The 56,651-nt window shown below is 69.9% G+C and carries 50 protein-coding genes and 3 pseudogenes; 15 read left to right on the plus strand and 38 right to left on the minus strand.

The window, feature by feature from the left end; translation table 11 throughout:
- Positions 1–107: 107 nt before the first annotated feature.
- Genes rpsR through rpmG form a run of 4 tightly spaced genes read right to left on the minus strand, consistent with a single transcriptional unit; the run spans position 108 to position 1,934 of the window.
- The gene (rpsR, locus tag B5557_RS19725; protein WP_079660716.1) at positions 108–344 is read right to left on the minus strand and encodes a 30S ribosomal protein S18; all 237 of its coding nucleotides are present in this window, start codon (positions 342–344) and stop codon (positions 108–110) included.
- Between the two features lie 4 nt (positions 345–348).
- Positions 349–1,497: a CobW family GTP-binding protein gene (locus B5557_RS19730; RefSeq protein WP_079660717.1), complete on the minus strand. Its 1,149-nt coding sequence runs from the start codon at positions 1,495–1,497 to the stop codon at positions 349–351.
- Entirely contained in the window at positions 1,494–1,760 is a 267-nt protein-coding gene (locus tag B5557_RS19735) for a type B 50S ribosomal protein L31 (RefSeq protein ID WP_079660718.1), read from the minus strand. Before B5557_RS19735 ends, B5557_RS19730 begins: the two co-directional genes overlap by 4 nt.
- A 9-nt stretch (positions 1,761–1,769) precedes the next feature.
- Positions 1,770–1,934 carry a 50S ribosomal protein L33 gene (gene rpmG, locus B5557_RS19740; RefSeq protein ID WP_019753828.1) on the minus strand — a complete coding sequence of 55 codons (165 nt, stop codon included), beginning with the start codon at positions 1,932–1,934 and terminating at the stop codon, positions 1,770–1,772.
- A gap of 74 nt (positions 1,935–2,008) precedes the next feature.
- Between rpmG and rpmB the strand changes: the two genes are divergently transcribed.
- The 4 genes from rpmB (at position 2,009) to B5557_RS19760 (ending at position 3,989) form a co-directional block, all read left to right on the plus strand.
- A complete protein-coding gene (gene rpmB / locus B5557_RS19745) occupies positions 2,009–2,245 on the plus strand; it encodes a 50S ribosomal protein L28 (protein ID WP_079660719.1) in 237 nt (78 codons plus the stop codon).
- Positions 2,245–2,550: a 30S ribosomal protein S14 gene (gene rpsN / locus B5557_RS19750; protein ID WP_079660720.1), complete on the plus strand. Its 306-nt coding sequence runs from the start codon at positions 2,245–2,247 to the stop codon at positions 2,548–2,550. The genes rpmB and rpsN overlap by 1 nt, the downstream gene beginning before the upstream one ends.
- Before the next feature lie 251 nt (positions 2,551–2,801).
- Positions 2,802–3,329 carry a hypothetical protein gene (locus tag B5557_RS19755; RefSeq protein ID WP_079660721.1) on the plus strand — a complete coding sequence of 176 codons (528 nt, stop codon included), beginning with the start codon at positions 2,802–2,804 and terminating at the stop codon, positions 3,327–3,329.
- 93 nt (positions 3,330–3,422) lie between these two features.
- The gene (locus B5557_RS19760; protein WP_079660722.1) at positions 3,423–3,989 is read left to right on the plus strand and encodes a DUF4232 domain-containing protein; all 567 of its coding nucleotides are present in this window, start codon (positions 3,423–3,425) and stop codon (positions 3,987–3,989) included.
- Between the two features lie 29 nt (positions 3,990–4,018).
- Here the strand turns inward: B5557_RS19760 and B5557_RS19765 are convergent, their stop codons facing one another.
- Complete coding sequence (locus B5557_RS19765; protein ID WP_079660723.1) at positions 4,019–5,197, minus strand: DUF2786 domain-containing protein; 1,179 nt, start codon at positions 5,195–5,197, stop codon at positions 4,019–4,021.
- A 133-nt stretch (positions 5,198–5,330) separates the two neighbouring features.
- Here B5557_RS19765 and B5557_RS19770 point away from each other — a divergent pair, with 133 nt between their 5' ends.
- Positions 5,331–6,098 (plus strand): Clp protease N-terminal domain-containing protein, encoded by a 768-nt coding sequence (locus B5557_RS19770; RefSeq protein WP_079660724.1) that lies wholly within the window; start codon positions 5,331–5,333, stop codon positions 6,096–6,098.
- 35 nt (positions 6,099–6,133) lie between these two features.
- Complete coding sequence (locus B5557_RS19775; RefSeq protein ID WP_079660725.1) at positions 6,134–7,846, plus strand: bifunctional 3'-5' exonuclease/DNA polymerase; 1,713 nt, start codon at positions 6,134–6,136, stop codon at positions 7,844–7,846.
- Here B5557_RS19775 and B5557_RS19780 read toward each other — a convergent pair whose 3' ends face one another.
- Both B5557_RS19780 and B5557_RS19785 read right to left on the minus strand, forming a co-directional pair.
- A complete protein-coding gene (locus B5557_RS19780; RefSeq protein WP_079660726.1) occupies positions 7,847–11,143 on the minus strand; it encodes an AfsR/SARP family transcriptional regulator in 3,297 nt (1,098 codons plus the stop codon).
- Positions 11,144–11,549: 406 nt separating this feature from the next.
- Complete coding sequence (locus tag B5557_RS19785; protein ID WP_079664882.1) at positions 11,550–12,440, minus strand: glycosyltransferase; 891 nt, start codon at positions 12,438–12,440, stop codon at positions 11,550–11,552.
- Positions 12,441–12,606: 166 nt separating this feature from the next.
- Between B5557_RS19785 and B5557_RS19790 the strand changes: the two genes are divergently transcribed.
- Entirely contained in the window at positions 12,607–13,203 is a 597-nt protein-coding gene (locus B5557_RS19790; RefSeq protein ID WP_079660727.1) for an NAD(P)-dependent oxidoreductase, read from the plus strand.
- Positions 13,204–13,241: 38 nt separating this feature from the next.
- On the opposite strand, the gene B5557_RS19795 is transcribed toward B5557_RS19790, so the two are convergent.
- Together B5557_RS19795 and B5557_RS19800 are read right to left on the minus strand one after the other, a co-directional pair.
- Entirely contained in the window at positions 13,242–14,153 is a 912-nt protein-coding gene (locus B5557_RS19795) for a hypothetical protein (RefSeq protein ID WP_079660728.1), read from the minus strand.
- Between the two features lie 33 nt (positions 14,154–14,186).
- Positions 14,187–14,612, minus strand: a complete 426-nt coding sequence (locus B5557_RS19800; RefSeq protein ID WP_079660729.1) for an ATP-binding protein — start codon at positions 14,610–14,612, stop codon at positions 14,187–14,189.
- A gap of 188 nt (positions 14,613–14,800) precedes the next feature.
- On the opposite strand from B5557_RS19800, the gene B5557_RS19805 reads away from it, so the two are divergent.
- From B5557_RS19805 to B5557_RS19815, 3 genes are read left to right on the plus strand one after another with little or no spacing between them, the layout of a single operon-like run.
- Positions 14,801–15,646 (plus strand): helix-turn-helix domain-containing protein, encoded by an 846-nt coding sequence (locus B5557_RS19805; RefSeq protein WP_079660730.1) that lies wholly within the window; start codon positions 14,801–14,803, stop codon positions 15,644–15,646.
- A gap of 8 nt (positions 15,647–15,654) precedes the next feature.
- Positions 15,655–15,858, plus strand: coding sequence for a DUF397 domain-containing protein (locus tag B5557_RS19810; protein ID WP_079660731.1), 204 nt, complete (start codon positions 15,655–15,657; stop codon positions 15,856–15,858).
- A gap of 38 nt (positions 15,859–15,896) precedes the next feature.
- Complete coding sequence (locus B5557_RS19815) at positions 15,897–16,664, plus strand: serine hydrolase domain-containing protein (protein WP_331716840.1); 768 nt, start codon at positions 15,897–15,899, stop codon at positions 16,662–16,664.
- Positions 16,665–16,677: 13 nt separating this feature from the next.
- On the opposite strand, the gene B5557_RS19820 is transcribed toward B5557_RS19815, so the two are convergent.
- From B5557_RS19820 to B5557_RS19875, 8 genes and pseudogenes are all read right to left on the minus strand, one after another.
- Positions 16,678–17,118 (minus strand): hypothetical protein, encoded by a 441-nt coding sequence (locus B5557_RS19820; RefSeq protein ID WP_143688196.1) that lies wholly within the window; start codon positions 17,116–17,118, stop codon positions 16,678–16,680.
- Positions 17,119–17,212: 94 nt separating this feature from the next.
- The gene (locus B5557_RS19825) at positions 17,213–23,665 is read right to left on the minus strand and encodes an RHS repeat domain-containing protein (RefSeq protein WP_079660734.1); all 6,453 of its coding nucleotides are present in this window, start codon (positions 23,663–23,665) and stop codon (positions 17,213–17,215) included.
- A gap of 159 nt (positions 23,666–23,824) precedes the next feature.
- Entirely contained in the window at positions 23,825–28,156 is a 4,332-nt protein-coding gene (locus B5557_RS19830) for a LamG-like jellyroll fold domain-containing protein (RefSeq protein WP_159424398.1), read from the minus strand.
- Positions 28,157–28,544: 388 nt separating this feature from the next.
- Entirely contained in the window at positions 28,545–30,218 is a 1,674-nt protein-coding gene (locus B5557_RS19845) for a histidine phosphatase family protein (protein WP_079660736.1), read from the minus strand.
- Positions 30,219–31,102: 884 nt separating this feature from the next.
- Positions 31,103–32,119: an SPFH domain-containing protein gene (locus B5557_RS19855; protein ID WP_079660738.1), complete on the minus strand. Its 1,017-nt coding sequence runs from the start codon at positions 32,117–32,119 to the stop codon at positions 31,103–31,105.
- Positions 32,120–32,244: 125 nt separating this feature from the next.
- The gene (locus tag B5557_RS19860; protein ID WP_079660739.1) at positions 32,245–32,760 is read right to left on the minus strand and encodes a DUF5994 family protein; all 516 of its coding nucleotides are present in this window, start codon (positions 32,758–32,760) and stop codon (positions 32,245–32,247) included.
- 6 nt (positions 32,761–32,766) lie between these two features.
- The gene (locus B5557_RS19865; protein ID WP_079660740.1) at positions 32,767–32,973 is read right to left on the minus strand and encodes a hypothetical protein; all 207 of its coding nucleotides are present in this window, start codon (positions 32,971–32,973) and stop codon (positions 32,767–32,769) included.
- 1,101 nt (positions 32,974–34,074) lie between these two features.
- A pseudogene (locus tag B5557_RS19875) lies at positions 34,075–34,161 on the minus strand (PRC-barrel domain containing protein); the annotation flags it as partial.
- A 754-nt stretch (positions 34,162–34,915) separates the two neighbouring features.
- On the opposite strand from B5557_RS19875, the gene B5557_RS19880 reads away from it, so the two are divergent.
- Both B5557_RS19880 and B5557_RS19885 read left to right on the plus strand, forming a co-directional pair.
- On the plus strand, positions 34,916–35,176 hold the full coding sequence (locus tag B5557_RS19880; protein ID WP_079660742.1) for a hypothetical protein: 261 nt from the start codon (positions 34,916–34,918) through the stop codon (positions 35,174–35,176).
- Positions 35,177–35,271: 95 nt separating this feature from the next.
- The gene (locus B5557_RS19885) at positions 35,272–35,517 is read left to right on the plus strand and encodes an ANTAR domain-containing protein (protein WP_231976409.1); all 246 of its coding nucleotides are present in this window, start codon (positions 35,272–35,274) and stop codon (positions 35,515–35,517) included.
- Between the two features lie 52 nt (positions 35,518–35,569).
- Here B5557_RS19885 and B5557_RS43750 read toward each other — a convergent pair whose 3' ends face one another.
- The 6 genes from B5557_RS43750 to B5557_RS19915 form a co-directional block, all read right to left on the minus strand.
- A complete protein-coding gene (locus tag B5557_RS43750; RefSeq protein WP_159424399.1) occupies positions 35,570–35,716 on the minus strand; it encodes a hypothetical protein in 147 nt (48 codons plus the stop codon).
- A gap of 437 nt (positions 35,717–36,153) precedes the next feature.
- Complete coding sequence (locus B5557_RS19895; protein WP_231976410.1) at positions 36,154–36,798, minus strand: hypothetical protein; 645 nt, start codon at positions 36,796–36,798, stop codon at positions 36,154–36,156.
- Positions 36,799–37,440: 642 nt separating this feature from the next.
- Positions 37,441–38,157, minus strand: coding sequence for a GAF and ANTAR domain-containing protein (locus B5557_RS19900; RefSeq protein ID WP_079660744.1), 717 nt, complete (start codon positions 38,155–38,157; stop codon positions 37,441–37,443).
- A 79-nt stretch (positions 38,158–38,236) separates the two neighbouring features.
- Positions 38,237–38,995, minus strand: a complete 759-nt coding sequence (locus B5557_RS19905; protein WP_231976411.1) for an ANTAR domain-containing protein — start codon at positions 38,993–38,995, stop codon at positions 38,237–38,239.
- Complete coding sequence (locus B5557_RS19910; protein WP_079660745.1) at positions 38,985–39,596, minus strand: hypothetical protein; 612 nt, start codon at positions 39,594–39,596, stop codon at positions 38,985–38,987. Before B5557_RS19910 ends, B5557_RS19905 begins: the two co-directional genes overlap by 11 nt.
- Before the next feature lie 56 nt (positions 39,597–39,652).
- Positions 39,653–40,075, minus strand: coding sequence for an STAS domain-containing protein (locus B5557_RS19915; RefSeq protein ID WP_079660746.1), 423 nt, complete (start codon positions 40,073–40,075; stop codon positions 39,653–39,655).
- A 381-nt stretch (positions 40,076–40,456) separates the two neighbouring features.
- Here B5557_RS19915 and B5557_RS19920 point away from each other — a divergent pair.
- Positions 40,457–40,831: pseudogene (locus tag B5557_RS19920) on the plus strand (Asp23/Gls24 family envelope stress response protein); the annotation flags it as partial.
- A 314-nt stretch (positions 40,832–41,145) separates the two neighbouring features.
- Here the strand turns inward: B5557_RS19920 and B5557_RS19925 are convergent.
- The 3 genes from B5557_RS19925 to B5557_RS19935 all read right to left on the minus strand — a co-directional run bounded on the left by B5557_RS19925 (position 41,146) and on the right by B5557_RS19935 (position 42,279).
- Positions 41,146–41,502 (minus strand): PRC-barrel domain-containing protein, encoded by a 357-nt coding sequence (locus B5557_RS19925; protein ID WP_079660748.1) that lies wholly within the window; start codon positions 41,500–41,502, stop codon positions 41,146–41,148.
- Between the two features lie 9 nt (positions 41,503–41,511).
- Positions 41,512–41,904, minus strand: coding sequence for an ANTAR domain-containing protein (locus tag B5557_RS19930; RefSeq protein ID WP_079660749.1), 393 nt, complete (start codon positions 41,902–41,904; stop codon positions 41,512–41,514).
- 81 nt (positions 41,905–41,985) lie between these two features.
- Positions 41,986–42,279, minus strand: a complete 294-nt coding sequence (locus tag B5557_RS19935) for a hypothetical protein (RefSeq protein ID WP_079660750.1) — start codon at positions 42,277–42,279, stop codon at positions 41,986–41,988.
- A 383-nt stretch (positions 42,280–42,662) separates the two neighbouring features.
- On the opposite strand from B5557_RS19935, the gene B5557_RS19940 reads away from it, so the two are divergent.
- Positions 42,663–42,884: a hypothetical protein gene (locus B5557_RS19940; RefSeq protein WP_079660751.1), complete on the plus strand. Its 222-nt coding sequence runs from the start codon at positions 42,663–42,665 to the stop codon at positions 42,882–42,884.
- A gap of 111 nt (positions 42,885–42,995) precedes the next feature.
- Here B5557_RS19940 and B5557_RS45955 read toward each other — a convergent pair.
- From B5557_RS45955 to B5557_RS43755, 4 genes and pseudogenes are all read right to left on the minus strand, one after another.
- Positions 42,996–43,547, minus strand: a pseudogene (locus B5557_RS45955) (DUF2399 domain-containing protein); the annotation flags it as partial.
- A gap of 277 nt (positions 43,548–43,824) precedes the next feature.
- Entirely contained in the window at positions 43,825–44,676 is an 852-nt protein-coding gene (locus B5557_RS19950; protein WP_173877708.1) for an ABC transporter permease, read from the minus strand.
- Complete coding sequence (locus B5557_RS19955; protein ID WP_079660752.1) at positions 44,673–45,644, minus strand: ABC transporter ATP-binding protein; 972 nt, start codon at positions 45,642–45,644, stop codon at positions 44,673–44,675. Before B5557_RS19955 ends, B5557_RS19950 begins: the two co-directional genes overlap by 4 nt.
- Before the next feature lie 345 nt (positions 45,645–45,989).
- Entirely contained in the window at positions 45,990–46,319 is a 330-nt protein-coding gene (locus B5557_RS43755) for a hypothetical protein (protein WP_143688198.1), read from the minus strand.
- A 293-nt stretch (positions 46,320–46,612) separates the two neighbouring features.
- Between B5557_RS43755 and B5557_RS19960 the strand changes: the two genes are divergently transcribed.
- Positions 46,613–47,455 (plus strand): M23 family metallopeptidase, encoded by an 843-nt coding sequence (locus B5557_RS19960; protein WP_079660753.1) that lies wholly within the window; start codon positions 46,613–46,615, stop codon positions 47,453–47,455.
- On the opposite strand, the gene B5557_RS19965 is transcribed toward B5557_RS19960, so the two are convergent.
- The 8 genes from B5557_RS19965 to B5557_RS20000 all read right to left on the minus strand — a co-directional run bounded on the left by B5557_RS19965 (position 47,440) and on the right by B5557_RS20000 (position 55,406).
- Complete coding sequence (locus tag B5557_RS19965; RefSeq protein ID WP_079660754.1) at positions 47,440–48,291, minus strand: hypothetical protein; 852 nt, start codon at positions 48,289–48,291, stop codon at positions 47,440–47,442. The two genes, B5557_RS19960 and B5557_RS19965, sit on opposite strands and share 16 nt — an antisense overlap.
- A complete protein-coding gene (locus B5557_RS19970) occupies positions 48,288–49,793 on the minus strand; it encodes a phytoene desaturase family protein (RefSeq protein ID WP_079660755.1) in 1,506 nt (501 codons plus the stop codon). The genes B5557_RS19965 and B5557_RS19970 overlap by 4 nt, the downstream gene beginning before the upstream one ends.
- Positions 49,790–51,523 carry an ABC transporter ATP-binding protein gene (locus B5557_RS19975; RefSeq protein WP_079660756.1) on the minus strand — a complete coding sequence of 578 codons (1,734 nt, stop codon included), beginning with the start codon at positions 51,521–51,523 and terminating at the stop codon, positions 49,790–49,792. Before B5557_RS19975 ends, B5557_RS19970 begins: the two co-directional genes overlap by 4 nt.
- The gene (locus B5557_RS19980) at positions 51,520–52,275 is read right to left on the minus strand and encodes a class I SAM-dependent methyltransferase (RefSeq protein WP_079660757.1); all 756 of its coding nucleotides are present in this window, start codon (positions 52,273–52,275) and stop codon (positions 51,520–51,522) included. Before B5557_RS19980 ends, B5557_RS19975 begins: the two co-directional genes overlap by 4 nt.
- 54 nt (positions 52,276–52,329) lie before the next feature.
- On the minus strand, positions 52,330–52,908 hold the full coding sequence (locus tag B5557_RS19985; protein WP_079660758.1) for a hypothetical protein: 579 nt from the start codon (positions 52,906–52,908) through the stop codon (positions 52,330–52,332).
- The gene (locus tag B5557_RS19990; protein WP_231976412.1) at positions 52,905–54,818 is read right to left on the minus strand and encodes an alpha/beta fold hydrolase; all 1,914 of its coding nucleotides are present in this window, start codon (positions 54,816–54,818) and stop codon (positions 52,905–52,907) included. The genes B5557_RS19985 and B5557_RS19990 overlap by 4 nt, the downstream gene beginning before the upstream one ends.
- 155 nt (positions 54,819–54,973) lie before the next feature.
- Positions 54,974–55,165, minus strand: a complete 192-nt coding sequence (locus tag B5557_RS19995) for a hypothetical protein (RefSeq protein ID WP_079660760.1) — start codon at positions 55,163–55,165, stop codon at positions 54,974–54,976.
- Positions 55,166–55,211: 46 nt separating this feature from the next.
- The gene (locus tag B5557_RS20000) at positions 55,212–55,406 is read right to left on the minus strand and encodes a hypothetical protein (protein WP_006132579.1); all 195 of its coding nucleotides are present in this window, start codon (positions 55,404–55,406) and stop codon (positions 55,212–55,214) included.
- Positions 55,407–56,651: the final 1,245 nt, after the last annotated feature.

The following is a 56,651-nucleotide window of genomic DNA, read 5'->3' on the forward strand; positions in this document are numbered from 1 at the left end:
CACCGGACGGCGGCCAGGGCGGGGACTGGAGCGGGCTGCGCCCGGGCCGGGCGTCGGCATCGGGTCGCGCGGCGGCGCGGGAGGGGTTGTTCTCCGACGGGTTCGGGTCAGCGGGGGGTGCTGTACGGCAGGAGGGCCATTTCCCGGGCGTTCTTGACGGCCCGGGACAGCTGGCGTTGTTGCTGGGCGGTGATGCGGGTGATGCGGCGGCCGCGGATCTTGCCCCGGTCCGAGAGGAACCTCCGCAGCAGGTCGGCGTCCTTGTAGTCGATGTAGGTGATGCCCGCCTGGTCGAGGGGGTTGGGGCGGGACTTGACGGGCTTGCGGTCGGGCTTGCGGGGCATGGGGTCAGACCTCCAGGAGGGTGTCGAAGGCGGGCGGCAGCTGCTTCCAGGCGGTCCGGCCGGCGGCGTACTCGGCGTCCGTGAGCAGGCAGGACTCCAGGAGCCGGGCGAGGCCGTCGCGGTCGAGGCCGGGGGACGTGAAGACCAGGTGCTGGCAGCAGTCGCCGTGCTCGGGGTGCCAGTCCAGCGCGGCGGCGGCCCGGCGCACCGGCGGGACCATGTCCCAGGCCGCGTCCGGGAGGGACGCCAGCCAGGGCCCCGCCGACTCCACGCACAGGGCCCCGCCCGCCGCGTCCCAGTGGAGCAGCACGTCGGGCTTGTCGGCGAGCCAGAACCGGCCCCGGCTGCGGGCGGCGGCGCAGGTCAGGTCCTCCAGCGCCGCGTACAACCGCTCCGGGTGGAACGGCCGCCTCCGGTGCCAGACGAAGGTGCTCACGCCGTACGCGTCGGCCTCGGCGGGAAGCAGCGCACAGGCGGGATGCTGGGCGGCGGCGGCCGATTCGACGTCGAAGCCGGCCAGTACCGCCCGCGCCAGAGGAGACTGTGCATCCGCACGGCCGTCCGAGGCGACGCGGACCTGGTGGGCGGTCGGGTGCAGTTGGGCCAGCAGCTCGCGGTCCTCGTCGTCGGCCTCCTCGGAGTCGACGACCGCCAGGACGGGGGCGTACTCCAGCTGCCTCGCGAAGGTGTCGGCGACGGTACGCCGGTCGGTGGCGGCCGCGGCGAGGCCGACGTCGGCGAGGTCGTCGCCGTTGCCGAGATACGGCAGCAGCAGCGCCGGATCGACTGCGGTGACCACGCCGGTGACCGTGAGGCCGCCGGCCACGACCACCTCGGCCATGGCCTTGGGCTCGACGGAGTCCCACAGTTCGACGACCGCGAGATGCGTGGCGCCGTCGTCGGCGAGGCGGCGCAGCTCGGGCACGAGGTCCTCGCGCAGGGCGCAGCAGGCGCAGTCGTTGACCAGGGGCGCCTCGCCGGCGGTGAGGATGCCGGTGGCATCGCTGATCGTCCGTACGACCGTGCCCGCCGCGGCCGTCGCGAGGTCGTGGTGGAGGACGACGCCGCCGGGGACGTCGGCGAGCAGGCGCGCGACCGTCGTCCGGCGGGCGTCGGCGTGCAGCCCGCCGACGATCACGACCGACAGGCTCACGCGCCGCCCCGCTTCCCGTAGCGGCGCTCGAAGCGCTCGACGCGGCCGGCCGTGTCCAGGACGCGGGCGGTGCCGGTGTAGAAGGGGTGGCTGATGTTCGAGATCTCGACGTCGACGACCGGGTAGGTGTTGCCGTCCTCCCACTCGATCGTCTTCTCGATCGCCTTCTCGCCCGCCAGCGTCGAGTTGGTGAGGAAGGCGTGGTTCGCGGCGCGGTCGCGGAAGACGACGGGACCGTAGGCCGGGTGGATTCCCTTACGCATGGCGGTGGTTCAGCGCTCCTCTCGGAAGTCGACGTGCCGGCCGACGACGGGGTCGTACTTGCGCAGGGTCATGCGGTCCGGGTCGTTGCGGCGGTTCTTGCGGGTCACGTAGGTGAAGCCCGTTCCCGCCGTGGACCGGAGCTTGATGACCGGGCGGAGTTCGTTGCGTGCCATGCTGCTATCTTACTGAAAATGAATTCCATTAGCACTATGGACTCCGGCATCGACCGAGGAGAGGTACGTCACCCGTGTCCGCGCACTGCATGCTGACCGGCGCCCAACCGGGCTTCGGCAACCGCATCTCCTACTCCCACCGGCGCACCTCGCGCCGCTTCGACCCGAACATCCAGTCCAAGCGGTACTGGCTGCCGAGCGAGAGCCGGTACGTACGGCTGCGGCTGAGCACGAAGGGGATCAAAACCGTCGACGCGATCGGCGTCGAGGCGGCCGTGGCGCGCATCCGCGCGCGGGGGGTGCGGATCTGATGGCGAAGAAGAGCAAGATCGCGAAGAACGACCGGCGGCGGGAGATCGTCGCGCGGTACGCGGCGCGGCGGGCCGAGCTGAAGGAGATCATCCGGCGGCCGTCGTCGACCGACGCGGAACGGGAGGCGGCACAGCGGGAGCTGCGCGCCCAGCCGCGCGACGCCAGCGCCACGCGCGTGCGCAACCGCGACCAGGTCGACGGGCGCCCGCGCGGGTACTTCCGGACGTTCGGGCTGTCCCGGGTGGGTCTGCGGGAGCAGGCGCACGCGGGGTATCTGCCGGGGGTGCGGAAGTCGTCCTGGTAGCGCCTGCCGCCCGGATCAGCCCCGGGGCACGGGTCACCGGCCGCAGGGCACCGGCCGCAGGGCACCGGCCGCCCTCGGGGTTCTGCTGAGGCTTGCTGGTAGCTTGCTGCGGTCATACCAGTACCGGTGGTCCTTGTGGTCCTTGTGGTTCTTGTCGTTCTTGTGGTCCCTGCGGTCATTCCAGTCGGCGACCGGGAGCGGCCGGGCCACCAAGTCGACCGGGCCGGCCGGCTACAGCTTGGGAGCTTGCAGTGACTTCGGCGATCTTCTCGCGGGGCGCGTCCCGCCGGCCGGTGCGGGCCGCGGCCGTGGCCGTCACGCTGGCGGGCGCGCTCGCGCTGACCGCGTGCAGCGGCGACGGCGGCTCCGACGACACCTCTTCGGCCACGCCGACCACGGCGACCGCGGACGGCGGCGGCACGGGCGGAGCCACGGCCTCCGCCTCCGTCTCCGCTTCCGGCAAGCTGGAGGGCAGTTGGCTCGCCACGACGGACGGCAAGCCCGTCGCCCTGATCATCACCGGGAAGCAGGCCGCCCTCTTCGTGACCGGCGGAACCGTGTGCAGCGGGACCGCCGGTGAGGAGGCGGGCATGCAGATGATCCACCTCAAGTGCACCACCGGGAAGGACGACCGCACGACCGGCATGGTCGACGCCGTCGACGCCAACTCCCTGAAGGTCACCTGGTCGGGGGCGGCCGGCAAGGAAACGTTCACCAAGGCGGAGGGCGGTCAGTGGCCGTCGGGGCTGCCGACGACGGGCATCGGGCAACTCCCGTAGCGAAGCGGTCACAAGGACGGGGGCGCGCGCGGAATCCCCGCGCGCGTGCGTGATGATCCTTCGAGCACCGTCACGAAACCCGAGGGACCACTCATGCGCGCCGTTCCCATCACCGTCACCGCTCTCACCGCGGCCCTGCTCCTCACCGCCTGCGGAGGCGGGGACGACAGCGGCTCCGGCAGCGACGAGAAGAGCAAGGCGTCCGACTCCGCCTCCGCCGCCTCCTCCGGCGGCGCCGCCGGATCCGCCTGCGCCGCCGACAACCTCGGCCAGGAGGTCGGCCCCGTCAATGCCGCGCCCGCCGCCGGTGACACCGGCAACGTCACCGTCACGTTCACCAACAAGGGTGCACAGTGCACCCTGACCGGCTTCCCCGCGGTCGACCTCCAGGCCGACGGCGCCTCCGCGACCGTGGCCAAGGACGCGGCCGCCGAGGCGCAGCCACTGACCCTCCCGGCGCAGGGCACCGCCTCCTTCACGATCACCTATGTGCGCGGCGAGGGCGGCGGCGACAAGAGCCTCGCCGTCAAGACCGTGAAGTACGGCCTGCCGGGCGCGTCGGCCACCCAGACCTTCCCGTGGTCGTACGGCGATGTCGCGCTGAAGGGCAAGGGCGTGCCGGACGCGACCGTCAGCGCCTTCCAGCAGGCCGGCGACTGATCCTTCGACCGCTGACCCGCGCGGGGGCGTCAGGGCAGCCGGGGCCGGGACTGCACCCGGGCCCGGTCCGCCGCCTGCGCGCCCTCGGTCCAGCCCGCCTCGTCGGTGACGCCGCGCAGGCGGGTGGAGACCGTCTCCGGGAACATCCGGTCCGTCGCCGCGGTCACCGCGACCTCGCGAGAGGCGAGGACCGGCAGCAGGTCGTCCGCCACCTGCGTCTCGGCGGCTGCGGTGACCTCGCCGAGACGGGCGCCGATGCGGTGGGCGTAGGCGGCGAGGAAGGACTGCCGGAACGTCTTGGTCCGCCTGCGGCCGCCCGCCCGCTGGGCCGCCTCCGCCTTCGCCATCGCGGACTGCGCCTGCACCAGCAGCGAGGTGTAGAGCAGCTCCACCACCTCCAGATCGGCCTCGAAGCCGACGACCGTGGAGAAGGCGAAGGGTTCGTTCCACACCGCCCGGCAGTGGTTGGCGTCGGCGACGGCGTCCAGCAGCACCGCCTTGGCCTGCTCGTACGGTGGCTCGACGCCGATCCGGCAGGCGCCGGGCGCGTCCGGGGCGGGCGCCTGGGCGTCGAGCAGCGCCTCGTCGACACTGTGCCGGGCCATCAGCTCCTGCGCCTTCGCCGTGAGCGCCTCCGCCTCCTCCGGAAAGCCTGTCGCCTCGGCCTTGGCGAGCAGCGCGCGGATACGGGTGAGCATGCGGGCGTGGTCGTCGCGGCCGGACTGCCCGCGGTGGGCACGGTTGGCCTGGGGAGCTCGGCGGGCCTCCCGCTCCTGGAGGGGTTCGAGGGCCGGCAGACGCAGCAGCAGACGGTAGAGCTCCAGGACCGCGGTGGCGTGCGAGAAACGGTCGGTCTGCGGCGGGCCGCCCGCGGGCAGGTCCGCCAGCTGGGCCGCCCAGCGTCCGCCGCGCGACCGGTCGTCCCGCGCGTGGGCACGTATCAGCTCCGCCGCAAGGACGACGTGGACGCCGTCCAGGTCGCGCCGCACGATCCGCACGACGTCCGCGGGCTGCCAGCCCCGCCGCCAGAGCGCCGCAACGAACTCCGCGCCCCGCCGGGCGAGTTCGGCGTCCGCCGCGGGGTCGGCGGCAAGGAGCGACGCGCCCGTGTCGAGGGCGGCGTCGGCGGTGGCGTAGAGGGCTGCCTGGAAGGCGCGGTCGACGGTGCCGGGCGGGTGGTCGCCGGTACTGGTGCTGGTGCTGCTCACCCGTCGATCGTGTCACGGGGGCGCGGCGCGTCCCGCGCGCGGGAGTGGGTGAGTAGGTGAGTAGGCGAGTGCGCGAGCAGGCGGGTGACAACCTCGGGTTGACGGTCATGGACTGTCAACCTAAGGTTGACACATGACGAATCCGCAACCCGTCACCACCTCATCCGTCCGTCTGGACGACCTCATCGACGCCATCAAGAAGGTCCACCCCGAGCCGCTCGACCAGCTCCAGGACGCCGTCATCGCCGCCGACCACCTGGGCGACGTGGCGGACCACCTCATCGGCCACTTCGTCGACCAGGCCCGCCGTTCGGGCGCCTCCTGGACCGACATCGGCCGCAGCATGGGGGTCACCCGGCAGGCCGCGCAGAAGCGCTTCGTGCCGAAGGAGTCCGCGGACCTCGACGCGAGCCAGGGCTTCGCCCGCTACACCCCCCGCGCGCGGAACGTGGTCATGGCCGCCCACAACGAGGCCAAGGCCGCCGGCAACACGGAGGGGCTGCCCGCGCACCTGGTCCTCGGGCTGCTCGCCGAGCCGGAGGGCCTCGCGGCGAAGGCCATCGCCGACCAGGGCGTCACCCTGGACGCGGTCCGTGAGGCCGCGACCGCCGCGCTCCCCCCGGCCGCCGCGGAGGTGCCCGAGCTGATCCCGTACGGCCCCGACGCCAAGAAGGCCCTGGAACTCACCTTCCGCGAGGCGCTCCGCCTCGGCCACAACTACATCGGCACCGAGCACATCCTGCTGGCGCTGCTGGAGTTCGAGAACGGCGAGGGCGTCCTCAGCGGCGTCGGCGTCGACAAGCCCGGCACCGAGCGGTACGTCGCGAAGGTCCTGGCCCTGATCACCTCGAAGCAGCAGGAGGAGGGACAGCCGGAGGAGGGGCGGCGGGACGGCGGCTGAGGGCCGTTGTCAGACCCCCCTGCCACACTCGCAGCATGGCCGACCGGTGGGCACTCGCTCCGGCCGAGGACGGTGGCGTGGAACTCGCCCCCCTCGGTCCCGGCGGGCTGCCCGCCGGTCCGGTGCTGCGGGAGGCGGACCTGGCGCGAGCCGTGCGCGAGCGGCCCGACGTCACCCGCTGGGTCTGGCGTTCCACGGCCGAGGTGTATCCGCGTCTGCTCGCCACGGGGGTGCGAGTAGAGCGGTGCTACGACGTCGAGGACGCCGAGACCCTCCTCCTGGGCCACGAGGGGCACTCCGGCGAGCCCCGCTCGGCGGCCGCCGCGCTGGCCCGGCTGCGCGGCGGGCCCGTACCGCCGGATCCGCCGCAGCGCTCCGCCGCGCCCGGTGCGCAGTCCTCGCTGTTCGAGGCGCAGGACACCGCCGTCCGGCTGCCCCTCGACGACCTCCTCGCTGTCTACGCCGAGCAGCAGCGGCGGCACGAGCGGGCCGAACACCCGGCGCGGATGCGGCTGCTGACAGCGGCCGAGTCGGCGGGGATGCTGGTGGCCGCCGAGATGAACCGGGCCGGACTGCCGTGGAGCGCGGAGGTGCACCGCGCGGTCCTACACGATCTGCTCGGCGAGCGGTATGCGGGCGGGGGCGAGCCCCGGCGGCTGGCCGAGCTGGCGGACGAGGTGTCGGCCGCCTTCGGGCGTCGCGTGCGGCCCGACCTGCCCGCCGACGTCGTCAAGGCCTTCGGGCAGGCCGGGATCCGGGTCAGGTCGACCCGGCGCTGGGAGATCGAGTCCCTCGACCACCCGGCCGTGAAGCCGCTGATCGAGTACAAGAAGCTGTACCGCATCTGGGTGGCCCACGGCTGGTCCTGGCTGCAGGACTGGGTGCGGGACGGGCGGTTCAGGCCGGAGTTCCTGGCCCACGGCACGGTCACCGGGCGCTGGGTGACCAACGGCGGGGGCGCCCTGCAGATCCCCAAGGTCATCCGGCGGGCCGTGGTCGCCGACCCGGGCTGGCGGCTGGTCGTGGCCGACGCCGACCAGATGGAGCCGCGGGTGCTGGCGGCGATCTCCCGCGACCCCGGGCTGATGGAGGTCGCGGGCCGGGAGACCGACCTCTACCAGTCCGTCTCCGACCGCGCCTTCTCCGGTGACCGCGCCCAGGCCAAGCTCGCCGTCCTCGGCGCGGTCTACGGCCAGACCTCCGGGGACGGTCTGAAGAACCTCGCCGCGCTGCGCCGCCGCTTCCCGCGCGCGGTGGCGTATGTCGACGAGGCCGCCAAGGCCGGCGAGGAGGGCCGGCTCGTGCGCACCTGGCTGGGGCGGACCTGCCCACCGGCGGCCGGTGCGGGTGACGACGGGGCGGAGGAGGCGGGCATCCCCGTCGACTCCGGTGGCCCTGCCGCAGAGGAGGAGCTCTCCGACGACCGGCAGTGGGTTCCGGGGTACGCCTCGACCAACGCACGCGCGCGTGGCCGCTTCGCCCGCAACTTCGTCGTGCAGGGCAGCGCCGCCGACTGGGCGCTGCTGCTGCTCGCCGCGCTGCGCCAGGCCTGCGCGGGAATGGCGGCGGAACTCGTCTTCTTCCAGCACGACGAGGTGATCGTGCACTGTCCCGAGGAGGAGGCGCAGAGGGTCGTCGCCGCGATCAGGGAGGCGTCCGACCTGGCCGGACGGCTGACGTTCGGCCAGACGCCGGTGCGGTTTCCGTTCACTGCTGCGGTGGTGGAGTGCTATGCCGACGCGAAGTGATCAACCGTCACCGGCAAGCAGCTCCCTGAGCTCTCGTACGACGGCCTGCTCGTCCGTCCCGGCCAGCGCGGCGAGGGCCGCTCGCCACTCCGCGTACGCCTGCTCGATACGGCCCTGGTCCCGGAGCAGAAGACCGTGCTGGTGCCGGGCGAGGCCGCCGGTGTAGCGGTCGCCGCGGGCGTCGGCGCGGCGCAGCAGTTCGGCGCACTCCGCCAGCGCGTGTTCGGTGCGGCCCAACGGGCGCAGGGCGCGGACGAGCCCCAGCCGGGTCTGGGACTCGCCGTGCCAGTCGCCGAGACCGCCGAGGATGCGCAGGCTCTCCTCGAAGTGCGGCCACGCGGCGGCGGGTTCGCCGAGGGTGAGGTGGGCGTAGCCGATGTTGCAGTGCGCCGAGTGCTGCACGATGACGGCGCCGATCGCGTCCCCGATTGCGAGGGAACGCCGGTGCTGCTCGATGGCGGCCCTCGGGTCGGTGTGCTCGTACAGATTGCCGAGGTGACTGTGGGTGACGGCCTCGCCGTGCGGGTCGTTCAACTGCCGCGAGTAGGTGAGGCTCTGGCGCAGTGCCGCGCCGGACTCCTCGTACCGTCCGAGGCCCTCCAGCAGCAGGCCTCGGTTGTTGAGGCAGCGCCGGACCCAGGAGAGCCGGTCGAGCCGCCGCCAGATCGCGAGGGCCCGGTCGTTGAGGGCGAGCGCGTCTCGCTGACGGCCGGTCAGGAAGTGCAGTCCGGCGAGATCACCCAGGGCGTAGGCCTCGGCGGCCTCGTCCCCGAGCCACCGCGCGACCCGCAGCGCGATCAGCCCGAGCACCTCCATCTCGGCGACCCGGCCCCGACGCTGGAGATAGGGGAAGAGAAGACGAAGGAGGGTGGAGACGAGGGCTGCTTCAGTGCGTTCTGCGACGCGGGCCGCGTCGGTGCCTGTCGGGGCAGGGGCCGCGTCGGGAGGCGGTGGGGCGTGGGCCGCGTCGGGAGGCGGTGGGGCGTGGGCCTCGTCGGGAGTCGGTGGGGCTGGGGTTCTGGCGGTGGTCTGGGTTGTGTTTGACGCGCTCTTCACCAGCGCGACGATGTTCTGCAACTCCGTGTCGCACCACGCGAAGGCCTCTGCGGGGCCGGCGAAGGGGGGTACGGCCGTGACGTGCGCCGCGTGGGCGGGCGGCTGTGCGGCGGTCGGACGGCGGCGGTCGTCCTGGTCGGGGCCGCCTTCGACGATGGCGGCGAGGGCGCGTTCGGCCACGGCGGCGTACCAGTGCAGGGCCGTCGGCATCGCGTCCACGGCGTCGGCGCGGCCGTCCGGCTCGCCCGCTTCGGACTCCGCGAGTTCGCGCGCGAAGTCCCGTACCAGGTCGTGCGGTGTGTAGCGGCCGTAGGCCTGTTCCTCCAGGAGCGCCACGTCGACGAGACGGTTCAGGGCTGCCTCGGCGCGGGCTTCGTCGGCGCCGGTGAGGCGGGCCAGCAGGGGGACGCCGTAGGTGGGGAGGTCGAGGGCGCCGAAACGGCGGAGGGTGCGGGCCGCGTCGCGGTCGACCTCGCGTCCGGAGGCGGCGAGGGCATCGTGGGCGACGGCGAGGGAACGGCGGACGCTGAGATCGTCGTACTCCAGGTGGGACAACCTGCTCTCCGCCGCCGCCAGTTGGCCGGCCAGCGCGTCCGGGGTGAGGGCACTGCGCGCGGCGAGACGGGCGGCGACGACGCGCAGGGCGAGCGGAAGGCGACCGGTGAGATCGACGAGGGGGTGGCCGGCGTCGAGGTCCGCACGTCCCTGGCCCGGGCCGGAGGCCGCCCGCAGCAGGGCCGCGCTGTCCTCGGCCGACAGCGGCGCGAGCGGGAAGCGGCGGGCGCCGTCGAGGACGGTCAGCGGCGAGCGGCTGGTCACGATCACCGCGCAGCCGGGGCCGGCCGGCAGCAGCGGACGGATCTGGGCGGCGGTCGCGGCGTCGTCCAGCACGAGAAGCGTGCGCGTCGGGGCGAGCAGGGTGCGCAGCAACGCGGCGGCGGCGTCCGGGTGCTCGGGGATGCGCCGGGGCTCGGTGCCGAGGTCGCGCAGCAGGGCTGCGAGCGCCTGACCTGCGGTGAGGGGGGTCATGCCGGGCGTGGCGCCGTGCAGGTGGAGGTAGAGCTGACCGCTGAAGAAACGTTCCCTCAGGGTATGGGCGAGGTGCAGGGCGAGGGCGCTCTTGCCGACGCCGGCCATACCACTGAGGACGACGACGGTCGGGGTGGCACCGTCACCGGGGGTGCTCGCGAGGGTGCGGTGCAGCCGGCGCAGGGTTTCGTCGCGGCCGGTGAAGTAGGCGGGGGGCGGCGGGAGTTGGGCCGGGCCGACGGACGGGGCAGTCGGGGCAGCCGGGGCGGACCCGGGGGTCGAGGCGGCGGACGGGGCGGAGATCGAGGCGGAGATCGGGGCAGCGGCCGGGGCCCCGGGCAGGGTCGGGGGACGGTCGTCGACCGTCGAAGCCAACACCTCCGCATGCGCCTCACGGACCGCCGGGCCCGGTTCGACGCCGAGTTCCTCGATGAGGCGGGTGCGCAGGTCGCGGTGGACGGCGAGGGCCTCGGCCTGGCGGCCGGTGCGGTGCAGGGCGAGCATCAGCTGACGGTGGTACGCCTCGCGCAGCGGATACTCCGCGGCCAAGGCCGTCAGCTCCGGGACGATGCGCTCGAATCGTACGCCGCCCAGGGCCAGTTCGGCGTCGTAGCGCCACTCCAGCAGGAGCAGCCGGGCCTCCCGCAGACGTCGTACGAAGGCGTATCCGCCCAGGTCGGCCGGGAGGCCGCTGAGCGGGGCGCCCCGCCACAGCGCGAGCGCCGCCGTGCACTCCCGCACGACCCGTTCCCAGTTCCGGGCGGCGTGCGCGCCGCGCGCCGCGGCGACGTGCCGCTCGAAGACGTGGACGTCGAGCTCGCCCTGTTCGACCCTGAGCTGGTAACCGGGCGGCACGGCCCGCAGCCGCTCCGGGTCGTCGAGCAGCCGACGCAGCCGGGTCACGTGGTTGTGCAGCGAGGCCTGCGCGGACGCGGGCGGCGCGCCGCCCCACAGCGCCTCCTTGAGCGACTCGACGGGGACGACCCGGCCCGCGTCGAGGAGGAGGGCGGCGAGCAGGGCACGCACTTTGGGGCTGCGGACGGTGTCGTACGAGAGATCGGCCGCGGTCGGGACGTCAGGCGCACCAGGGACGTCCGTCGAGGTCGGGACGTCAGTCGTGTTCGGGACGCCAGTCGTGTTCGGGACGCCAGTCGTGTTCCTGTACAGGACCGGGGGGCCCAGCAGTCCGAACCGCAGCCCGTACCGCCGCATCACGCCGCCCGTCGCCCTTCCGCGCCCGGCCCGTGCCGGGTCGCTCGCATTCCACGGCGGGTACCCCGTCGGCCTGGCGGAATTCCGCCCCCGGCCGCGGGAATTCCGCCACCCTGTCCCTGACGGTTCCCCGGGAATTTGCTGTAGGTACGGCTGACTCCCGTGTTCGTCCGACGACTTCAGGCCAAGTGACCAGCGACGACGCGGAGAACCGTTGGCCACATGTTAGCGATTCGTTGGCGCGACCTGATGTGATCACAACATCGGAACCGGCCCGACGGCGCGCGCGTGTCTGCGCGCAACTCGGGGGAGTGTCGCCGCCGTGGCCGGGTCCGGAGGTGTGCGGGGCTGCGGTCGTCGGAGGTGAACGACCGGGCCCCGCACTCCGCGTTGCCGTGATGGTGGCTCAGATGATCGGCGGTCGACCGAGTCGGGTCAGCTGCCACACCGTCCGCCACTTCATGGGCCGCCGCCCGCCCGCAGGTTTGCGCACGCCCTCCGCGAACCCGGCGAACCAGGCCTTCAGGCCGCCGGCGGAACGCGTGCGCAGCAGGGTGACGGCGATCCACACGCCCAGGTGGACGGGGATGAGGGGCAGCGGAAGGTTCCGCCGGACGAGCCAGACCCGGTTGCGGGCGGTGACCCGGTGATAGATGGCGTGCCGGGCGGGCGAGGTCTTTGGGTGCTGGAGCAGCAGCTCGGGCGCGTAGAGGATCTTCCAGCCGGCGTCGACGGCCCGCCAGGCCAGGTCGGTCTCCTCATGCGCGAAGAAGAACTCGGCGGGCCAGTCGCCGGTCTCGGCGAGCATGGCCATGCTCAGGGCGTGGCCGCCGCCGAGGAAGCCGGTGACGTATCCGCCGCGCATCGGATCGGCGTCGCCGGCACGCGGCACGTGCCGGCGCTGGGTCTCGCCGTGCTCGTCGGCGATGCGGAAGCCGACGATGCCGAGGCCGGGGTCGGCGGCGTACAGGTCGCGGACGCGGCGCAGGACGTCGGCGTCGACGAGCAGCCCGTCGTCGTCCAGTTCCACGACGACGTCCACATCCCCGAATTCACGGAGCCGGGCGAGAGCGACGTTGCGGCCGCCGGGGCAGCCGAGGTTCTCGTCGAGGTCGATCGTGGTGACCTCGCCGGGCAGGGAGAGGCGGTGCGTGAACTCGGGGAGGCGGCAGCCGTTGCCTACGATCACGATGCGCGCGGGGGCCAGGTCCTGCTTGGCCACCGACTCCAGCAGGGCGTCGACCTCGGCGGGCCGGTTCCCCATGGTGACCACGGCAACGGCGATCCTCGGCTCCACCGACTCCACCACGTCCCTCACTCCATCCGGCCCTCGACAGCAACCGCGCCCCGTCCATGCGCGGCCTGGTCGTTCACCAATATGTTGCCTCAGGTGGGGACGTTGCTCCGGCACCTGCATATTTTGCTTAGTCTCGGACCGGACCGTCCCTCCTGGAGGAAACACCGTGCCCTTCCGCTGTGCCGTGCTCGACGACTTCCAGAACGTCGCGACGACCTTCGCAGACTGGTCTGTCCCGGGTGAGGAGCTGGAGGTGGTGTCCTTCACCGAGCACTTCGGCGACGAGGACGAACTCGCCGCGGCGCTGACCGACTTCGACTGTGCGGTCACCCTGCGGGAGCGGGTCGCCTTCCCCGCGTCGGTGTTCGACCGACTCCCCCGGCTGCGGCTGCTGATCGCCTCCGGCATGCGCAACTCGGTGATCGACTACGCGGCGGCGAACGCGAACGGCGTGACGGTGTGCGGCACGGAGAGCTCGTCGACGCCGCCGGTGGAGCTGACGTGGGCGCTGTTGCTGGGCCTCGCGCGCGGGCTGGTCGAGGAGAGCACCGCGCTGCGGGAGGGGCGTATCGCGGGGGCGGGGGTCGACGTCTTCGACGTGGAGCCGCTGCCTGCCGACCATCCGATGCGGACGGCTCCGCGCCTGCTGGCCACTCCCCACCTGGGGTACGTGTCCCGCGCGAACTACGAGCGGTACTACGGGCAGGCGGTGGAGGGGGTACGGGCGTATCTGGCGGGGGCGCCGGTGCGAGTGCTGGGGTGAACCCGGGCACCCGCGACGGCGGGCGTTGCCAGGACTGTCTACTCGGCGGTGTCGAAAAGGTCGTCCGCTGTCGTCGCGTGGACTGCACGCTCGGACCAGACGGAGAGCTGGTCGAAGTCGGTGCACGCCTCGACGCGGGCTCGGACGGTGTCCGGGACGGTGATGCCACGCAAATCGAGAATGCGGAGAGTCATCTCGGCTCGGTCCTTGAGACGGCCTTCTTCTCGGCCTTCTTCCCGGCCTTCTTCTCGGCCTTCTTCCCGTACCTCCTCGGCGAGCGGGTGTCGCCAGAAGTACTGCATCGCCGTCATCAGGTCCCTCCACATCTGCCGGACCTGGTCATTTGCCAGGCACGAGTCGACGAACTGCACGAGGACCGCGGCACTGTCGCGGTCGATGGTCCGCAGGTCGGCTGCCAGCGATTCCAGTATGGCGGGGGCCTGCCGTCCCCGGCCGTGCGTCATGGCCGAGAGCGCGGCCAGGGGCGGGTCCTGAATGGCCTCCTGCTCGGTGGCGATCACAGGTACGTTGTCCGGCCCCAGCACGAAGGGCCGCACCGTGAGTGAGGGCATACCACGCACTCCGAAGTGGATGGGCTGTGCCGCCCAGCGGGCGGTGGCGCTGCTCTGGGTGACGACGATGAGGACGGGCTCGCAGCGGTACTTCTCGTAGAGGTAGCTGAGGTAGTACGGCCAGCTGCCGCGCTTCCTGTCGTCCGGCTGGCCCTGCGACTCCACGACCAGGAGGTACGTGCCCTCGTCGGTCTCGGCCCGCAGCAGCGTGTCCACGCGCCGCTCGATGGGCTCGATCTCGGTGAGGTCGACGTTCATGCCGGCGAAGTCGTACGGCGTGGGGAAGGGGATGCCCAACACCTGTTGCAGGGCACGGGTCAGCAGCGCGGGGTCCTTCTGGAAGATCCGGTGCAGCGCCTCGTGCGACGAGCCGACCATCGGCTCTCCTTTCTGTCCGACGTGATCAACGAGCTACGCCGCGTTCAGTTCGCACCACACGAGCTTGCCGCGGTGCCCCATCCGGGACAGCGGCTGCCAATGCCAGAGGTCCGAGCAGGCCCGCACCAGGGCCATGCCACGGCCGCTCTCGGCATCGCCGAGCTCCTCCAACCGGCTTGGGGGTTCCGGGGGTTCGGGGTCGGCATCCCAGGCCCCGATCTGGAGGACGCCGTCGCGGTAGCGCAGGCGCAGACAGGCGGGGCCCTTGGTGTGCAGGATCGCGTTGGAGACCAACTCGGAGGTGAGAAGTTCGGCGGTGTCAATGAGGAGGGCGAGGCCGTGGACGGTCAAGATCGCGCGGAGGGTGTGACGGGAGACGGTGACGGCTCTGGGGTCGGTCGGGATGTACAGGGAGTACTCCCAGGAGTCGGGGGTGGGGGCGGGGGCGGTTTCGGGCATGGGGCAGCTCCAAGTGGGGGTGGGGTGGGGTGTTGGGGTTACGGGCGGTGGCATGCCTCAGCCGTCATGGCAGGACGGAGCGGTACGCTTCCGCAGCGTGAAGTTCGCGTCACTGACGGTAGGGTCCAAGCTTGGTCCGACGCAACCGACTGTCCTAATCTGACCCCGAACGAGTCAAGGAGGACGTCATGGCGCGCAGAACACAGGTGACCGCCCGCCAGGAGCGCCTGGGCACCGAACTGCGGAAGCTGCGCGAGGCAGCAGGACTCAAGGGGCGGGAGGCCGCCGCGCTACTGGGAACAGACGCGGGGCGGTTGAGCCAGATCGAGTCCGGTGTCGCGGGGGTGAGCGAGGAGACCATACGACGGCTCGTCGCCCACTACGCATGTACGGACACGGAGTTGGCCGACGCTCTGGCAGCCATGGCGAGCGAACGGACACGGGGATGGTGGGAGGAGTATCGGGGGCGGCTGCCCACGGCCTTCCTGGACCTGTCCGAGCTGGAACACCATGCGACCTACTACTGCGACGTAAGCTTCCTCCACATCCCCGGGCTCCTCCAGACCGAGGAGTACGCCCGTCGGATCCTCGGCTATCGGGTACCCGAACTACCGTCAGCCGAACTGGACTTGCGCGTCCGCCATCGGTTGGCGCGGGGCGTCGTCCTGGAGCACCCGACTCCGTTCACGACCGTCATCCACGAGGCGGCGCTACGCATCAGGGTGGGTGACCGAGTGGCGGCAAGAGCGCAACTCTCCCGCGTCCTGGACGTCTCGGAAAGGAACCACGTCACCGTTCGTGTCATCCCCTTCGACCTGGACGATTTCGCCGGCGCCGACAGCGCCATGGTGTACGTGGGCGGAGTGGTCCCGAAGCTGGACACGGTCGTACGCGACGGACCGCACGGAACGGCCTTCATCGACTCCGAGGCCCAACTCGGCCGTTTTCGAACGCTCTTTCATAGGATGGAAGCCGCGTCGCTCGACCCTGGGCGCTCGCGTGACTTCATCCGCAGGCTGGCGAAGGAAGTGTGAGGAGCCCGATGAACGCTCCCGACAACTGGCAGAAGTCCTCGTTCTCCGGCAGCGGAGACGGCAATGCCTGCCTCGAACTCGCCTACACCCCCACCACCCTCCACCTCCGCGAAAGCGACACCCCGGCCACGGTCCTCACGACCACCCCTGCCGTCGTCGCCCACTTCCTGGCAAAGGCTCGCTTGTGCGCCGCACTCCCACCTGTGTCCTGAGCGACGCGGCTTCCCCCGAGGTCAGTGACGGTCATGGCGTGGACCGCTTCGTCGAGATCGGCTCGTTCACGAAGGTCATCACCGGCACGGCGCTGACCCGCATGGCCGCGGCCGGCGTGCTCTCGCTCGACGATCCGGTCGAGCGGTGGCTGCCCGCGGTTCCCGGTACCGGGATCACGCTGCTGCACCTGGCGCGGCACACGTCCGGTCTCCCCCGCCTGCCGCCCGGCGTCGCGCGCCGGGACCCGTACGCGGCGTTCGACCGGGCCGCGGTGCACCACTTGCTGAGCCGGCTCGACACGCTCGCCACCCGCCCGCCGGGTCAGGAGGAGGAGTACTCCAATCTCGGCTACGCGATCCTCGGCGAGGCCCTGACCGTCGCGGCGGGCGCCGCCTACGAGGAGGTGGTGACCGAGTACGTCCTGCGTCCGCTGGACGTGGCGGAGGTGACCGCGAGCCCCGACCCGAACAGGCTCCTGGCCGCCCCGGGCCTGTTCGGACGACCCCGCAGGCCGTGGACGATGCGGGGTGCGATCCTGCCCGCGGGAGGTCTGTGGGCCACCCCCCGCGCGGCGGCCGATCTGCTCGTGCGCCTGGCAGTGGAACGCCGGTTGGGGGATCCGGCGCCGTCCTGGCAGACGGCCGGCCCCCTGCACTGGCACAACGGCGCGACGCGCGACGCCTCGCTCTTCGCCGGGGCGATGGACGACGGCCGCTGGGTGCTGATCCACCGTCTCAACGGAGCACCGGAGGAAACGGACCGGGTCGGCATCGAGGTGCTCAAGCGGAGCGGCACCGCCTCCTGACGCTGGCGGCGGGCTATTCCCAGGCCGGTTTCACGGGGATGTTCCAGCCTCGCAGCATGGCCAGGATCTCCGCCCTGGTCTTCGGCCAGGCGAATTGGAAGGCGCGGTCGAGCACTTCATCACTTTCCAGGAAAAATTCCAAGAAAGTGAAGTAGGCCGTGTCCACGAGCCACCCCGTAGGGTCTTCCTGGAGGCCCTCGATGAACTCGAAGCAACGCTCCAGGAAGTCTTTCTGCTTCGCGTCGATTTCCGGAGATTCCATCACGGGCTGGAACAGCGGGTGAGCAAGCACTTCGGACAGGAGCGTCCCTGGATGGGTGTTTACCTGCTCCCAATGGGTCACCTGCGACGCGCGCAGGCCATGCCGGTCGGCCGCCTTTTTGAAGTAGGGCTCGACCTCCGGGAGCAGCCGCCTGAGCTGCACAACCAGATCATCGGACGAGATTCCTTGCATGTCCATACCTCTTCATAGGGCGCTTGATAATACCGCGCCGCCGGCCGGGAATTCCTCCCGGCCGGCGGCGTCTCTGGTGGGCGGTCCGACGAGGTCAGGCCATCGGGCTCACCACATAGCAGTCACCGAAGAACAGGCATCCCGCGCCCTGGCCGTCGGGCACCACGTCCAGCGGGTCCGTCAGTGATTCGGACAGCCGTTTCGTCGCTTCCTCGAACCCGTAGTTGTAGACGTCCACCGGGAACTGGGCCGCGCTGGCGGCACCGCCCACCACCCCGAACGCCTTGGCGAAACCTCGGCCCTTGATCTTCTCACCCGAGGGCACGGCCCGCTGGGGCGCCTTCGGGTGGAGGTTCTCCGGGACGGCGAACTTCTGCCCTGTGACCTCGCTCATCGATTCCGCTGAGATGACGGTCTTGATGAGATGGGACACCGTCTTCGCGAACTCGGGTTTCGCGTTCACCCTCTTTGTCACCTCGCCGGCCACGTCATCCGCGTTGAGGGCCGTCCAGAGTTCCTTCGACTCGTTGATCGCGACCTTGCGGTCGGAGTCGGAGAGGATTCCCTTTCCGGTGTCCACCTTGGCCTTGCGGTCCTCCTCCAGCAGATCCCTCAGACCGCCCAGTTTCGCGACGGCCTTCTCGATGTGCCAACTCGTTCCCTTACCCCCGAAGGCCTTGCCCTCGTTCATCTCCTCGATCAGGGCCGTGCCCGTCTTACCGTCGCCCACCACGTCCGAGTCCGCGACCTGCGGCCTGATGTAGAGCTCCTTGATGATCTTTTCCAGGCGCTCGCTCTGCACCGCCGGCATATGGGCGCGCTTCTTGTCCATCCCCGGGTTCGGGTTCTTCTTGGGCTTCGAGGGCTTGCTGGGAATGATCCTTCCGCCCTGGCACCTGCCGGGGTTGTCCTGGCACCACGCCATCATGTCCGGGTCGTAGTTGCCGGTCGGGTCGCTGCGCCGCAGCGGGTTGTTGTGCCCGTAGGCATAGCCGTTCAGCTGCTGCGGGTCCGCCGGGTCGACCACCGCGTCGGCGCTGAGGAACCGGCCCGTCGCCGGGTCGTACTCGCGGGCTCCGAGATGGGTGAGGCCGGTCGGGTCCTGCGTACCGCCGATGAAGCCCTTGGTGCCGGGCCAGCTTCCGGCCTGCGGCACCGTGCCGCGTGCTTCGCCGAACGGCATGTTGCGGCGCTGCACCATGACCTGGGTCGTGGCGTCGACGGCGAGTTCGCCCGTGCCGTGGTGGTCGGCGACGACGAACGACAGCGAGCCGTCGTCCTGACGCACCGCGCCCGCCCCGCCGAGGTCGTAGTACCGCCGCGCCGTCGTCTTGCCGGTGGCCTTCGTCCAGGTGATCTCCGTGGCGCCCAGGTACAGCGTGGAGACACCGCCGGGACCGTGGCTGATCAGCCGGTTCCCGTCGGCGTCGTACAGGTAGTCGGTGACGGAGGGGCCCTGGGTCACCGAGGCGAGGTTGCCCTCGGAGTCCCAGACGAACGACTGCTTCGCCCCGCCGCTCGGCGTGCGGGACTCGGTGCCGCCGCCGCCCTCGTAGGTGTAGGTGTCCTTGCCGGTGACGGCGCCCGTGGAGGTGACCGACGTCAGGGTGTTCGGCTGGCCCTTGCCGTTCTCGTCGTAGCGGTAGGTGTGGGTGACGTCCCCTGCGGTCTTCCCGGTGGGGTCGTGCCGGGTGTCGGTGTCCCGGTTCCCGGCCGTCGTATAGGTGTACGACTGCCAGTACGGCGCCGGACCGCCGAGCGCGGTGGTGCCCGGGGCCGACGCGCAGTCACCGGCCGGTGTCCACGCCTCGGTCAGCCGCTGCAGGTAGTCGTAGCGGAAGCACTGCCGGTCGGTGCCCTGGCGCGAGGCGTCGGTGACCGAGTCGACGTTGCCCGAGTCGTCGTAGTCGTAGGTGACCGCGCGGTCGACGCCGGCGATTCCCTCACGCTCGGTGCGGCTCGTGGACAGCAGCTGGGTGCCCGGCTCGTACGTGTTGTTGATCCAGACCCGCTTGCCGGCGTCGCCCAGCTCCAGCTCCTCGAGCTTGCCGGTGAGGCTGTAGCGGGCGTTGCCGACGTAGGTGCCGAGGCCTTCGGCCTTCACCACGCGCTGAAGCCCGTCGTAGGTCGGCGCGACCACCTCGGCGGGCAGGTCCCCCGCCGCCGGGTAGCTGGCGGACTTGACGGTGCCGTCCAGGTTGTAGGTGGTGTTGGTCTGGTAGCTGACGCCCGCGGTGCCGCCGAGTCCGGGCTCCGAGGCCGGGATCGAAACGGTCGTGCGCAGCGGCCGGTACAGGTTGTCGTACGCGTTGATCGTCTGGGTGTACTTCGCGCCGTCCGCGCCGCCGACATAGCGGGTGGAGCTGCCCAGGTAGCCCTTGCGCACGGTGTCGAAGGTCCAGGAGGCCAGCAGCGGGCCCGTGGTGGAGTTCTCCCGGGTCTCGGTGTGCCGGCCGAGCCGGTCGTAGACGAAAGCGATCTTCTTCTGGCGGCCCTCGTCGGTCGCGGTGGTGACCCGGTCCGCGTCGTCGTACGTCGTCCGGGTGGTGCCCGAGTCGGGGTCGGTGGAGGTGAGCTGCCGTCCGAGCAGGTCGTAGGTGTAGGAGCGGACCGTCTTGTCCGGGCTGGTGACCTTGGTCAGGCGCCCGGAGCTGTCGTGCTCGTACAGCGTGCTGTCGAACGCGCCGGTCGGCGACGACCCGTGGAACTCGCGCAGTTCCTTGGTGCGGCCCTTGGCGTCGAGCACCGTCGCGGTCGGCGTGCTGCCGGCCGGCGGGTCGACGGTGACCAGGTCGGCGCTGTGGGTGGTCGTGGTGCGGGACAGCTCCACGCCCACGCCGTTGCCCCGGAGCGTCTTGGTGACGGTCGGGCGGCCCAGGCCGTCGTACTCGTTGACGGTCTGGGTGTCGACCGCGCCCTGCTCGGTCACGCCGAAGAGCTTGGCCTCCGGTGCCTTGGCCGCGTAGTACGGCGCGTACTTCCGCTCGACCAGGCCGCGTTCGTCGTAGAACGTGTCGTCGATGAGCCGGCCGCCGTCGGGGCCCACGGACTGTGACTGCCGGGGTCGCAGCCAGCCGTCGTAGAGGATGTACGACGCCTGCTGGCTGCCGTCGTTCATCAGCTTCTTGGCGACGACCGCGGCGATCTCGCCGTCCGCGATCCGGTAGCCGTACTCCAGGCTCGGCGTCGGGCTGGAGGCCTTGGGCCGGTTGGCGAGCCAGGCCTTGCTGAGCCGGCCCAGGGCGTCGAACTCCGCGTCGGTGCGCTTGCCGTTGGTGTCGATCGTGGCGGTGGGCAGCGAGCGGACTCCGTCGAACTCGGTCACGACGGACTGCGCGCTGGACGGGGTGCCGGCGACCAGTTCGGTGCCCGTCACCGTGAGGGTGCCGGGTTTGGTGCTGGTCGCCGCGGTGAAGACGGTCGTACTGCTGGCCCCCGACGAGTCGGAGGTCGACTTGGCCCGCCCGTAGCTGTCGTAACCGGTGCTCTTCCACCGGTAGTTCGGGGTGGTGCCGGTGTAGCCGACGAGCTCCTCCTGCTTGGTGACCAGGCCCCGGGTCGGGGCGGCGCCGAAGGCGAGGGAGTCGTAGGTGTTGCGCTTGCGGGAGAGCAGGTGCGCGGGGTAGGTGACGGCCGTGCCGCAGGCCACGTCGAGGACCTCGACCTGCTTGGGCAGGGCGCGCAGCCAGGTGGTGGCGTTGTCGGCGTACGAGGTGGTCGTGCACTGTTCGTCGCCGGACGCGGCCTCACCGAGGTCGCTGTCCTCGATGACCCGTCCCAGGTCGTCGAACGTCGTCGCGGTGGAGGTCTGCTGCCAGCTGCCGTCGTGCTTGCGGTCCCAGGTGCGGGTCGCGGCCGTGCCGGTCAGGTTCGCCGTGACCGTGCCCCAGTCCCGGACCCGCTTCGCGGTCTCCTTGCGCCACGGCGTGCTCACCGTCTTGCTCTCCACCGTGCCGCCCGGCCCGGTGTACGCGATCGTCTTGAACTCGGTTCCCTGGAACGCCTCGTGGTCGGTGAGGCTGCCGCCCTCGCCGTCGGAGACGGTCACCGACTTGGCGCCGCCCGCGGCGTTCTTGCGGTCGCCCTCCATGCCCCGCAGGAACCAGTGCTCGTTCAGCGAGCGCATGCCGTCCCAGCCGCCGGTCTCCACCTGGACCCGGCCGTAGCCGTTCCACTGCGACCAGGTCTTGTACTTCTCCTTGGTCAGGCCGTCGTCGTCTGCGTAGTGCCAGGCGGCGCCGTCGAGGTACGCGTACCGGGTGACCATGTCGTCGGCCTTGCCGGTGCGGTCGGTCGCGGTGATCTGGGTGACGACGTACTTGTTGAACCACTCCTGGACGGGGTCCGCGGCGCCGGCGGGCTGCCAGTACTGCGGGAAACAGCGGGTGGTGTTCGTCTCCGGCGTGGGCAGCGCGGCGAAGTCGCACTCGGGCTCCGAGTAGGCGACGTCGATGGAACCGCCCGACTCGTCGGAGACGTTCGCGAGCCGGTACTTGATGAAGGGCGCGATGCCGTCACCGAGCCGGTCGAGACGGTTGGGCCCCTGCTTGTAGCCGAAGGTCACCTTGGGCAGGGTGATCGAGGGGGTAGCGGACAGGCCGGTGTGCTGGATCGACTCCAGGAGCAGGGAGCGGTCGATGTCCGCGTCGCCCCACTTCTGGGTGAACGCCCAGGCGTCGGCGTCCTGGTAGCCGCCCGAGGGCTGGAGGACCTGGGTGGTGATCCTGGCGAGCCGCTTGCGGGACCAGAACGACGGGGCGAAGCGGCCCTTGTCGCAGTCGGTGCCCGCCTTGCAGTTCAGGTAGTACGGCGTGTCCTCCCACCGGGTGGGGTTCTTCTCGATCTCCGCGGCGGCGCAGTCGGCGGCCGTGGGCTGGATGCACCGCTCCACGTTGGTGAAGACGACCTTGCCGGCCGCCTTGGCGGTGAAGAGGGTGTCGCTGCGCTGGCCGTAGTCGATGTGGTCGATGACGCCGCCGCGCTCGTACGGGGTGTCGTCGGCGGCCACGCGGTTACGGCCGTAGGAGTTGGTCTCCGGGTTGTACCAGTACGACATCGCGTTGCCGTGCAGGTCGACGACGTAGTCGAGGTTCCAGCGCCAGGCCTGCTGACACCAGGACGCTGCGAAGGTCGCCTGGTGGCAGGGCTCGCCGGTGTTGTTGCCGAAGACGGGCACGGTCCAGGTGGACTTCGTCTCGGCCTTGCCCGTGCTCCAGCCGGGGAGGCGGTTGTAGCCGAAGAAGTACTGGAGGCCGTCGGTGGTCGTCACCTTCCAGTATTCGCCGTCGTTGTCGCCGTTCGCCCGCTCGGTGGCGTTGCTGAGCCTCTCGACGCGGGTGCCGTCGTCGTTGCGGATCCGCCAGACGTCCTTGCCGGCCGGGATCAGCTCACCCGCACGGCCGTTGAAGCTGATGGTGGCGTTGTCGTATCCCCAGCACTGGTCGCCGGGGGCGTTGTCCTTGCTCCAGTCGCCGTCCTCGCCGCACGGCTTGTAGCGCCGCTCGATGAAGCCGGTGTTCATGTCGAAGCCCGAACCGACCCAGGAGGACTGGTTGTTGCTCGTGGTGGTCTGGCCGTCCACGGAGCCCGAGGAGTAGCCGACGGACAGCTTGGGCAGCAGTCCGCCGGGCACGGTCGGCGCGGCCAGCGGGTACGACCAGGAGAAGTCGCCGGTCTGGAGACTGGTCTGCCACGCGGCGGACGACGACAGCGGGGTCGCGGTGTAGTCGCCGGCGCCCGCGGAGCCGCCGTCGGAGTCGGCCACGGCGGCGAGGACGACGGCGGACGCGGTGGAACGCAGCGCGACGGAGTCGGCGGAGACCGTGTGCTTCTCGCTGTCGTTGCGGCCGGCCACCGGCGTCGACGTGCGGCAGCGGGCCAGCTTCGGGGTGGTCAGCGCGCAGGAGGGCAGGGCGACCAGGCGCAGCCGGGCGCCGTAGTCACCGCCGTACGCCTCGCCGAACGCGGAGTAGTCCAGGCTGACGCCGACGCGGCGGGCGCCGGAGGCCGTGCTCGCGGGGTCGGCGGCGCTGACGGAGAGCAGGACCCCGTCGAGTCCGAGGCCACGGGCGGTGTCCTTCGGCAGGATCCGCACCTGGGCCTTGGTGGAGCCGGTGGCCGCCGGGTCGGCCAGCAGCCGGACGGGCAGCCCAGGCACTGGCAGACCGGATACGGGCAGCGGCGCGGCCGCGGTGCGCCCGGCCCCCTTCGCCGTCGCCTTCTTCCCGGCGGCGGCGCCCGAGGCGGGCAGGGTGACCTGCGCGGCGCCGGCCTTCGGCCAGGTGGCGTGGAGCGCACGACGGGGGCCGGACGTCAGCCCGTCCCGCTTGCGCGGAATGGTCTTGAGCGCCTTGCCGGGTACGGGGTGGTCGGCCTCGACGGCCGGGGTGTGCCTGCTGCCACCCGGCTGCGAAGCGGCCAGCGCGGGCTCGGCCTGGAACAGCGAGCCGGCCATGAGCGCGGCCACCATCAGGGCCGTGTACCGGGCGGAGTACCGGTGGAAGCGCGCCGCGCGCGGCGCGCCGGGCGCTGGTATGGGTCTGGACAACCCGAAAGTTCCTTACGTCGTTGGGTGGGGGGTCGGGAGGATCGGGGGCCGGAAGATCCGGCGGGCGGTCCGGTCATGTGCAAGCCCCGTGCCCGTGGGCACGCGGGCCCTCGACCCGTGGGCGCGCCTGGTCGCGGGCCCACGGGTCGAGGGCGCTGTCTACGGGCCTGGGACCGTGTCCAGGGACTCCCCGTTGCCGAGCTTGACGATCTGGGCGTCGCTCGCCACACCGGAGAACAGCCACACGTCGTCGATCACGCCCGGCCAGTACTCGCCGGTCGTCCCGTTCTCCTTGTTGCGTCCGAACTGGAGCTGCTTGGTCGCCTGGAACGGCTGGACATTGGCCCGCCACGACATGGCGTCCAGGACCTGCTCCAGGTGGCCGTTGACGTACAGCCGTGCCTCGTCGGCGAAGGCGTCGTACACGACCGCCAGGTGGTCCCATTCGAAGTCGGACTGGAAACTCGAATGCCGCACCACGGGCCGGGTCGCGCTCGACGTGTCCGCACTGGGGAGTTCCAGCTCGTAACCGCCCTGGCTCTGCGGGTCCGTGGGGTCCGGTGCGTAGCGCACGGTGAAGGCGCTGTTGACGGCCCCCTCCGCCGACAGGACGGTGACCTTCTTCTGCGGGCGGGCCGCGGTGTTCACCCAGACGGTCGCGGTGAAACTCTCCTTGGTGTTCACCGGGACCGTCGCGGCGGCGGCATAGTCGTCCACCCCGTCCAGGACCAGACCGCCCGCGCCGCCGACCCAGCCGGCGCCCGGCTGTACGGACGCCTGCGCGCCCAGGACCGCGGGCCGCTTGCCGGCGCTGTCGTCGGGGCTGGACGCCGGCGTGCCCGCTGTCGTGGTGTCGAACTTCCAGCGCCCCTTCACCTGCGGGTGCTGCTTGAACAGGTCACCGGCCTCGTCCTTGGAGACCACCCGGTCGAACAGACGGACGTCGTCGATCTGCCCCTTGAAGAACGAGTCGGGTTGACCGCCGTACGATCCCGCGCCGACCTGCACCGGGCCGGTGGCGTCCCAGGGGGCGGGCGTGAACGGCACCGTGGAGACGAGAGTGCCGTCCACGAAAAGCCGCAGCTCCTTCAGCGTGCTGTCGTAGACGCCGAGGAGGTGGTGCCAGCTGTCGCCGGGATAGACCTGGTCGGCGGCGGGCTTGCCGAGGTTGGCCATCGCCCGGGTCGGCTGGACGCCCGCGGCGTCGGAGTTGTACCGGTTGAAGACCCAACGACGGTACGAGCCCGAGTAGTAGAGCTCGAAGCCGCTCTGCTGCGCGCCGGCCTGGGTCGCGATGATCTGCGCCGAGGCCGACTCGGCCTTGGGGAGCTTGGCCCAGGCCGAGACCGAGAAGCTGCGCAGGGTGTTGAGCTGCGGCCCGGTGGTGCTCGCGTAGCCGTTGTCGGTGGAGCTGAGGTCCAGGGCGCCGGCCACATTGCCCGGGACGCCGAACTTGCCGCCGCCGCCCTTGAGGACCAGCGGGTTCACCTGGCTCTCGCCCTTCGCCACCGAGGAGGTGGCCGCGTCGTCGAAGTCCCAGGCCGCCTTGGCCGGACGGCCGGTGGTCACGGCCTCGTGACGGGCCAGTCGGCCGATGTCCGCCGCGCCCAGGGGACGGTCGTAGACGGCGCTCTCGTCGATCGCGCCCTGCCACGGCTCGGCATAGGCGCCGTTGTACTTGGCGCGGCCGAACTGGAGGTTGGCCGCGGCGTGCCAGGGGGTGGTGACCGTGGACGTGCCGGCCGCGACACCGTCGACGTACAGGGTGTACTTGCCGGCCGTTGCGTCACGGACGGCCGCGAGGTGGGTCCACCTGCCGACCTCCGGAGGGGCCTGCGACAGTACCCGCTGGGCGGTGAAGTCGGCCCCGGAGGCGTCCTTGGCGGGCACGCGCAGCGCCCAGCGCCCGCTGCTCTTGTCGTAGCCGAGGTACAAGCCCGCCTGCGAGGTGCCGTCGACGCTGACCGCGGTCGCGGTGGCGGCGTCGGAGTCGAGACGCACCCAGGTGGAGACGGTGAAGTCGCCGTCGGTGTCGAGCAGATGGGGGCCCGCGGCCGCGTAGCCGTCGGTGGCGCCCCCGCTGTTCAGGCCGAGGGCCGTGCCACGGACGCCCGGTTCACCGAGTGCCGCGGTGCCGTCGAGCAGCGCGGGCCGGGTGCCGCCGCTGCCCGGGTCCTCGGTCGCGCCGGCCGGGGCGTCGAGCGTCCAGGCGGCGCGTTCGGGCTGGCCGGTGGCCACCCGGAACTGGTAACTCGCGATCGTGCTGTCGTTGTTGTTGGCGTCCCAGGCCATGACGTAGAGGGTGTTGAGCCCCGGCCGGGTCGGCATCAGGTCGATCGAGACGGGCGCTCCGGGAGTCGCGGGCTTGCGCTCATTGGCGGCGGTCGGATCCACGTTCAGGCCGAACCAGTACTTGGTGACGTCCTGCGCGGTCGAGTCGATCGTGAAGCGGCCGTACCGTCCGACGCCGTCCAGCCACGGGGCGAGCGGGTCGTCGGTGTGCCAGAGGGGGTACTGGGCGGAGGTCACGGTCGGTGCGGCCGGATGCTTGGAGTCGTAGGTCAGGTTGCAGGCCGTCTGGGTGTCACCGGCGTAGCTCCAGGGCCCCCACAGCTTGCCGTCCGAGGCGCGCACGCTCCACGCGGCCTTGATGTTCTGCGGGATGCTCGACGGGAGCGTGATCGTGAACGGCTGTCCGGAGGCCTTGGGCCCGATACGGCCGGAGTTCCAGTGTTCCTTCCAGCCGTCGCCCGAGTCCCAGTCGACCTTGAACTCCGCGTACACCTGGTCCTTGTCGGGGTCCGACAGAACGGCGGTCGCCTTGGGGATGACGTTCACCGCCTTGGGCGTCAGCGTGCAACTGCCGCCGGGGATCATGGTCAGCTGCGACTGCTTGGGCTGGTTCGGCGGGTTGTTGTACTCGACGCGCAGGAAGCCGTTGCCCGCGAAGCGCTTCCACTGGGTCTCGGCGTTCTCGTTCGGCGCCTTGAGCCCGAAGGTGAGCGACGTCTGCTTGTTGGCGGCGGCCCAGACGACCGCGTCCTTGGCGTTGAACTCCAGATCGCCGTCCGGGCAGGACGCGGTCGCGCCCTTGGCAGCCGTCACGGTCGGCATCTGGTCGATCCAGTAGCCCGACGCCTTCTGGTCGTTCCAGGACGTCGTCGAGGTGAGCGGCTTGGTACGCCAGAACTCCACCGGCTGCTTGGTGCAGTTGTACGCGAACGTCTCCCGCACGACGAACTCGGCGCTGGTGATGCTCTTGCCCGCGAAACTCGTCACCGGCAGCTTGTAGAACAGCCTCTTGGCGTCGTTCGGCGCGCACTTGAGGCCGGTGAAATTCGGCGGACAGAAACCCAGGCCCGCGTCGTCGGCGCCGTCGAACTTGTAGAAGTCCGAGTCGGGGAAGGCGCGGGAGACCATCGCATAGGCGGACGCCCGCGGCGAGGACCAGGCCGGGTCGATGAACACCGGGTACTGGGTGTCCGCGCCGGAGAGCAGCTTCGGGTCGGGTGTCAGCAGGAGAGCGTTCCCGGCCACGGACGCGTGCACATCGGCCCGCGAGGAGCCGTCACCGGGGCCTTCATACAGCCCGCCGGAAGGAACGGCACGCGAAACGCCATCCGGACCGGCCGCCTTGGCGGTGGCGCCGGACGCGGCGGACTTGGCGGGGGTGCCGGGCCCGGCCGACTTCGCGACGGTGCCGGACGCGGCGGACTTGGCGGGGGTGCCGGCGCCGGCACCGGCTTCGCGGGAGTCCCACATCACCGGTTGGGCAGCCTCGAAGGCGACGCCTCCCGCCTGGGCGTCGACCGCCTCAAGGCCCCCTGTGGCAGTGGAGCGGACGGTGAGCCCTTTGCCGGTCATGGGCATTTTCAGTCGGGACAGCGCGGGGTTCGCCGCGGCCTCGGCGCTCTTGACGACCAGGACCTGGGAGAAGCCGTCGGGCTCCGCGGTCATCCGCAGGTCCACGTCCGGCAGAACCTCCGGGTACGTCACGGACGATCCCGAGAGCACCGGCGCGGGCAGCGCGCCCGGCCACGACAGGGACAGCTCCCGCCCTGCCTTGACCATCCTGACCAGCGGATCCCTGCTGCCGCCCGCCGAGAACACCACATCGGCCGCGGAGGCGACGGGCGCGATGCCGACGCCGTCCAGCCGCCGCAGGCCGGTGTCGATGTCGACCCATTTGCCTGCCCGGCGGGTACGCACCGGTTCCAGATGCGTGATCTCCGTGAGGCTGCCGCTCGCATTGGCGAACACCTCGCGGTTCGCCCCACGTTCGGACACGACCTCCACCCGATGCCCGACTCGCCGGGCCTGCTCCCGCGCCCGGTCGATGTCGGGGGAAAGGGTGTCCGGGGTGGGATCGTCGGCGGCGGCGGGGGACTGCGTCCGGCCCGCATCCGAGGTCTGCGCGACCGCGGTGGCCAGGGACGATCCCGGTAGCTGGCCCGTGAGCAATGCCCCGACCAATAGAGAGATCGCGCCCACGGCCGCTCTCCCCCGATTTCTTTCAGCCACTCCAGCACCCTTCACGCATTCTTCATATGTGAAGATCACTATCCGGCCACGTGATTCAAGCTGTCAATCGGCTTTGTGTGAGCCTCAAATCACCTTTATTCGTTCAGATATGAACAAACATCAGACGAACTTCAGCCACAACGGCCCACTCCAGAGCCTGAATTGACATGACAGAGCATCATCGCCAGGCGGGGCGGGGTGGTGGTCCTGCTGGACGGCACCCTGGTCCGCACCCGGCGCCGCACCGGGACAGCCAACCGCAAGAACTACAGCGGGAAACACAAGGCCCACGGCCTGCTCTTCCTCGCCCTCACCGACGAGGATGAAAGATCTCAGTGCTCCATTTCGAGGTCTCCGATTACTTGCCCGGTGTCAACAGGCCAGGAATGGTGGGGTTCTTCCGCTTTTCGGGGGCTTCGGGGACGCTCGGGGTCAGGTCGTGGCGGTGGGCGTGAAGGAAGATCCGTTCGTCGGTGTAGACCGCGAAGAAGAAGACGAGTGCGACGCCGAGGCCGATCACCGAGGGGCGGTGGCCCGTGGTGGGGGCCAGGACGGCGGTCATCGCCAACCACAGGAAGATGTTCGGGGTGTTCTGTGTGATGAAGAGGTCCCGGCCGAGGCCGGTGCCGTGGGGGCGCAGGTGCAGGAACAGCGTCGTCAGGAGGCGCAGGGCGGTCAGGGCCGCCGCTGCGGCGGACATCACCAGCAGGAGTCGGATGGCCGTGTGGGCGGTCAGACCGACCGACGGGGTGAGGGCGAAGGTGGCGAGGCCGGCCACGGGGACCAGGGCCAAGCCGCCGAGCCAGTTCCAGTTGGTGCTGAGGGCGCCCGCCCGGATCGGGTCGCGCCGGCGCACGGCCTGCGCTCCTACCCCGGGCAGTACAAGGGCGGCGAGCAGGACGGCCGCGTAGGCGAGGAGGGCCGGTTCGAGCCTGCCCAGGGTGAGGGTCGGGGCGGTGCCTGGGAGAGAGAGGGGGAGGGCAAGGCCGGTGAGCAGGAGCACGGGGAGGGCGAGCGAGGCGGCCACCGTGTGGCGTACGGCGAAGAAGTAGTCGCCTCCCCAGAGCAGTGAGAGGGTCGGGGCTATCAGGGCGGGCGGGAGGAGCAGAAACAAACCTGCCAATTCCAACGGGAGCGAGTGCCCGGCCCAGATGAGGACCAGGCCCAGTGCGAGACGGGGAAGCAGCAGGGGCCAGGCCGCGCGGAGGCTGCTCAGGGGGCGGCGCAGAGTGGGTGGGTCCACGCGCAGCATGGCGAAGAAGGAGCCGACGGCCAGGAGGGGGGTAAGAGCGGTGGTGAAGACTGTGGCCGGGACCTGGATGCCGAGCGCGAGCTGGACCGCCACGCCCATCGCGGCGGCCGTGGCCACCAGCAGGGGGAGGCGGATCTCCACGATCTCGCCCAGGTCGTTGACGAGCCCTGCCGCGGCGGGGGCGGCAACCGCGCGGCGCAGGTCCTGCTCGGAGAGCGGGCGCGCATTGGGAATCTTGAAGTCGCGGTATTTGTCCGGGCTCGCGTCCGCGACGACCAGGGCGAACATCTCGACGACGTACTTGTGGGCGACGACCAGAACAGTGCGTCCCGCGCGGGAGGCGGGCAACAGGACGTCCTCGTAGTACGCGGCGACCCGGTCGTACATCTCCCGCCAGCTCTCGCCACCTGGCGGGCGGCCGGTCGGGGAATGGAAAGCCTCGGTGTAGCCGGCGAAGCCGATCGTCTTCTTCACCAGGCTTTTGTTGCGGCCGCTGTAGACGCCGAAGTCTCGCTCGGTCAGTGCTTCGCCGACGGTGATCCGGTCCGGAGGTTGTGGGAGCCGGTCGATGATGGTCCACGCGGTCTGGCGGGCGCGTTGGAGCGTGGACATGTGCACTTCGTCGATGTGTACGCCGCTCGCAGCGAGCGCGGCGACCCGCTCGGCCGCCTGGTCGGCCTGGCGGCCGCCGAGGGCGGTGAGCGGGGTGTCCAGGCGCCCGGCGAACCGGTTCTGTTCGTTCGCCTGGGACTCGCCGTGGCGAAGGAAGAAGAGGGGCATTGAGTGTCCCTTGCGTGGGGGGCGTGGGAGTTGTGAGCTGTGGTGGGGTGTGAGTGACAGCTGTGCTTATTGAGCATTCAAGTACATGGTGAGAGGTGTTTGTTTTCCGTGGGAAGGCTGTTCGAGAACGTTCAGATTTCTTTGTCCTGAAGCTGCGGCTGATTGGCCGAAGCCGTGGCGGTGAGCGGCCGCGGGTGCGCGTACGTGTGTCGTCTCTCGCGCCGCACCGCCGCTGCCGGCCGGAGTCGTTCGCCGGGCCACCGGGCAGGCGCATGTCACGACGCCGCAGCAGGCGCCGCGGAGCAACCGGGTCGATCACGTGACCTGTTCAGCGGACCGCGCGGATGCGGCAAGAGGGCTGGCGCATGGATCCTCGCCTGCTGCTCGGCCGGTCACGGGCAGGGCGGGGTACGCACAGGGCTTGCTGGCTGGGGATGGCAGGGGGGAAGCGGCGCGGAGGCGGTCCCGGGCCAGCACCCGCTGGTACTCGGCCGACAGATCCCCAGGTCCGGCCGCGTCCTTGCGGTAGGGCGCCACCCGCCCCGGCTTCACGCCCGCCAACGACGCGTGACGAATGATCAAGCCTGGTGATCACGCCGCTCTGCCAGCACGAGTACACCCAACCGCGACCACACCAGATCTGTGACCAGCCACTTCAGGTTGAAATGAGCCCAATGCAATGACCGGTACGAGCGCCGAGCGTGATGGAGAGCATGCGGAATGAGCTGATGCGTGACATCACCGGCGAGGTGATCACCGCTGAAGCCAGCCGGATACTGGTAATCAGAGCGGATGCGTACGACGGCACGCCCTGCCGAACGCCCAGGGACACTGCCGCGTCCGCATCGGGCGACCACCGCCGACCGCCCGGGATCGGGCGGGGATCAACCGCCGGCATGTGACGCTTCGGAGTCGGAGTCCGCGTGGGTAGGCCAGTTGTCCCGCCGTTCCCGGGCCACTGCCGCGCGACTGCTGACCCGTTCTCCGTGGGAGCCGACCCGTTCTCCGCTCAGCGGGAAGGCGGGCGCAGTCGGTTGGACAGAGGTGATCAGTTCGGGGAGTTCATGGGGTTCCGGGCGCTCCGGACGCTCAGGGAGCGCGGGGCGCGGGATGTTCCGGTGGATGGATTCGCCGTCGGTCTCCCGGCTCTGGTGCTCGAAGAAGCGGAGCATCTCCACCGGGAACGGCATGACCAGGGTGCTGTTCTTCTCCGCCGAGACATCCACCACGGTCTGCAGCAGGCGCAGTTGGAGCGCGCCCGGAGTGTCGGCCATGGTCGCCGCGGCGTCACTCAGACGCTGGGACGCCTGGAACTCACCGTCGGCGGCGATGACCCGGGCACGGCGTTCACGCTCGGCCTCGGCCTGCTTGGACATGGAGCGCATCATCGACTGCAGAAGGGCGATGTCCTTGATCTCCACCCGCTCGATGCGCAGTCCCCACGGTTCCTCGGTGGGGGCGTCCATCACCTTCTTGAGCTCCGCGTTGATGTGGTCGCGGTCGGAGAGGAGTGTGTCCAGATCCGCCCTGCCGATGACCGCGCGCAGCGAGGTCTGGGCGATCTGGGAGACGGCGCTGGGGTAATTGCGGACGTTCACCAGGGCCTTGACCGGGTCGATGACCCGGAAGTAGACGACCGCGTCCACGGTGAGCGTCACGTTGTCGGCGGTGATGGACCCCTGCGGCGGGATGCCCAGCACCTCGGTCTGGACGGACACCTTCCGCATCCGGTCCCCGATCGGCCGGATGACACGCAGGCCGGGCCCGCGGATGTCCGGCAGCAGCCGCCCGAAGCGGAACACCACGCCCTTCTCGTACTGCTGGACGTTGCGCAGGCTCAGGGCCAGCAGGACCAGCCCGGCCACGGCGAACACCACCAGCACAGTGATCAGAACACCCATGGTTCTCACATTCCTTACGTCGATGACGGTCCCGGACCGGGCGGTCCGGGAAGCACCCGGCACGGGAGGACCCCGGCCTGTGCCCGTGGGTGCGGCCGGGGTCCCGGGCTGCTGTTGAGGCTCTGCTACGTCGGCCCGGCTCGGCCGGGAGAACTCTGCGGTACGTCGCTCCGGCCGGCCCCGGTGATGCCGGTGGCAGCCAGAATCCGCTCGGCTGAGACGTCGTTGTCGTCCTGTACGGCCATGACCATCGCGTCGTGCGCGGGGCCGATATCGGCCCCCGACGGGATCACCAGGAACAGGAAGTGGTCCTGGTCGCCCCGGGTGACGATCATGGTGTGGTCGCCCACGGCGGACCAGTCGATACGGACCATGTGCCCGTCGACGAACAGATGGCCCGGGGCCCCGTCCCAGTCGCTCGCGTCGAGGCCCACGCGGGCAATGGGGCCCAGGCGTGCCGTCAGCGCGGTGAGGAGAGCCGACAGCTGGCTCTTGAGGTCGCGGGTCCGCGGCCACCAGGCGCCGTCGAACGTCCCCGTGCGCCTGGCTGTGGTCTCCATCCGCAGGACCGCGGTGCCGGGAAGCACCGGCTCACCGCTGGTGTCTGCCAGAAGCTTCACGGACTGCTTGGCGGGGAGCATGGCGACTCACTTCCCCGCCGTCCGGGTCCGGTGCCGTGGCCGGAGCCGTCCGCGCTGCGGGGCCGATGGTGCCGACCCCCGGACAGCCGACCGGGAGCGGCCGTACTGGAAAACGGCGATGCGCTCGTCGTGCTGATTGTTGAGCAGGTGGATCAGGAGCACGCCCACAGCGACCATCGCCAGAAGCGCCAGCACGGCCACGAAGGTCTCCATGACCCTCACCTGCCCTTTGCCGGATTCGGTGTCGGCGGGGCGACTGCCGGAATGGCGAGTACCGGAGCAGTGACTGCCGGGATCCGTGGACGTGAGGCCGGACCGGGGGCCTCACGGCCTCCTTCGGCGTCCCAGACGGCTTCCACGGCCCGTTCGGCCGCCGTCACGGTGCGCAGCCGCGCTGCCTCCTCCATCAGTCGGCCCGTGCTTGACACGCGCAGTGGGTCGCTCACGGCGGCCATCAGCCACGCGGCCGAGACGGGAGTCGTCTGTGGGTCGAGCAGGGCAGTCGATGAGGGAAGTTCCGCCCCCGGATAACAGGAGTGGTACCACCGGGCGCCGTCCAGCAGAGCCGGAACCGAACCGGTGAGAGCCGACGCCATGCGAAGAGACGGAGAAGAGGGCCGGTGTTCGATTGCCGGCGCGTACCAAACGGTCGCTGTCATGACGCGAACCCTGCTCCGGGCCGGTCGGACCGGCCCGGTGAAATCAATCGCCGAAAACGACACAAGCATGGTGGCCGGTGCGCGAAATACCCTCGGTAACATCAGCTTACTCCTCCGGCGGGCCGTTCCACGGACGCGATCCGTACAAGTGTGGGAAGTCGACGGGCCGACGCCGAGCATCCGGGTACCGATCGGCTGCCGAGGTCGGCCGTCTGTGGCAGTGAGGGGCGCGCCATGGGCGCGAACACGGCCGAGACCGCGTTACCAGGCACCCTTCAGAAGCTGACGGACCATCTGGCGGCCTCCTACGCCGACCTGTTCGTACGACCGACCCGATCCCACAGCTCCCCTTCGGGAGGAAGACCGGCGGGACAGGAGGCCACTCGGTCACCACAGCTCTGCGAAGGCTTCGCATCGCCCTGACCCACTCGGCACCGGCACCTCGCCCGTGATCACCACGACAGCGGTGCTCGGGGCAACGCCGACCGCTTCCCCGGCGTGCAGCTACCGGCCGTGCCGTTGAGCACATGCAGATCCGGGGTACCGACCGACGCCCCCGAGGTAACTCCCCGAAGTCGGCCGAGGCGCGCGTCACCGTGCATTCCGGCCGGGGTGGTCGCATCCGCCACGAGAACCACGATGCCGACGATCAGCAGACCGCTTCGAGCACGCCGATCCTGTGCCCCTTCGGGTCGACGACGTCATGGGTGCGCCACTCGCGGATGTCGACTGCCTGGATCATGCGCTGTCCCTCCTGAGCGGGACACCGGTCGAAGCGGGCCGCCTCCCCTGGAAGATCGCGGCCTGGCCGGATCCGGAAAAGCGGCTGTGACAACGACTCCGGCGCAACCACGCCGGAGTCGCCCTTCCGGGCGGCTGCACGTGAGAGTGAGCCAACCCACAATCCATGTTACTGCGGCCCCCGCGGCTCGCGCTCTTGATGGATACGCCGGTGCGGTCGATCCAAGACCCGCTCACGCGCGCAGCAGCCGTTGCGTGGTCTCCCGTCCCGGTTCCTGCCGGGCCTGGTGGCGGGCTGGGTGCGCGGCATCCGCGGCGGGAGGGCATCCTCTCTTGGTGGACTACCGGCGCCTGCCACCGCCGCGCCCGCGCATCGCGGAGCCGACGGATCCAGACGCCCAGCAGGACGGCGGCGACCCACCACAGGACGTGCAGGGCGGCGACGGCAGATGTGGCTTCGCCGGGATGCCATGGCGACGGCGACTGCGGGAGCGGCCTCGCTCGTGACGCGGCAGGTTCCCGCGCCGATACGCGAGGTGCGTCCGGGGAGCGCGAGGGTGATCGACGCGGCCGGGGCCTCGGGCCGTACCGCACACGCCGGCTCTCGCCGCGCTCCCTGAACAGCCGGCAACGGACCACCAGCTCCGGGTGCGAGACCGTTACACGGGGCGTCACCAGCTGCCTCCGGGCAGGGCTACGCTGTTCGAACAGGCCCCGGCCCCCGGCAGTGAAGCTCCGCTCCGGGGAGGCCCACCGTGTTCGCCCTGCTCCTCATCCTCATCGTGGTCCTGGCCGGCTTCGGCTTCCTCAGCCCCCTCTGGCGGGTGGTCGCGGCCTCAGTCGTGCTGGTTTTCGGCGCCATCCAATACGGGCGCCGTGGTGAAGGCGGGGGCTGGGACCGTGGCGGCAGTTCCGATCTCCGGGAGCACCAGGACCACCGGAAGCGCCGGTACCGCCCTCGGCATCGGGAGCGCTGGAAGCGCGAGGCCCGTCCGGACAGCGAGCACCGCGGGTAACCGACACCACGCCCCGTGAAGAGCCGCCGCTGTCGACGGCTCGGGATGCGGCACTGCTGGCCGAGGTCGGCGAACTGCGCGCCGCCAACGAGCAGTTGGAGCGGGCGCTGGCGAGCCGTGCGGTGATCGACCAGGCGTGCGGCATGGTGATGGCCCTGGCGCCCTGCACCAGTGAGAGGGCCTGGGACCTGCTGGTGGGCGTGTCGCAGCGCTGCAACATCAAGCTCCGGGACGTGGCCGCGGCCCTGGTCGCCACGACGAAGGACGAGGCGCTCCCGGCACCGGTGCGACAGGAGCTGCGCCAGGCGCTGCGGCGCCTCCATTCGGCGGACCGGAGATGACGGCGGGCGCGCGCGGCGGTCGGCCTGTCGGCTCATCGCCCGTGCGGCCCGGTCACGCGGCCTCCAGGCCCGGCACTTCCGGCAGTGCCGGGGGCAGCAGGGAGCGCTGCAGTGTGGAGGCGTACGCGACGATCTCCGACCGGTCCCGCTCGGCGCGCTCACGTGCCGCGTGTTCCACCTCCACCAGTTCCCGTTCCACGCGGCACGTGAGCCCGCCCGAGCGGGACCGGTCACCAGGGAGTGGGCGCGGACGGCCGGGTCGTCGAGAGTGTCGGGGACGATCAGAGGACTGCCCGTGGTGATCACCGAGGTGCACAGCCCCGGGTCCCGGCCGATCTGCGTGACCCCCGCCAGACCGTACGCGGCCTTGAACCAGACCCGGTCGGTGTCCACGATCGTCACCGTTGCGGACGGAGCGTCGAACAGGCGGGCGGCCAGCGCGGCGATCCGGTCGAAGGCACCGTCGGGCGGGGTGTCCAGGATGTCGTAACGACGCACCGCGGCGATCCGCCGCGCCTCCTGCTCCGCAGACAGCTCAACCTGCTCCTCCATGGCTTCTCGACGCCTCCACGTCTTCGCACGTCCACGTCGCACGTCTCCGGCTTCGCACGCGTCGCACCCGACCGGCGCAGGCGGCTATCCGGGCCGCTGGGTCCGGTCGTTGTGCGCGAGGCCGTCCGGATGCTGCGTCGTGCGCTCTCCGAGGGACAGAAGCAGTACGAACAGGACGGTCGGGGCGCGGTGGACCTGGCCCACCTCCTGCCAGCCCCACGCCTCCAAGGCAGCACGGGCCGGGCGGTCGGACTGGTCCAGCAAGGTGACGCCGAGCGAAGCCTGGTGGTCGGCGAGCAGGCGCTCCTGGAGCCGGCGAGCGAGCCCGCGGGCGTACTGGTGCGGATGGACAACGGTTTCGAGGATCGCGAAGACGTGTCCGGACGCGGTCAGTTGCTCCAGGTTCTGGGGCAGCGGCCCGTCGAACCCCTGCCACCAGGAGCCGTCACGTGGCACGGGGATTCCGAAGACACAGCCGGTCAGGGACCGGGCCTCGGCGACCAGCATGTCGAATCCCGGCAGTTTCACGCCGTCCGCCAGACGGCGCAGGAACTCCTGCCGGCCGCGGAACTCCTCGCCCGGCGGGGTGGTGGTGGACTCCACGTACAGATCCGCCAGGTCCTCTCGCATGCCCTCGGCCTGCCAGCGGTTCAGTCGGCGCAGCCGCACCGTGTCCATGGCGGACGGCTCCGGGCCTTCGGGTTCGTGGGGTTGCCGCGGAGTGCGCATGGGGCGCCTCGGTTCAGGAGACCGGCAGATGGGCGGGAGTGCCATCGTGGCCGATGTGTGGTGCGGCGCCGGGGTCCGGGACGTCTGTTCGCCAGCATAGTCCCGAGTCGGCGCCGTGCCGGGGCCAGTTGGGCGAAGAGTTCCCGCAGCCACGGCCAAGGAACCGGGCCTCCCCCCGTGGCTGCCGCGCGCCTGTGACGACCGGCATCGCCCCGGTGCTCGACGCGACACCGCGTATCCGACCGGCGTTGTCCCGAGACGAGCACGCCTACGTCAGGCCCTGTTCCGCTGCTCCTGAATCTGCTCTAGGCTGCGCGCAGGGAAGACCGGACTGCGGCCGTGTCAGGTAGCAGCAGGTCTCCTCGTTCAGGCTCCCAGCCCCCGAGTCGGAAACCAGGCCCGGCCGGAGCCGCATCGCCGGACAGCGCGGCTCCAGCCCAAGTCCTCTCGGCAAGTTCCAGACGGGGTGTTCCCATCAGTCCCGCCGCCGCAGAGGACAACGCGCGAGGACACGGCGGAGGGGGGCCTCCCGTTCCTCGCGCTCCGGACGGCCGCCGCCGTCGTGCGGCGGCGGCTGTCCGGCCCACGGTTCCCGGCGCAGGAGCGGCGTGCCGATGCGCGTCGGCTGCGGCGCGGAGTGGATCAGGACCCCAGCCCGGCAAGGGGTTCCGAGCCGTCGATGAAGGCGCGGGCCACGTCGGCCAGGCGGCGGTTGTGGGCGCGGGCGTAGCGGCGCAGCGCACTGAACGCCTGCTCCATGTCGACGCCCTGGCGTTCGGCGAGCTTCCCCTTGGCCTGTTCGATCAGTACCCGGCTGTTCAGCGCCGTCTGCAGCTGCTCGTTGAGCACCGTGCTGCGCTGCGCGGTGCGTTGTTGCAGCAGGCTGATGGTGGCGACGTCGGCCAGCGCCTGGGCCACGAGGGTGGCGGCCGGGTCGAAGGGGCCGGGCGCGGCACGGAAGAGGTTCAGCGCGCCCACGGTCTCCTCCCGCAGGCGCATGGGCAGGGCCTGGACGGCCCCGAATCCGCTGCGGTGGGCCGCCGTGACGAAGCGCGGCCAGCGGTCGACCTCCCGGGTCAGGTCGGGGATGATCACCGGCGCGCCGGTGCGGAAGCACATGAGGCAGGGGCCTTGGTCGTTCTGGAGCTGGAAGAGCTCCAGCACACGCACCTGTTCGTCGGAGGCGGCCATGACGCGGAGTTTGCCGTCCCGGTCTGCGAGCAGGACCCCGGCGGCGCTCGCGTCGAGCATGCCGACGCAGCGGTCGGTCAGCAGGCGCAGGAAGTCCATGAGGTCGAAGTCGGCGACCAGGTTGTCGGCCAACTCGACGAAGGTCTTGGCCAGGAGTTGTTGATCCATCGTGGACACCCTCGATTAAGACTAGTCCCGCCGGGAAGGGGCGGGAAGTACGGCATGTTCCTCGGCCGGCACCAATGCGTCAGTCGTCCTCCCCGGCCTGGTCCGGCTCAGCGTCCGGCTCCGCGTCCGGCCGGAAACGAAGCCGACGGGCCACCACGTCCGCGGCCACGTCGGCGAGCCGACGTCCCTGCGCATAGGCGTAGGCACGGAGCCGGACGAAGGCTTCCTCGATGCCGACGCCGAGCTGAACCGTGAGCATGCCGCTGGCCTGGTCGATCTCCGCCCGGTACGCGCCCAGGTCCTCGACGGGGCCACCGCGCGGCCCGCCCGTCTCGTCGATGCGCGCGTCGAGCAGCACCAAAGTCGCGAGATCGGCGAACGCCAGCGCGTCCGCCAGTTCCTCCGCGTCCAACCGGACCGGAACGTGGGCGTACAGGTCCAGAACTCCCGGGCTGATCGCGCCCATCTGCAGAGGAAGCGCGAAGACCGCGCGGGCCCCGGCTTCCAGGGCCGCCTCGGCGAACACCATCCAGCGGTCCTGCAGGTCACGGGTGAGCAGATCGGGTGTCAGGACGGCCGAGCCGTGCAGGAAGGCGTCCACGCAAGGCCCCTCGCCCAGCGTGAGCTGGAGTTCTTCCAGCTGCTCGCTGACGGTGTCGGTGCTGCACAGCGGGTGGCTCGGCGCCACCCTGGACATCGCCGACAGCCCGGCCCCGCCGACCGGCAGCGCGGCCACGGCCGCGGTGCACACGTCCACCACGCCGACGCGGGCACCACGCCGGGCCGCCTGCTCGGCGACCAGCATCCGAATGCGGGCCGACCGGCTCTCAGCGCCCACCCGGGCCACCGTCTCCCGGCATCGAGACAAGGCCCACCGGCGTCACCGTGGCGCGTTCCGCGAGGGGAAACACCAGCGCGCGGAACGTGGTGACGCCCAGTGGCCTGCGAAGCTCTCCGACATCCAGCCATCCCCAGGAGCGGAGCGCGGCGAGAGTCGGGTGATCGGCTCCGTCCACCAAGACGGCGCCGAGCGAGGCCCGGTGGTCGGTCAGCAGCCGCTCCTGCACACGACGGGCGAGTTCCCGGTCCTGCGGGTGCGGGCGGATCAGGATGTCACCGAACGCGAAGGCCCTGTCGGACACCGTGAGATACCCGACGCTGCGCGGCAGTACTCCGTCGAAGCCGAGCCACCACGAGCCGTCGCCGCGCACTGGGAATCCGAAGGCGCATCCCATCAGGCCGTCCGACTCGGCGATCACCATGGCGAATCCCGGCCGGCCCAGGTCCGCGGTGAGACGGTTCAGGAAGTCCTGGCGGCCGGGAGGGCAGTAAGCATCACCCGTCGCCGGCACGCGGGACTCCACATACAACCCCGCCAGATCCTCGCGCAGGTCCTCCACGAGCCGACGGTTCAGCCGGCGCAGTCGCACCGGAGCCACGGCGCAGGCCTCGCCGTTCCCCGGCTTCCGTGACTGTCCCCGCCCTGGTCCGGCCGTCATCGCGCATCGCCCGGGAGAACAGGCGCAGGCGGGACAGACCCGTGCAGCAGGGCTGGAGCCGGCACAGCCAGGGCGTCGCCGGAAGGAGGTGGCGGGTCGTACGGAGGACCGAGGAACAGGAACCCGCAACCGGTGAGACCGACTACAAGGACGAGCATCGGCGGTGGGTGGTGCAGTCGCAGGGTCCCGCCCGCCACGGTGGTCTGCTGCGCAGCGTGCAGGAAGGCGTTGAGGCCGCTGCAGTCACAGAAACTGACCAGGGTGAGGTCGACGTCGATGGCGCGGATGCCGTCCCGCAAGCACTGTTCCACGGATGCGCGCACCAACGGCGCGGATTCGAGGTCGATCTCACCGGCCAGGGTGATCAGCGCCCGTTTCCTTCGGTCATGGCGATACACGGTGAGCTGTGGAAGGGGCATGACGCCTCGGTTCGGAAGACCATCCGGCAGCGGGCCCGGCCGTGCCGGATATCCGGCACCACCTGGCGCGCTCCAGATGGGGGCGTACGTTCGGCGGAGTCGGAGCGAAGGCAGGTCCGACCGCCTGTGCGACAGGACAGAGGAGCACCCGGTTCCCTCCTGGAATGCGCCGGGTGACGGACTACGAGTCCGCTCCCCGCGCCATCTGTGTCGAGCAACGACAAGCCGCCGGGGTCTGGGACGTCCGTACAGCAGCATAGTCCCCGGGCGCGGTCCGGTGGGGTCCGCTGACCCCCTGGTCCCAGCGCCTGGACCGTGGCCGCGATGTGGACGGCGTACGCAGGCATGTCCGACGCGTAGTGCGGTACTGGGCAAGCGGCGCGAAACGCGGCGGCCGACGGGGTGGTGGAGAAGATCGCCGGCATCGCCGCCCGCGAGGTCCCGGGAATCCACGCGCTGGGCGGAGGATTCACCCGCACCATGGGCGCGATGCGCGACCGGGTCCCGGGCGGACATCCGAGCACGGGGCGCGGCGTCAAGGTCGAGGTCGGTGAGAAGCAGACCGCCATCGATCTCCAGGTCGTCGTCGCATACGGGGTGAGCATCACCGACCTCGCCGCAGAGGTCCGTGAGAACGTGATCGCGGCGGTGGAACGGATGACGGGCCTGGAGGTCGTCGAGGTGAACATCGCGGTCAACGACGTGCACCTGCCGGACGAGGACACGCAGGAGACCCCCGAGGGCCGGGTGCATTGAGGCCTTGCCCGGGCAGACGCGGGCGCGGCTGCCCGGGGCAGTCTCCGGATGCTGTCGGACGGTCGCCGGATGCTGTCGGACGGTCGGTTCCCGGCGCCCCGAGTCGTCGGACCCGGGACACGTCGAACGGACGCGGCCGGCTCAGCAGGACGGGGCTGGGGGCCGTGGGTGGCGGTCCAGCGCCGTCCGCATGTCACGGACAGTCAACGCCGCGCACCGGTTCCGGTGCTCTGGTGCCGTCCGGGTCGAAACGGACGGCAGCCATCGATGATGCCGGGCCCGGCGAACACGGCGGCCCTCCCGTCAGAGGGCGGTCAGCGGCGCGCAAGTTGCCGTTCTCCGGCCGCACCGGGCTGGTAGGGCAGTCCGTAGTGCTTGAAGACCGCCTCCTCCTGCTCGGCGGGAAGCACGTCGTCGGTACCGATCGAAGGAGCCTGCTTCACCAGCGTTCTGACATAGCCGACCTTCAGATAGCCCGGACCGACGATCGCGTCCTCAATGGGGACGAAGACCAGACGGTGCCGGGTGGGCAGTCCGGTCCGTACCGTGGCCATGGCCGGCTCGTCGGTGGTGGTGTCCACATAGACCGCCTCCAGGACACCGATCTTGTGCGACTCGGAGTCGATGACATCCCGGGTGCGCCATTCCCGGACGTCGGCTGCGTGGATCATGGTCTCTCCCTATCTGGACGACTCATCGGCCGATGACGAGCCGCACCCTCGGTCCTCCGCGTGAAACCGCCGCAGTGCACGACGCAGCGCACGCTGTAGCCGCTCCGGGAGCGGCTTGCCCTCCCAGGCGGCGACCACGGCCGCGGCCACCTCCGGAAGTCTGGTGTCGCACTGCCGCGAGACGTCGGCCAGCAGGTTCCTGGCCGCCCTGCGGGTGCAGGGGGTCAGGACCATCACCATTCCGCGGGCCTGGTCGATGACCGCACGGCCGGCCAGCGCCCGCCGCAGCTGATCGTTCTCGGCGCGCAGTGCGACGAGGTCCTGCCCCGCCGATGCGTTCCCCCACGTGGCCTCGGCCCGCAGTTTCCACCAGTCCTCTTGGAGCACGGTTGTGCGTTGCATGGCATGTACCTCTTCACGAGTTCGACGTCTCCGGTCTGGCCGGAGCCGTCCCGGACCGTGGCTGCCCGCCCGCTCCACGGGTCACCTCTGGTGGTCATGGTCCCGACGGTCCTCACGCCGCCAGCGCGCCCGGTTCTGGCGGCTGTAGCGGCGGTCCCAGCGGTCCTGGCGATCCCGGCGCTCCTGATAGTCCCGGTAGTCCTGGGGCTGCCGATAGTCCCCGAGATCGGGACCGCCACGGCTTCGGCCTCCGCCACGATCGCGGCCGTGGCGAGTCGCGCCGTAGACCAGCACCGCCGCCACCACCCACCAGAGGGGGTGAAGGAAGCCGAAGCCGAAGAGAACGGCGATGAGGATGAGGAGCAGAACGAACACGGTGGGCCTCCCCGGGAGCAGAACACGGCATCGATACCGGGGACTGGGGCCTCACCCCACAGCGTAGTCCTGCCCAACGGTTGCGGATAGCGTGCGACGTCAGCGCGTCCTGTCCGGCACGGATGGCTGCTTGACGCCTGTCGGGAAACTGCGGCGAGGGCTAGCGTGCGACATGCCGCCCCGGCCCCCGGCAGCGTCGCACCGCCAACGCGCTCCCCAGAGGGCGCACCCTGCGCATCGGTGGCGGAACCCGCCGCGTCACGAGCCCGGCCGTTCCCGCACACGCACGTCGTCACGAGAACCCGGCGAACCCCCGATGCGCCTCAAGCGGGCAACGATCTGCCGCCCGCCGCGTCGCACGCATCCCCTACCAGGCGGTACACATGTACGCGCTGATCGTTCCCGCTTCGACCCCCTTCGTCCTGCTCATCACGGTGATGGCCCTTTCGTGGTGGGAGGACCACATCCTGCCGCCGTCGACCAAGCCGGCCGAATCCCCCGCTGAGTCCCCCGCCGAGGCTCCGCTCACCCCGGCGTCCCCGGCGCAGCTCCCAGAACTCGCCCGTGTCGACACCACGTTGACAGGGGAGGTTGCCGGGCGTTGACTGACAGCACGGCGTAGGGCCATGGCGTCCGCGGTGATACGCAGGCCGTCCCCAGCCAAAGTCGGTGCGCCAGTGCAATCGGGCTCTCGCGCGTACGGCGCCGCCGAGCAGTCTGTGACAGGGGGCGGACGGGACGCCCTCGGTGCAGACGAGAGCGGCGCCGGCCTCCTGGAGTTCGCCGGCCGCGGCGCACAGTACGGCCGGGTTCTCGCAGACGAAGATGGTGCGGGCGGCGCTGACGACGGGGTCGTTGGCGAGCTGGTGGAGGGTGAGCCGGAAGAGGATGCCGAAATCGGCGGCATCGCGCAGCCAGTCGCAGATCTCGGCGCGATGTTGAGGACGAGTACCTGGCCGGCAAGGTCGTCGGTGATGAGGGCGCAGGGCGAGCTGCTCGAGCGAGGTGCCGGGGACGAGGGCCTTGGTGCCGTCGGTGGCCCACTCGACGTGGACCGGACGCGGCAGGAGCCCGACCGGGTGCGCGGAGGGTCGGTCCTGGTCACCGGGGAGCCTTTCCGGGACGCGTACCGCCGCGTCGAGGTGGGGTGCGTCCCCGCGCCGTATGAGACGGGTCAGGGTGCCGTCGGCGGCGGCCAGTCCCTCCAGGGTGCGCTGGCTGAACGCCCCTACGCGACGCCGACGCCGGGCACCCGTCCCGAGTCTCAGCCTGACGCACCACTTCGGCGATCGGACTCACCTTGATTTGTCAGGCATCGACAACCTGAACATGAGTCGGCACACCCGGCTCGACCACCCGCCGTCCCACGGCATGTCGCACCACAGGTGCATTGCCCGTACACCGACGCGCTGCCGTGGATCCCCATGCCACCCGGTCCACCGCGTGCCGCACCGTGCGCTCACGCATCACTCACGCGCTCCGTCACGCTGTCCAGCCCGAGACTGGTGTGCCTGCCCACTCCGTGTATCTAGGCGAGACCGATACTCAGCCAACCCGCTGCATTGCCTTCCGGCGCCGTTCCGCCACTACCGAACCGGACTCGCGGCGGGCCATCCTGCGCAGGACGGAGGGGGCGAGCAGCAGCCCGGCGACCGCCCAGACGCTCAGCACCCCTGCCGTCTCCAGATGCCGCCAGGACTCGCCGATCTCGGCGGCGACAGCGTCGGCTGGAAGCAGCGCAGAGCGGAGGCCGAGCCCGAGCCAGTACACGGGGAAGACCTGCCCGACGGTCTGCAACCACTCGGGCAGCTTCGTCAGCGGAAAGTAGATACCGGAGATCACGACGAGCCCCATCACGGGGAGCATCAGCAGCCCGACGGTGCGAGGGCTTTCCACAAGGGCTCCGATGACGGCGCCGATCGGCAGGCTCGCCAGGAGGCCCAAAGGTACGACCCACAGCAGTGTCAGCCATGCTCCGCCGCCCTGCTGGGCCACACCGTCGACCAGGAACACACCCGCAATCAGAGCAAGAGCCATGGAGACCAGCGCCGTACCCGAGACCAAGATGATCTTGCCGACCAGGTGACCGACCATGCCGTGCGGCACGGCCTTCGCCCGCAGCAGGGTGCCGTCCTCGCGCTCGGCAGCGAGCAACTGTGCCGTGGTCATCACTCCAGTGAAGGCAAGCGTCATTCCCACCATGCTCGGCAGCATGAACGCGCCGGCCGAGATGCCCGCGCCCTTCAGCGGATCGTCCCTGACGAGGAACATCGGCACGATCAGCAGAACTGTCCAGAGGGCGTGCCCAAACAGGTCCTGACCCGTGGTGAAGGTCTGCCGCAGCTCCGTCCAGCCGCGCCGCACCCCGGCTCGCGCCGCATACCACACCGGGTTCATCGCGTTCCCTCCCTAAAGGTGTGTGCCGCCCGTTCGCCGGAGATGTTCCCCGTCTCCCACTCCCTGACCATCAGCAGGTAGGTGTCCTCAAGACTTGCCCGGCGAACCTCCAGGTCACCGATCGCGCCGCCGTGCTCCTCGAACAGTCGACGGACGAACTGAGTGGGCTCCGCCGTCTCCTGCTCGAAAGGCTGCCCGTCCCGCGTCCAGCGCACAGTGGCCTCGGTCGACGCCTGCCGGGACAGTTCCTCGGCGGACCCATCAGCGACGATCCGGCCGCCGGCCAGGATGAGGATCCGGTCAGCAAGTTTCTCCGCTTCGGCAAGATCGTGGGTGGTCAGCAAGACCGTGGTGTTCTCGTCCGCGAGCCCGCGCACCAGGCCGTGGAACTCGTTCCTGGCCTCCGGATCCAAGCCGGCCGTCGGCTCGTCAAGAAACAGCAGTTCGGGCCTGCCCACGATGCCGATGGCCACGTCGAGCCGCCTGCGCTGCCCCCCGGACAGTGCTCCGACCCGCTTGTACGCCTGCTCGGTCAGCCCAACTGCGGCGAGGAGTTCGTCGACGCCCCACGGACGACGCACGACGGGGGTCGAGTACGGGGTGTAGTACGAGCCCAAATGGGCCAGCAAGTCCCGTACCCGCCACTTACCGTGGTCGCGCCAAGACTGCAGCACGATGCCGAGCCGCGCTCGCCACCGCTCGTCCCCATGCGCCGGATCGGTGCCCAGCACGGCGACGTCACCGGACGAACGCATCCGGAAGCCCTCCAGGATCTCGATCGTGGTCGTCTTACCAGCGCCGTTCGGGCCGAGCAGGACGAGTACCTCACCCCGCCGCGCCGTGAAGCCGACCCCCTTCAGTACGTCCTGACCGCGATAGCCCATCCATAATTCGCGTACGTCGATGACCGTGTCGCTCTGCGGCGGTGCACCGCCCCGTGCATCGAGGGACGCATGAACAGTCGTCATAGGTGTTCCCCATCCCGGTCCATGGACCGTGGTCTGTGTGTGTCGGTGTGTCTGGTCAAGGGCCCCGTTGGCCGTGGTTCGTGGTCGCGGGACCGCGTCTGCCCACCATCGGCTCCACCACCTTCCCTCTGCAAGCAGGCTCGAGACTCGCCGACGGTCGATAAGGCGCTAACGGGGCACAAACGGTCGCGCGATAATTTCCAGCAATCGCCGCAAGGTGAGCAGTCGCACATCAGACCTCCCATTCGAATAACTCTTGCATTTCCCCTCTCCTCTCATAGTATTGACCTGCCAGCTAGCGCTGATGCAGGCGCCGACCTCAGAGTGGGGTTCGTTGACGAAACCCTAAACATCAGCAAGGAACCATCCAGTGCATAATCCTTCAAGGAAACCCAGGTGATTCCAGATGAACACCAAGACAGCAAAACGAACACTCTCGACCATCGCTGTCGTCATCGCTGCCTTATCTTCCTCAGCGAACTCAGCGGCAGCCAGTCCCGCAAATTCAGCGGCCACTCCGGTGGAGTGGTCGGCAACCCACGGTTCGTCTAGTGCGTCCGGCACCCGGTGGACCGAACAGAACGGCAGCAGGACAGTTCTCGCGGTCAACGGAGAAATCCAGAACACAGGCACCGAATGCTTTTCTGTCTGGGTCCAGTGGACCCGTGACTTCATCCCTTCCCCCTATACCAAACATGCCACTCAATGCGGCGCCGGAGTCTCTCCCGTCAACCTTCGACTGAGCCCATATCAACCAACCACCACCGGCCGACTGAAGGTGTGTCGGGGCACCGCGGACACCACAGACTGCGGATCGTCCATATCTCTCACTACCTGGCCGATAAACAACTCAAAGAAGGCCACCTCCTACACGCAATCACCTCCTCGCTGATATCCGGGGTGGGCCGGCAGACCAGGACTCTGGAATGCTGCGCCCACCTGCAAGTCCCCCACTGAAAGGCCCCCACATGCCACAGTCCCTGTGGAAACGCCACGGCCTGGTGCTGGCCGCTGGCGCCGCGTGCATCCTCGTCAACGGCAAGGGCATCGGGCCGTTATGGCTCGTCGGGCTCGCCCTGCTGGTGACAGGTCTGCTGATGCGGCGGGCGATGACGCGTGCCCAGCGCCCGCCGAGCGAGGAGGCCCCCCCGTTGGCACTGGACATTCCCGTGAATGGCCGCTGGATGGCCCGCAACGGGCCGGCCACCAAGGTGCCCAGCCACACCCACAACCTCGCGCAGACCTACGCCATCGACCTGGCCCGCCGCCCAGCGCCGGAACCCGTGTGGCTGTGGCCGCTGACGCGACGCCCCGAGTCCTACCCGTCCTTCGGTGAACCACTGCTCGCCCCCGCGGACGGCCGGGTGGTCGCCGCCGCAGACAGCCAGCGCGACCACCTGACGCGTAGTTCCCTGGCCGGCTTGCTTTACGTACTGCCGGAGGGTTTCGTGCGCTCCCTCGGCCTTCCTCGCCACCTGCTCGGCAACCACCTGATCCTCGACTTGGGCGACGGAGCACACGCCGTCTTCGCACACCTGCGGCGCCACTCGCTGAACGTGGCCGTTGGGGACCGGGTGACGGTCGGTCAGCCGCTGGCCGAATGCGGCAACTCCGGCAACTCCGCAGAGCCCCACCTGCACTTCCAGTTAATGGACGGCCCTGACATCACCTCAGCCCATGGCCTGCGCTTCACCTGGCGGTATCAGGACGACGACGGCGGCGAGCACGAAGGCGTACCCGCCGACAACACGTGCTTCGTCCCCGTCCGGACCGCCCCCACCGGTTCCTCAGAACCCTACGCCGCGTCATAGCCGGGATCGAGCGCGAAGCGGACCGACTGGACACGGCCGTCCGGGGCGAACTCTCCGAAGGCGAAGACTTCCTGCGGCCGCTTCGGGTTCCCGTCCCGGCTGGTGGTGTAGCGGGCCGCGAAGCGGTTGCCCTCCCGCAGCGTCTCGTGCACATCCACCGGATAGGTGTGGCCCAGCTTGCGCCCCTCTTCCAGCGCCTTCAGGACGCCCGAGCGCTGCATCACCTTTCGCCCGACCTGGTGCAGCGCGTCGGGGGTATGGAAACGGTCGTGCGCCTCGGCGGCCGGCACCGTCACGTCGTATCCGGCTGCGTAGTAGGCCCGCAGATAGTGCGCCGGGTCCTGGGCGGGCGTCGGTTCCCCTCCCTCGGCGGGCGGCAGTGCCGGCGAGGTACCCGGCGCGGGGCGGGCCGCGCTGTCGAACGGCTCGTCCCGGTCCCGTCCCGACCAGCCGGGCCGGGTGGCAGAGAAGGAGATCGTACGGGCCACCCGCCCGTCCTTGGCCAGTTCGGCGAAGACGGCCGCTTCCGTAGCGGACTGGATCTTGCCCAGCATGGGCGTGCTGATCGTGTATCGGGCGGCGGCCCGGCGGCCCTCCACTGTCACTTCGTGGATGTACAGCTCGTACGACGCCCCGAGGGAACGCCGGGAGCGGAGGCTGCTCAGGATTTTGTCGCGGTCCCAGATCCGGCCGTTGACCTGGTGTGTGCCATCGGGCAGGTGATAGCGGTCCCAGACCTCCGCGACCGGGTCGCTGCCGTCGATGGCATCGGCATGATAAGCACGCAGGTACCCGGCGAAGTCCTCCGCGGCGGTGGGGCGGTGACTGACACTCATGACGCTCTCCTGCTTTCCTCTGTGGGGGTCGAATTGTTCTCTGTGGGGGTGGGGCCGCCGTTGGGTCCCAAGGGCGGCACGGCGATGATGTGGAACTCGCGGCGGAGAGCGGCCATCGCGGCGAGGTGGCCGCACATGCCATGGACACTGGGGCCGGGTGGCGTCGACGCCGAGCACAGGTACACCCCGGCCAGTGGTGTGCGGTACGGGTTCCAAGCGGGTGTGGGCCGGAACACGGATTGCGTGAGTGTGATGGCTCCGGCGCCGATGTCCCCGCCCGGATAGTTCGGGTTGTAGGTCTCGTACTCGGCAGCCGGCACGCCGCGCGCCGCGATGACCGTGTCGGCGAAACCGGGGGCGTACCGCTCGATCCGGCGGGTGATCAACGGCACCGGATCCTGGGTATCGCCGTTCGGGACGTGCGCGTAGGCCCATATCGGGCGGCGCCCGCCGACGGCTCGGCCGGGATCGGTCACAGCCGGGTCGACCAGCAGGACGAAAGGCTCCTGTCCGGCCTCGCCCCGGGCGGCGGCGTTCTCCGTCGCTAACATCTCGGCACGTGTACCGCCCAGGTGTACGGTCCCCGCTCGTCCCACCTCCGGGTCGGCCCACGGAATGGGCTCGCTGACCAGGAAGTCGGCCTTCGCCGCGCCTGGACCGTAACGGAAGCGTTCCAACGCCCGGCGGTAGCGGGCCGGCAACCGGTCACCGGCCAGCGTCAGCAGACCGCGCGGCGTGGTGTCCAGCATGATCACCCGGGCGTTGAGCTCCGCGAGGTCGGTGACCTGTCGGCCGGTGTGCACCGCGCCGCCGTGCGCCGTCAGGTCGTCAGCCAGGGCCTCGGCGATGCGATGGCTGCCGCCCTGTGGCAGCGGCCATCCGGTCGCATGAGCCAGATGGCCGAGCAACAACGCGATGGCGCCGGCAGGCAGGCTGGGCAACCGGCCCACCGCGTGCGCCGCGACTCCCGTCAGCAGCGCGCGGGCAGCCTCGGTGCGTAGTCCGTTGCTCCGCAGGAGATGGCCTAACACCCGTGGGCCCAACAACAGCGGTACAGCGGGGTCGGGCGGCAGGGACCGCTGGCCGGAAAGCAGGAAGTCGGTCACGCCCGAGCTGTGTCTCACCAGCGGCGCCATCAACCGGTACCAGCGCTGCCCGTCCGAGCCCAGCCGGTCGCGCGTCTCGGCGAGGTCACGGTACGCAAACGCAGCGGCACCACCGTCCAGCGGGTGTGCGTAGGAAATGGGCGGCTGCAGCAGCCGTACACCGCGGGCCTCCAGGTCGAACGCGCGGAAGAACGCGGAGGCGGCCGCCATCGGGTGGACGGCAGCGCAGAGGTCGTGCCGTACCGCAGAGTCGAACAGGGCTTCGCCGCGCAGGCCACCGCCGATGACGGCTGCCTGCTCGTGGACCTCCACGGTCAGCCCGGCGCGCGCCATGGTGACGGCGGCGGCCAGACCGTTGGGGCCACTACCTACGACCGCGACATCAACCCGGGTCATGCCAACGCGTCCTCGGTCGCGAACTGCCCACTGGCAAGCCGCCGGTAGACCGCGTCGGATTCGATGAGCTCGCGGTGGGTGCCGGTCGCCCGTACCCGTCCCTCCTCCATCACGATGATGCGGTCGGCCTGCACGATGGTGGACAGCCGGTGCGCGATGGCAAGCACGGCGCATTCGCGGCCGGCTTCCATGATCGCGTCGCGCAACGCCGCCTCGGTGTCGCTGTCGAGGTGGGCGGTGACCTCGTCGAGCAGGATCAGCTCCGGACGCTGCAGCAACGTCCGTGCGATGGCGAGCCGCTGCCGCTGGCCGCCGGACAGGCCGGCGCCGCGCTCACCCAGCTCAGTGTCAAGGCCGTCGGGCAACGCGGTGATGAATTCCTCCAGGCTGGCAAGCCGCAGCGCGCGAGCGATGTCGGCCTCGTCGGCCTCCGGGTTCGCGTACGTCAGGTTCTCGCGGATGGTGCCGCGCAGGAGCGGTGCGTCCTGCTCGACATAACCGACCAGCGAGCGCAGTTGGGTAAGCGGAAGGGCGGCGATGTCGTGGCCCGCGACCCGAATGGTGCCGGTGTCCGGCTGGTGAAAGCGCTCGATGAGCTGGAACGCCGTCGTCTTGCCCGTGCCGGAGGCGCCCACGATCGCGGTCAGGCCGCGACGCGGCACGGTGAACGAGACGTCCCTCAAGACCGGCGCATTGTCGTGGTAAGCGAAGCCGACGCCCTCGAAACTGACCGCCACCGCCGACTCCACGACGGACGCGTGCTCCTGCCGTTCCGTCGGCTGCCCATCCTCCTGCTCCTCCTGCGGGATCGTCCCCAGCTCGGTCACGCGCTGGATGGCGGCGCGCCCCTGCTGGATCTGGGCGATCGACATGAAGAGCATCACCAGCGGTGACACCAAATAGAAGAGGTACATCACGAACGACGTGAGGTCGGCGGGCGTGAGCGATCCAGTGGCGACCCGGGCCATACCCCAGGTGATGACGACGGCGAGCGAGAGTTGCGTGCCGACGTTCATCATCGGGGTGAGCAGCGAGCTGAATCCGGTGACTCGGATCCCACTGCGTCGAGCCCGGTCGGCGAGCCGTACCAGCTGCTCGGTCTCCCGCCCTTCGGCGCGGGACGCCTTGACCGTTGTGATCGCACCGAGCACCCGTTGCAGGCCCGAGCCGAACGCACCGATGTTCTGCCGGTTTTGCAACGCGGCGATCCGGACCTGACGGGCCAGCAGGAGCGCGCTGACGCTGGCCAGCCCCAGGCAACCGAGCGTGGTGAGCAGCAGCTTCCAATCGAGCCTGGCCATCAGCACGATGCCGCCGATCACCATGAAGACGGACGTCACCACCTGCGCGAGCGCCTGGGCGATGACCAGGCAGGCGATGGAGGTGTCGGACACCGTGCGCGAGAAGACGTCGCCGTGCTCCAGGCGCGAGAAGTGCGGAATCCGACTGCGCAGCAGACGGCCGCCGAGGATGCTTCGGGCATCGAACACGATGTTCTCGCCGGCCCTGCCGATGGCATAGGCATGGCCGGCGCTCAGCGCCGCGTCCGCGAGGAAGAACAGCGCGATGAACGTGATGGGCCAGGCGATCGGCTTGTCCAGGGCCACGGCCTCGATCAGCCGGCCCAGCATCCAGGGCTGGGCGAGAGTGGCAGCCGCACCGAGCAGGCCCATACCGATACCAGCGATCAGCAGGACCCGGTGGCGAAGGACTATCTCCCGGAGGTTCATGCCGGCTTGGTATAGGTGGCGACGAACAGTCCGGTCGCGGGGGCGTACTCGGTCCGCTGCCAGTCACTGTAGTGACCCTCGGTCTGCAGCCCGGCGTCCTGTGCATAGCCGTCCACCTCGTCGGGCGTGAGCAGGCGGGCGACTTCGGTGCCGATGCGGTGGGTGCCGTCGGCCTCGAACCACACGGTGGACACCTGCCAGATCCGGTTGTCCATCAGAAGCGTGGCGTGCATCTGAATGCCGGTGTTCGGCTCCGGGTAGGGCACGAACATCGTCGTGCGCGTCAGGCCCTCGTGCTGAGCGACAACTCCCGGGCGGTTGTGGGTCTCGACCACCAGTCGGCCGCCGGGCCGGAGGTGTTCAGCCGCACGAGCGATGGCCTCGCGCTGTCCCTCGGGGTCGAGGACCAGCGCGAGCGTGGAGCAGACGCAGTAGACGAGACCGTACTGCCGTTCTCCCCGGTAGGTCCGGATGTCGCCGAGCTCAGCGATCACCTGCCCTTCCCCGGCCCGCTTGTCCAGGGCCCCGAGCATCTCTTGAGAGGAGTCCACACCAGTGACCGGGCCGACGCGATGCGACAGCGGCAGCGCGATCCGGCCTGTCCCAACGCCGAACTCCAGCGTGCCCCAGGCAGGGTCGGGGTGGAGTTCGGTCAGGGCCTCGACGGTGACCCGTGTGGAGGCATCGTCCTGGAAGATGCGGTCGTACCAGCCCTCGAACTGTTTGCCATAGCCAATGTCCGCGATTGTCATCGGTTCTCCGTTTCTCTTGGGTGAGGACACTCCTCGCAGCAGGAGCAGTCGGTCTCAGGCGGCCCGCAGAAAGGCTGGCTGCGTTGGAGTCATCGCCTGATAGGTGGAAACGTAGAGAACCTCCGGATCCTCACTGTCGTCGTGACCGGCGGCACGGACCACAGCGAATTGGAAGCCACGGACATCTGCAACGTTCGGGGCCTCCCTGATCTGCCTCCGAATGAATTCGGACAGGACTCGGAAGGGTGGAGTTCCGGTCGGATCACTACCCTTGGCTATGTTCTTGATGATGGCGGTACAGATATCAAACACCGCTTTTTCCGTCCGCCGGGACGAGAACCAGAATGCCTGGATCATCCTGCGGTTCTGGATCAGGTCGAGTTCGATCCATGGGGACGTCTCATGGCTTTCGTCGAGGGTGCGGTAGAGGTAGTGGTAGTCGTGCGTCGCGGGGTTCGGGGCGAAGAACTTCCAGTTCGGCACAAGGGAGAAGAGGTCCTTTTCCCGTGCACGCTCGAAAGCCGGATTCGGATGCTGTGCGGCCAGGGTGGTCACCAGCAAGGCGGCGCCTGCAAGACGCGTCACCGCACCGGGCCCCGTGAGTGCCTCCTTGAGGAATGCGGCGATGCTCACTTCTCCTCCCCGGCCTTCTCCGCGAGCTTCCCGGTCGGGGCCGCGACGGTCGGCGCGCAGTGCTGGTCCACGAAGGCCGCGATCAGGTCTGCGGCGGTTCGGGCGTGGCGAGCATCGGTCAGGATGGTGTCGTGACCGGCACGCTCCACGACGGTGACGTCCCCGTGCCGGCTCGCCGCCTGATGGGTGCGGACGATGTCGTTGTACATCAGCAGCTGTTCGGGATCCATGTCCACGGTGACCTGCGCGGCAATGACCAGGCCCGGTGCCGGAACGGGGGTCAGGCTCTCGTCGAAGGAGTGGAACTCCTCCCTGACCACCTCCCACTCCCGTGCTGCCGCACTCCATAGCCGTGCGTCGGTGTAGAGAGCGAAGACCTTCTGGCGATAGGCGTACGGCAGGTCGTCCACCCAGCGAGGCCGCGACATCAGCGCACCGCTTCCCAGCTTGGTCCAGCGCGCCATCTCCGTCAGGGAGTAAGTGAACATCTCACTGCCCTTCCGCTGCTTCTCCGACCGCACGAGCTGCCCTGGGTGAGTGGGGTCGAGGTAGACGACGCCCGCCACCCGTTCACCGAGCTGAGCCACCGCCCGGCGGTTGAAGTCCGCGCCGAGGGAATGCCCCACCAGCACCACCTTGCGGTCCTCGGGAAGTGCCTGGCGGACCAGGTCTTCCAGGTCGTCCACGGACTCCTGGATGGTGTACGGGGCCTGCTTCACCCGGCGGCTGGGGCCGTAGCCGGCGCGGGCATACGTCACCACGGGGTGTCCGAGGTCGAACGCCAACCGCTCGACCATCCATGCGAAGTGTTCGGGGGTCGAGGCAAGGCCGTGGTTGAACACCAGGACCGGGCGGTCGTCGACTCCCTGACCTCCGGTGTCGTAGAAGAGGACGTTGCCGTGCCGGGTGGTGACGGTCCGCGAATTCGGCCAGCCCGCCACAGCCCGCGCGCGCCGCTGGGTCGCCAGCACGCCCGCGCCGGCGACACCTCCGGCCAGCAGCACCAGCGCAGTCTTGGCCATGCGATCGTCCCGCCCGGCGACCGCCGAGAACGTCCGCGGCGCCGTCGTGTAGGCGATCATGGGGTGCATGGCGGGAAACGCGGTCATGAACCGGCCCAGTCCCATGACGAACGCGTTGGCGACATGGAAACCTGCGGCCGAACCGATCATCGCTCGGGTCATCCGCCCGCCGGCCAGATAGACGACGGGGAAAAGACATTCCATCGCCAGTACGGCATGCTGTGTCGCCTTGCTGGCCTTGGGATAGCGCTGCGTCAGCCGGTAGGCGCGCTCGAAGCCGTAGGTGCGGGTCCGCATCACACCGGGGAGAGCCGAACCGTCACGCCACTTCGTTCCCGCCAGCTTCGCCCAGCCGGACGCCGCGTAGGACATGTTGGCCTGGATCGCCAGGTACCACATCAAGGCATCACTGACCTGCGGACTCTTTGAGAGCCGAGCAAGCCCGGTGACCGTCTGCACTTGTGTGGCAACTTGGTCCGAGCCGTCCGTGCCATAGCGGTGGCGGGCCTGCAGAAGGGTGGTCGTGGCGGCGAGACAGAGGTTGCCTGCCGCCCGCCACTTACTGTTGCCGGGCAACAGCATTCCCAGGCTGCAGGCGACGCGCGTGGCGTGCAGAGTCAGCGTGGTCCGCCTGCCGCTCACGGCATTGGTGAGCTTCTGGATCACCGGGATCTTACTCTCCGGCGTCTGCTTCATGATCTCCCAGTCATTGAGACCACCCGGCCCCAGGTTCCGATGCTGGTGCAGGTATTCGAGAGAAGATGAAAGACTGGAGAGGGCTGCGAGACGCTCGGATATTCCTATCGCCCGATCCCGGGAAACCGGAATTGGCGAAAATACCGAAGGAACAAGTCTCTTTATTCGCGTCATGCCGAATTTTTCCTCCACGTTGAGCCTGTTGAGGGTAGGCTGGAAAGACTGTCGGGCCGCGATTCCGCCGCGGCCCGACAGCCTGTCGCTCCCTGGAGGCAACTCCCAGGTGGCAGCCCCGTCAGAAGCCCACAGGGCTCCTCAGCAGGTGGTGCTCAGTCGGGTCAAACCGATCAGTCGTTGGCGCCTGCTTCGTACGCCTGCACGGTGACCCAAGCGGCACCGGCGCCGCCGGCGAAGCCCACGCCGAACGCGACCAGGGTCGGGGTGGCCTGAACGGGCGCCATCGCGCCGAATTCGCCCTGGCTGTCGTCCGTCAGGTCCGCCGACGTGACGGCGACAACACTGTCTACGATCCTGCTCATGGCATTTCTCCTTCGAGATTGATCGTGGTGAATCGTCGCGAGAGGTTCAGCCGACGACGCGGCCGGTGACGTAGGCACCCACAACAGCGGCGGCGCCGGCAGCCGCGCCGCCGACGTACCAGCAAGTGGCGACGGCGGCAGCGGGGGTGGCCAGGACCGGCATCGGGGCGTCGTCCCTGTAGCCCTGCTCCAGCGAACCAAGGTCCTGCTCGTTCATGAACGCAGCGATCTTCTGTTCCATCGCGTTGTCTCCCGTTTTCTCTGTTGCGTTGCGGTGAATTCCAGCTCTTGCTGGTGGTACTGCCGGACCAAGACATGGCCCGACCATGCCTGACGTGAGACATCAGGCAAGTCTGCGAGAGGCATTGCAAGAGGTACGTGGCTTTTACATCTGCTTCACCGATCGGACGCTACGCGCGTCACGCCGAAAGCCGAATGCAACGTGAACTTCCTCGAAAAGGCGTAGGAGGTTTTGACATCCGGGGTCGCCTGGGAGGTGTGTGCGCGATCTTTACCTGGGAGAGTCCAGGCAGGAAGACATGTCAGGCAGCGGGGGAAAACAGGTCCGCAATCGCTCCCTGCATGAAGAACGTGGTCGCAGCACCACCGGCACCAATGCCCGTATCCAGGTTCAACCTCATGTACCTGTTCCCCCATTTAGCCGCATGCCTCGGAGTGTCAATATTTCCAGGATCATTCGCAACCGATGGGCCGGTAGTGGTCAGTCACTAGCCCCTGTCGGCTGGTGAGCAGGACGACGGCCCGCACGCCTCGGATGCAGCGACCGAGCGGTCGACCCGCAATTCCCTGCAAGAACGTTGCTGCACTTCCCGAAGGCAACGCCACAGTAGCGACTGCTGATCAGAGAGAACAGGCCATGAAGCCGTCCTGGCCTGATCCGAACCATGCCGACCTGACGCCGCCCCTGACCTCGACACGGGGATCGACCTGGGATTTCACGAACGGTACCCATGCGCCCACGAGTAACGTCCAGGTAATGGAATGACCGGTTCCTTCCCATGAAAGACTCATGGAATCATAAATTCCGCTCATGCTGCCACACCTACCGCATGCCCCCTGATCAATCTCCGCATTCGCCATCAGTCCACCCATGAGCGGTGACGCCACATATGGGGTCAACGTTGACCACCACAGAGCAAGCTCGAGCACCAGGGCGAGAATCAGCCTCGCTGTTTTCCGGGGGTGAATGCGGACATCAATAAGCGATTCACCGCACACAGGAGACGGAATGGTCCGTTCTCCTACCGCTTCTGGGCGTCACGCTGGCTGGAACTGTTCGATCCACGACCACGCCCGGACGGATCTGCCAACCAGCCGCACTTTTTCGGCCAGGCTCGAACCCGGCTCGATACCCAGGATGGACAGCGCTTACCTTTGCTCTCCTGCAAGCTTGACGGAGAAGTGCCTCGCGACAAGTTGTCTCAGAGGTTGCGTCCATCCTGTGGGCAACGCGCGCGTCCCTCTT

Source organism: Streptomyces sp. 3214.6, assembly GCF_900129855.1.
GTDB classification, from domain to species: domain Bacteria; phylum Actinomycetota; class Actinomycetes; order Streptomycetales; family Streptomycetaceae; genus Streptomyces; species Streptomyces soliscabiei.

Coding starts and splice junctions, on each gene's coding strand:
- B5557_RS19845 (WP_079660736.1), bottom strand. CDS start 30,218: ATGCCCCTCTTCTTCCTTCGCCACGGCGAGTCCCAGGCGAACGAACAG.
- B5557_RS19760 (WP_079660722.1), top strand. CDS start 3,423: ATGCGCGCCGTTCCCATCACCGTCACCGCTCTCACCGCGGCCCTGCTC.
- B5557_RS19810 (WP_079660731.1), top strand. CDS start 15,655: ATGAACGCTCCCGACAACTGGCAGAAGTCCTCGTTCTCCGGCAGCGGA.
- B5557_RS19930 (WP_079660749.1), bottom strand. CDS start 41,904: ATGCAACGCACAACCGTGCTCCAAGAGGACTGGTGGAAACTGCGGGCC.
- rpsR (WP_079660716.1), bottom strand. CDS start 344: ATGCCCCGCAAGCCCGACCGCAAGCCCGTCAAGTCCCGCCCCAACCCC.
- B5557_RS20000 (WP_006132579.1), bottom strand. CDS start 55,406: ATGGAACAGAAGATCGCTGCGTTCATGAACGAGCAGGACCTTGGTTCG.
- B5557_RS19970 (WP_079660755.1), bottom strand. CDS start 49,793: ATGACCCGGGTTGATGTCGCGGTCGTAGGTAGTGGCCCCAACGGTCTG.
- B5557_RS19980 (WP_079660757.1), bottom strand. CDS start 52,275: ATGACAATCGCGGACATTGGCTATGGCAAACAGTTCGAGGGCTGGTAC.
- B5557_RS19895 (WP_231976410.1), bottom strand. CDS start 36,798: ATGCGCACTCCGCGGCAACCCCACGAACCCGAAGGCCCGGAGCCGTCC.
- B5557_RS43755 (WP_143688198.1), bottom strand. CDS start 46,319: ATGAAGTCACGGGTCCACTGGACCCAGACAGAAAAGCATTCGGTGCCT.
- B5557_RS19800 (WP_079660729.1), bottom strand. CDS start 14,612: ATGCCCGAAACCGCCCCCGCCCCCACCCCCGACTCCTGGGAGTACTCC.
- B5557_RS19795 (WP_079660728.1), bottom strand. CDS start 14,153: ATGGTCGGCTCGTCGCACGAGGCGCTGCACCGGATCTTCCAGAAGGAC.
- B5557_RS19950 (WP_173877708.1), bottom strand. CDS start 44,676: ATGAACCCGGTGTGGTATGCGGCGCGAGCCGGGGTGCGGCGCGGCTGG.
- B5557_RS19860 (WP_079660739.1), bottom strand. CDS start 32,760: ATGCTCCCCGCCAAGCAGTCCGTGAAGCTTCTGGCAGACACCAGCGGT.
- B5557_RS19780 (WP_079660726.1), bottom strand. CDS start 11,143: ATGCGGCGGTACGGGCTGCGGTTCGGACTGCTGGGCCCCCCGGTCCTG.
- B5557_RS19900 (WP_079660744.1), bottom strand. CDS start 38,157: ATGGATCAACAACTCCTGGCCAAGACCTTCGTCGAGTTGGCCGACAAC.
- B5557_RS19975 (WP_079660756.1), bottom strand. CDS start 51,523: ATGAACCTCCGGGAGATAGTCCTTCGCCACCGGGTCCTGCTGATCGCT.
- B5557_RS19940 (WP_079660751.1), top strand. CDS start 42,663: ATGTACGCGCTGATCGTTCCCGCTTCGACCCCCTTCGTCCTGCTCATC.
- rpmG (WP_019753828.1), bottom strand. CDS start 1,934: ATGGCACGCAACGAACTCCGCCCGGTCATCAAGCTCCGGTCCACGGCG.
- B5557_RS19770 (WP_079660724.1), top strand. CDS start 5,331: ATGACGAATCCGCAACCCGTCACCACCTCATCCGTCCGTCTGGACGAC.
- B5557_RS19925 (WP_079660748.1), bottom strand. CDS start 41,502: ATGATCCACGCAGCCGACGTCCGGGAATGGCGCACCCGGGATGTCATC.
- B5557_RS19915 (WP_079660746.1), bottom strand. CDS start 40,075: ATGCCCCTTCCACAGCTCACCGTGTATCGCCATGACCGAAGGAAACGG.
- B5557_RS19805 (WP_079660730.1), top strand. CDS start 14,801: ATGGCGCGCAGAACACAGGTGACCGCCCGCCAGGAGCGCCTGGGCACC.
- B5557_RS19965 (WP_079660754.1), bottom strand. CDS start 48,291: ATGAGTGTCAGTCACCGCCCCACCGCCGCGGAGGACTTCGCCGGGTAC.
- B5557_RS19995 (WP_079660760.1), bottom strand. CDS start 55,165: ATGAGCAGGATCGTAGACAGTGTTGTCGCCGTCACGTCGGCGGACCTG.
- rpsN (WP_079660720.1), top strand. CDS start 2,245: ATGGCGAAGAAGAGCAAGATCGCGAAGAACGACCGGCGGCGGGAGATC.
- B5557_RS19955 (WP_079660752.1), bottom strand. CDS start 45,644: ATGACGACTGTTCATGCGTCCCTCGATGCACGGGGCGGTGCACCGCCG.
- B5557_RS19820 (WP_143688196.1), bottom strand. CDS start 17,118: ATGCAAGGAATCTCGTCCGATGATCTGGTTGTGCAGCTCAGGCGGCTG.
- B5557_RS19960 (WP_079660753.1), top strand. CDS start 46,613: ATGCCACAGTCCCTGTGGAAACGCCACGGCCTGGTGCTGGCCGCTGGC.
- B5557_RS19775 (WP_079660725.1), top strand. CDS start 6,134: ATGGCCGACCGGTGGGCACTCGCTCCGGCCGAGGACGGTGGCGTGGAA.
- B5557_RS19735 (WP_079660718.1), bottom strand. CDS start 1,760: ATGCGTAAGGGAATCCACCCGGCCTACGGTCCCGTCGTCTTCCGCGAC.
- B5557_RS19855 (WP_079660738.1), bottom strand. CDS start 32,119: ATGGGTGTTCTGATCACTGTGCTGGTGGTGTTCGCCGTGGCCGGGCTG.
- B5557_RS19865 (WP_079660740.1), bottom strand. CDS start 32,973: ATGGAGACCTTCGTGGCCGTGCTGGCGCTTCTGGCGATGGTCGCTGTG.